The organism is Acinetobacter sp. CIP 53.82, assembly GCF_000369465.1.
Taxonomy (GTDB): domain Bacteria; phylum Pseudomonadota; class Gammaproteobacteria; order Pseudomonadales; family Moraxellaceae; genus Acinetobacter; species Acinetobacter indicus.
In genome coordinates this window covers 1,821,745-1,879,102 of the sequence record NZ_KB850046.1, presented here as the reverse complement: position 1 = coordinate 1,879,102, position 57,358 = coordinate 1,821,745, and the positions used below count along the sequence as shown (strand labels likewise).

The window sequence follows — 57,358 nt, the reverse complement described above, 5'->3', positions numbered from 1 at the left end:
GGTTTATCTTTGGCATTTAAACGTGTCAGTAACTGAAGCAAAAGCACATGCTTCATGACATCGGCAAAGTTGCCTGCATGGAAATGGTGACGGTAATTCATGTTTCTTTAATTCCTGAAATCAACCGGTATTTTAGCATGAAAAAAAGTTTCATTCAGAGGCTTATCTTGCTCTAAAATAGTTCCCCCGCTTTTTTTATCCTTGTTCGAGTTTTGCCTATGCAAACACATTCTCTACCACCATCCTGGAATCTGGCACAGATATTCAATGATCTGGATCAATCCGGTTATGCCCTGATTGATGATGCCTATCCACAGGATTATGTACAAGCTTTGGTAGCAGAATGTACCGCACATTTGAATGAGTTTCGTAACGCAGCCATTCAAAACGGTGTGGTCAGCCAGATTCGCAGTGATCATATCTTATGGCTGGATTCAAGCCTGCCGGTTGCCGAGCAGCATACCCAAACCTTAATGGCGCTGGCCGAGCAATTAAATCGTGCCTTTTTTCTGGGCATTAAGGAAGTCGAAGCCCATTTTGCCTGTTATAACGCCGGCGAATTTTATGCCCTGCACCGCGATAATCCGCAAGGTAAAAATGGCCGGATGATTTCCTGCGTCTTTTATCTGCATGAACAGTGGCAGGCCGATTGGGGCGGTGAATTACGCTTGCAGGACAAACAGGGCGAATGGCAGATCATTGCGCCACAGCCCAACCGGATGGCCTTATTCCAAAGTGATTTGCTGCATGAAGTGCTGCTCTCCAAACAGCAGCGCCTTTCGATTACTGCCTGGCTGCGTAGTGATCCACAGTTGTGGTGATCCTTTAAATCCTGGCAAGTGGCCTCATATAAACCGTATTGTGAACTGAGGATTGTGCCGATGCGTGATACCACCCAACCGATTATTCAGCGTATCGGTGAAACTGACCAGCTCTATTTACAGGGCAACACCCCGGAACTGGCGCTGGAACGTGCTTCATTACGCCTAGAACTGGTGATGCTGAGTCAGGTCCGTCAGGAACAGACCTATTTCCTGCAAGAAGCGATTGTGCTGCTGGAGCAAGGCCGGGTTGAATTTGAGGAAATGCCGCTGTCCTTATATTTAAATCTGTCCTTAACCCTGGCCAAGGCCTATATGCTGTATTTTGAAATCAGCCAGGAAACCCGCTTTGCCTTAATTACCCAGCAGATTCTAAAACCGCTGACCAATTATAATCATGGCGATATTTACCTGTTCCTGGCCTATGCCAGCGCAGCGAAAAAAGAAAATGCACTGACTCAGCATTGGCTGACCAAATACCGTAAAACAGCCGAGTTTGATGCCGATGTACTACGTGAACATACTGCCTTTGAACACTGTCATGGTCAAAGCTGGTTTGTGCAGCTGATTCAGCCGCGTTTACACTAAAGCTCAGCACGAAAAAATATTTAACAACAAAAATGCCTCATTGATTGAGGCATTTTTTATGGACTACAGAAACGCTTGAATCTTCAGGCAGGATTAAGCGGTTTGGGCTTTATAGGCATCCATATGTAATTGTTGATTCAATTCATCGACCCAGATCGCCCAGTCATCATCCTGGACCAGATGACTGATTAATAAAGCACGCTGGGATTTATTCCAGAACGGCGCATCATGCAAAGAAATATGGGAAGGCAGTTGATGGGTACGTACATAAAGTTCAATGGCCGCCGGACTATTGGCTAAACCAAGTTGAGAAAATAATAGAGCTAAGGATGGTGTGTTGTGATTGAGCATCTCGCCCTCCTTATATATCAGATAAATTGTAGTTATTTATCCATCTAACTTATAAGATAAAGCAAAAAAAACCTAGTCTTTGCGACCAGGTTTGTTGTTTCAATTTGTGATTAAAGTTCGCAAGAGCCGGAAAGCTTATGTTCGGTATGTAATTGCTCGTTTAAGACATCAATCACGATGGCCCATTCATCATCACTTTTCCAGTGACTGATAATGAAATCGTGCTGGGCCTTGCTCCAGAATGCGGCTTTATGTAGGGGAATATCGGAAGTTAATTGATGGCTTTCAATAAATTGATCAATGGCTTCTGAACTGGACTCTAGACCCAGCTGCTCAAATAACAGTTCTAATGTGGGTTGCTGATCAAACATGGCGCCCTCCTCAGCATTTTTTTACTGTATTGTAGCTTTACGTTATAAGAATTCTGCACAAAAGCACAGCCTTGTGACTGCGCTTGTTGTATTTTTTTGTACCAAAGCATGTAAGGCGGATGAACCTGATTGAACTGGCTCCGGCTTATTGCGCCAGCTTGTCGCTTTCAACGTGTAGTAACTGGTTTAATTTGTCGATAATCACAATCCACTCATCATCCTGATGCCAGTGTTCGCGTAAAAAGGCGCTTTGTCCCTCACTCCAGAATCCGGCATCGGGTAAGGTCACTTCTGCCGGCAATTGATGGGCACGCACAAATTGCTCAATAGATGCTTCGTCTGCGGCTAAACCCAGTTGTTCAAATAATAATTCTAAGGTCGGCTGTTGTTCGAGTACCATGGAATGACTCCGTATTTTTCTAGGCGAAGTCCATAAACTAGCAAATCCGGAACAGCATTAGGGCTACAGGCCGATGTATTCTTGTTATGTTTTGTGAGGTTTGTCATGGCGCTGATCAATACAACAATCCATACAGCTGCATAAAAAAAGCACCCCAAATGGAGTGCTTTTTCTAACTTAGTTCAACACTAAATTATTTCACCATGTCAGCAATTGCTGCACGTTCTTCTTCAAGCTCGTTTAGCGTGAAGTTGATACGCTCACGGCTGAATTCGTCGATTTCAAGACCTTGAACGATCTTGTATTCGCCATTTTCGCAAGTTACAGGGAAACCGAACATTACGCCTTCAGGGATACCGTAAGAACCATCAGAAGGAATACCCATGGTTACCCATTCGCCGTTTGTGCCAAGCGCCCAGTCACGCATATGGTCGATTGCAGCGTTTGCAGCAGAAGCAGCAGAAGACAGACCACGCGCTTCGATGATTGCAGCACCACGTTTACCAACAGTTGGAAGGAATACGTCTTTGTTCCATTCAGCATCGTTGATTTTGTCTTTCAAGCTTTCGCCGTTTACGTTCGCAAAACGGTAGTCAGCATACATTGTTGGAGAGTGGTTACCCCAAACTGTCATGTTTTTGATGTCAGAAACTGCAACACCAGCTTTTTGAGCAAGTTGAGTCAACGCACGGTTGTGGTCAAGACGTAACATTGCTGTGAAGTTCTTCGCTGGAAGATCTGGAGCAGATTTCATTGCGATGTAAGCATTCGTGTTCGCAGGGTTACCTACAACAAGAACTTTAACGTCACGGCTCGCAACTTCGTTCAGCGCTTGACCTTGACCGATGAAGATTTCACCGTTGACTTTAAGAAGGTCAGCACGTTCCATACCTGGACCACGTGGACGTGAACCAACTAAAAGTGCATAGTCAGCATCTTTGAATGCAACTTTAGGATCATCAGTACCGATCATGCCAGCCAATAATGGGAAAGCACAGTCGTCAAGTTCCATCATTACGCCTTTCAGCGCTTGTTGAGCTTTCTCAACAGGAATTTCTAATAATTGAAGAATAACTGGTTGGTCTTTACCCAACATTTCACCGCTAGCGATACGGAATAATAGGCTGTAACCAATTTGACCAGCAGCGCCAGTAACGGCAACGCGAACAGGTTGCTTCATGTAATTATCTCCAGTTGAGAGGATAGTTAATGCGATTAAATAGCTGTTCTATCTAATCTTAATAATCATAAACGGCAAAGATTGTACTCCAATCCTTTGTCAGATGCATGTAAAAGGCTATGGATTTCAACAAAAGTCTGATAGGAAATATAAATAAAATGCCGAAAAACGTCGGGTTTTAGTATGAACCTTTAATAATAAAGGCCGATGGACACTGGGTTTCCACGCTACTGCTGCACTGTTTATAGCGCCCATTCGGGCTATAGCAGATTTTCAATTCAGTTAAATAACTTTTGGCCTGATGCGAAGTGCACTGAAAGTGAATGCTCTTGGAATGCATGCCCGGATTCAGGCGAATAAACAGCCGGTTCAGTTCATTCTGCTGCACCACGGTAGTTTCCTGACCGGTCAGCACCGCCGGGACTTTCAGCCGGTCGGCATAGTTAATGATGGTACGGAAATACTGGCTGGCATTCATCGGTACGCAGCCACCAATACCCTGCCACAATTGCACCCGGGCATGTTCATCGGGCATGACCCGTGCCACCACTTTGGCCTGAATGGGAGACAGTTTGGCTGAAGAGCTGGTTTCGCAGTCACGACGGGAGGTTTCCGGATACAGCCCGGTAATATTCAGCGAGTAGCCTTGCAGGCATTTCCGCTGCTTGGCGCGGTTGCTGTCAAACATGCACGCGGCGGGTGTCATTTGTACATCCATGACATAGCCCTGCACCGTGGCAGCACATGCAGCACTACTGAGCAATACCCCCGCCCCACCCGAAATCAGAATGAGGATTCCCGCTGGCTGCCCCCCGGCTGTCAATTTCTTCATTCTCAAACTTAGCACCTTCTCGTGTCGTTTTGAGTCCCATCCTCCTGCATCCATGCAGGAGACACCCCATCTTGTTTACTGCGTATTGCGCATTGGAATCTGCTGCATACGTTTACTGATTGATTGCGCGCCCTGACCCAGCAATAATCCATAGTGCGTGGCATTGGTCATGACGTGTTTAACGTAATCGCGTGTTTCCAGCAACGGAATGGATTCGGTATATTGATCCGCTGCCATGTTTTGAAATTCAGGCTGCCAGCGACGGGCACGGTTTGGCCCGGCATTATAGCCCGCAGTTGCTAAAACCGAGTTATTACTAAGCTGACCCTGGATGGTCGACAGATAAAACGTGCCATAACGAATATTGGTATTCATATCGGTGAGTGCCGCCGGATTATAGGTTTCCCCCATTTGGCGGGCAATTAAACGCGCGGTATCCGGCATAATCTGCATTAAACCACCCGCCCCGACATGCGAACGCGCCGTAGTCACAAAACGGCTTTCCTGACGCATCAGGCCATAGGCCCAAGCCGGATCAATCCCGGCGTTCTGGCTGTGGCTGACCACATAATTCTTGTGCGGCATAGCATAACGGTACTGATAGTTATGCTGCTTGGTGGTGCGGTCTGCCGCATAAATGGCCCGGTCATACCAGCCCATATCGGTGGCGCGTTTAGCCGCAGCCAACAACAGGCCATCATCATGTTTTAAATAGGCCTGACGCACAGCCCAGTTCCATTCACGGTTAATATAACTGGCCGGTGCATTAATCTGGCGCAAGGCAAAGGCGCGTCTAAAGTGAATATCCTGATTTAAACGCTGCATATCCTGCGAACTTGGCTCACGGCTCACAGGAATCGAAGAATAGCTGTATCCGAGCTGATCTTTGGCCAGCAAATTGTGGTAATCATCACCCTGAGCCAAACGTTTATAAATCGCGTCAGCACTGCGTTTTGAAGTGGCATCGCCACGCTGCTCAGAGGCACGCGCCAGCCAGTACTGCCAGCGGTCTTCCTGCTTTTGCGACACGCTCATGGCATCAATCGCGCGAATTACACTTTCCCAGGCACCAAAACGAATCGCCTGACGGGCATAAATTTCCGCTTCTTCCGGGCTAAATGGCAGTCCATAGCTGGCATCCAGCGCATTCAGTACTTCACGGTTAAAATTGTTCTTCATGACGGTGGTGCCGCCAATATAGCCCACAGCACGATACAAGGCGCGCTGCACCGACTGCGGGGTACCTTCTGCAGCACGTTTCACCGCAGATAGAGCCGAGTTCAGGTCGGTATCGGCCAGGCGGCCCAAGGCATAAATCAGATAAGCCTGATCTTCAGCACTGGCTTTTGGTGCAGACCATAAATAGTTAAGCGGGTTGGCCTGAATGCTGTTCAGCTGTGACAGACTCAGGTTTAAACCTAGTCCCTGTGCAGTGGCAAGCGCCTGTCCGGATTGGCCGGCACGCAGCTGCACCCACAAACGCTGCTGTTTATCTTCCTGGGTCATCAGTGGGCTGGATAACATCATCCGGCCCAGACCGGTACAGGATTCCGGCTGCGAATTGGTGGTTAGCCAGACATCTTTAAATTCGGCAAAAACCAGCGGATCACCCGACTGGGCACGCACCTGCGCCACGGCACAGCTTTCGGCACGGTCGGCATTGGTCACATACGGCAGCACTGATACAGCATTGCTAAAATCGGCCTGTTTGACTTTTTCTTCGACATAGTCAGCGGCCAGTTTTTCTGCCATGGCCGACTGTGGATAACGCTGGGCAAACTGCACAATCGAGGCGGGTGACTGAGTGGCCAGATTGGTATTTAAAATCCAGTATTCCGGATAATAGCCGAGCACATCATTTTGCATGGCACTTTGATATTGCTGCAATAAAGAGAGGTTACTGGCATTGGCTGCCCGCAGCGCATCATTAAACTGCTCTTCGGCTGCGTACAAGGTTGGGAAAATGCTCAGTGATGCCAAACCTAACACAAGCTTTTTGCAAAAAATTCTTTTCTTTTCAGTCCATGTGCGCATGTGCCTATTTTCAGTCATTACTTCGCCTCTCCTCTCTTACCGCAATATACTAAAACAGTTTCATTATTCTCAAACACCTCAATTGTTGTGTTATGTAACCTCATGATTAAACAATATTAATTTTCGAACAATTTTAATTGATAAATCAATCTTCTGCTTCCCTCATTTAGGGCTATAAGTTTATACCCAGTTCCTGTTAAAATACGCGTTTTTCTATCACCTCTGCCGTTCAAACATTTCAGAACGGACGATCTCGATTTTATCCTTCAGGAGCCTACATGACGGTTCAAACCTTCATTCCAAATGGTGCCAAAGCTGCCTCAGAAAACACTGTTACCCAGCCACAGCACACCCCAGCCGACGGTTCAGTGAAAAAGCTGTACATCGAAACGCAAGGGTGTCAGATGAATGAGTATGACAGTCATCGTATGGCAGACCTTTTAGGCGATTCTCACGGCTATGTGCTGACCAGCAATCCGGCCGATGCCGATATCCTGCTGATGAACACCTGTTCCATCCGCGAAAAGGCACAGGAAAAAGTGTTCTCGGAACTGGGCCGCTGGCGCAAACTGAAAGAAAAAAATCCGGATCTGGTGATTGGCGTGGGTGGCTGTGTTGCTTCTCAGGAAGGTGACAATATTCAAAAACGTGCGCCGTATGTCGACATGGTGTTTGGCCCACAAACCTTGCACCGTTTGCCACAAATGCTGGATCAGCATAATGATCAGGTTGAAAAACCGAAAAAAGAAAAAATCAAGCTGGTGGATATTTCCTTCCCGGACATTGAAAAATTCGACTTCCTGCCAGAACCGCGCGTCGAAGGTTTTAAAGCCTTTGTGTCGATTATGGAAGGCTGTTCCAAATACTGTTCTTTCTGCGTGGTGCCCTATACCCGTGGTGAAGAAGTTTCACGTCCACTCGATGACGTACTGGCGGAAATTGCCGGTTTAGCAGAAAAAGGTGTGCGTGAGATTTCACTGCTCGGTCAGAACGTGAATGGTTACCGCGGTGAAACTTTTGACGGCAACATCTGTACCTTTGCTGACCTGTTGCGTTTGGTCGCCGAAATTCCGGGGATTGGCCGTTTACGTTATACCACTTCGCATCCGCTAGAATTTAATGATGACCTGATTCAATGCTACCGCGACTTGCCACAAATGGTGTCGCATTTGCACTTGCCGGTACAAAGTGGCTCCAATGATGTATTACAGGCCATGAAACGTAACCACACCATTGATGTTTACATCGAAAAAATTGCCAAGTTACGTAAAGTGCGTCCGGACATGCATTTGTCTTCTGACTTTATTATTGGCTTCCCGGGCGAAACCGACGAGAACTTTGAAGAAACCTATCAGTTTATTCAGGATATGGACTTCGACCATTCGTACAGCTTTGTCTATTCAAAACGTCCGGGCACGCCGGCGTCTGAACTGCCGGACAACACCCCGGAAGATGTCAAAAAAGAACGTCTGGCCAAAGTGCAGCAATGGATTAAACAGTCCAGTATTGACAAAACTGATGCCATGCTCGGCACCGTGCAACGTGTGTTAATTGAGAGCGTGTCGAACAAAGATCCGAATGTACTGGTCGGCACGGCGGACAATACACGTTTGGTAACATTTATTGGTGATCCGGCTTGGGTCGGACGCTTTGCGGAGATTGAGATTACCGAGATTAAAACTTTAAATTTAGTTTATGGTGAACTCTTGAATCTTGAACCAGACGTGGCGTAATGTAAGGGAACAATACGACTACTTCTGAATAAGGAATTCTCTTGACTGCAGCAATTCGACGTACAGTAAATTTTCCTGGCATTTCAATGGAACGTCTCAAAAGCATGCTCGGTGCTTATAACGGCCACTTGAAACAGATTGGACAGCGTCTAGATGTGCAAATTTCTCATCGAGGTGATGCCTTTTTTATTGATGGTGAAATAAATGCAGTTGAGAGAGCCGAGCTCTTGCTTCAGCGTTTATATGAAGAATCGGAAAATTCCAGCCAGATTAGTGCCGACACCTTACACATGATGATTCAGGGCAGCCAGACTGACCGTGAATTGCAGATTGATGAAGAGCAGGAACATACCGGTTTAGATGCGGTCTGGTTACAGACCCGCAAAGGCCGGATTAACCCGCGCGGTGCCAACCAGAAACGTTATGTGCAGCGTATTTTACAAAGCGATATTTCGTTCGGGATTGGCCCAGCAGGAACCGGTAAAACCTACCTGGCGGTAGCTGCAGCCGTCGATATGCTGGAGCGTAATGAAATCCAGCGGATTTTACTGGTTCGCCCTGCGGTTGAAGCCGGTGAAAAACTCGGTTTCCTGCCGGGTGATTTAACCCAGAAAATTGACCCGTATTTGCGCCCGCTGTATGACGCGTTATATGAAATGCTCGGCTTTGAAAAAGTCGCCAAGCTGATTGAACGTCAGGTGATTGAAGTCGCGCCGCTGGCCTATATGCGTGGTCGTACCCTGAACCATTCTTTTGTGATTCTGGATGAAGCGCAGAACACCACACCAGAACAGATGAAAATGTTTCTGACCCGTTTGGGCTTTGGCTCACGTGCCGTAATTACCGGTGACGTGACTCAGGTCGATTTACCGCGTGGTCAGCAGTCTGGTCTGGCGCATGCCCTGCGTGTGCTGGAGCACGTCAAGGAAATTCATATTACCCGTTTCCATTCACGTGATGTGGTGCGTCATCAACTGGTGCAGAAAATTGTTGAAGCCTACGAAGGCTGGGACAGTGAGCAACAACGTCTGAGTGCAGAAGCCCGTGCCGAACGCAAAGCCCGTCAGGAAGCGCTGATTGCAGAAAACGATGCCAAGGCCGATGCGCAGGACTAAACTGATCTAAGGATATATTTTGAAACTGAGTCTTTCTCTACAACAGGATGTTCAAGCCCCTGAACTGGTCTTGAAACGTGGCTATATCAAAAAAGTTGTAGAAACCACCTTGCGACATATTGGCACCCAAAGTGACTGTGAAATCGGGATCGCCTGTGTCGACAATGAAGAAAGCCATAAACTGAATCTGGAATATCGCCAGAAAGACAAACCGACCAACGTGCTGTCTTTCCCAAGTGAACTGCCCGATGAAATGGCCGAATTTCTTGATGCCTTCCCCATTGGGGATTTAGTGATCTGTATTCCGGTGGTGCTACGCGAAGCGAATGAGCAAGGCAAAGCACCGCTAACCCATTTCACCCATATGCTAGTGCATGGCACCTTGCATTTGATGGGTTATGACCATGAAACTTCAGATGAAGATGCTGAAGAAATGGAAGGCATTGAAATTGAAATTCTGGATAAGCTCGGTTTTGAAAACCCGTATTTAGAACGCGATTAAAGTAAAAAATGAAGAAGCGGGCTTAGGCTCGCTTTTTTTATAGGGTTTATTTTATGATGAGATGAATAAAAATAGATAAGCCACAATCATGAAATACGTTGTTATTTTTAAAGCGAAAATTAAAACACTTGATCCTCTGTATTTTTCCACAGCACAGCAGTTACGTCAGAAAGCCTTAAGCCAATTCCGCTGCATTCATTTTGAAGCATTAACAGAAGGTTTATCTGAAATCGCCCTATCCTATTGGCATGATCTTTCAGATATACACGCTTGGCATTTAGATGCGGAACACCAAGTCGCACAACAACTCGGACATAACACTTGGTATGAAAATTTCAGTGTTGAAATTTGTGAAGTATTACGTCACTACAAACGCTAGCGCACCTCAAACTCCGCCTCAGCCGGGTCAAAACGCCAGGTCCGGATAATGCGTAGCTCGGAAATATCTTTCATCTTGGCATCAAAGGCACCAAAAGGAGCAGCTTTACGCACAGAAGCCTTGGCAGCTTCATCCAGCATGGCATGTCCCGAGCTTTCAATTAAACGAATCGCGCGAATCCCGCCGTTGGCATTTAAAATCACCATTAAACGTACTTCACCGGCCAGCTGTTGCTGCTTGGCCGCTTCCGGATAATAACGATTACCATAAAATTCGACTTTCTGACGGAATTTTTCCAGATAACCGGCCGCGACATCCTGCTTGGCCTGAATTCCATCTACGGTTTTAATTTTCTGCTGACGGCTAAAATTTTGCTGACGCTGTAAATACTGCGCTTCTAGACTGGCCACCATCGCCGCTTTGGCCTGAAACTGGCTGTTCAATTCTTCTAGCGCTTTTTTACGCTGGTTTTCCGCCGCCTGCTTTTGCCAGCTTAAGGTAGTCATTAGCACTTTTTCTTCAAAGCTCAGTTCACGCTGCTGCTGCAAACGCTCCAGACTTTCCAGCTGCTGATCACCGGCACTCTGTTCAATCATTGGTGCGGGCATATCGCTGGACATGCGGTGCGCTTCCCGGAAGGTGCCAGAACCTTGCTGATCGGCCTGTGCTAAAAAGTCGGCGTCCTTAATTTCGGTGGCACTTGGCCTTAAGCTGACCGCAATTTCCTTGACCGCGGCATCGCTTTGCTGTGGCATGACAAATTGCACCGTTAACACAGCCAGATGCGAAAGTGCCGCCAGCGTCAGTACGGTGCCAAATAGTGGATCTTTCCACCACTGCTGCGTCAAAGGTGCAAAATGAAATTTCTTTAACATCACATTAATCCGACAAAATCGCGGATTCCCCAAATCGTATAAAACGAGATAAAATAAGACTGGTTTTTACTTTTGAAAAAAAGCGAGACACCCGTCAACATGTCGTGTCACGATAAATAAAATCTTGAAAATGGTGCAGTTTATTTTGCTAAACTGCAAGCTTCAATTGGCGTATTTTTAATACAATTCGACAAGATCTCTGCAAAGTTAATAAAGATTAACCCATTGGAATGCCCTGTATGTCCCCTCTTATCTCTCTCATTTCAAAACGTTTACGTCAGATGTATCAGAAGGCTGAAGGATTTATTGAAGATGAGCGCGAATTTCCAATGTCTCAGGTTTTTCTGAATGCGACCTTTCAGCGCTTTGTCACCGACAATGTCAAAATGCTGAAAAACTTACATGCCGATTTACATGACGACTGGCTGCGTCTGTATGCGACCCTGGACTACAACGGGCTGTATATTACTTTGTCGGTAGATTTGAAACTGGTGCAGATGGAACTGAATAAAAATGTCCAGCTGATTGTATTTGAACAGATTAGTGATACCCAGGTGATTGAAGCCAAATATCCAAGTATCCTGCATAAGCTGGGTGTGCGGTTTGCGCTGTTCTTCTATCAGAAAGTGCTGAACAAAGATCCACTGGGCATGATTCTGGAAAAACTGAATGTGATTAAGGTCAAAGATGATCTATTACATTTAGACCTGAACCGCTGGCTGGGCAAGAACCGCTCGATCATTGACACTCTGGGCAAAGTGCATGTCAATCATGCAGTTTTGCGTGAAGCCGAACTGGTGGTCATGGGCAATGTTAACCTAACCACCCTATTTCGAAAAATTGCTGAAGATCGCGATCGTGAAGAAGCCGAAGAAGCACAAACGGCCACAGAAGTGACGCCCATCAAACAGAAAAAGAGCTAAAAGCTCAAACAGAGAGATTGCAGATGCCGATCAGGATTGCTACACAAGCGTTACATAAAGTGCATATTTGCAAATTTTCTCTTCATCATTCAAGCGCATAATAGAACAAAGCACAATGTGCGCTTATTTACAGCAATAGGAAACAATTTACTTATGGCTAAACACGTATTGAAAACGATGGGCATGGCAGCGGGAGTTTCGACTGCACTGTTATTTGCAGGGTTCTCAAACCAGACTTTTGCCATGAGTCCATTCCAAGCCAGTTATCAGTTCAGCTATAACGGCAAAAACCTTGGCTCTGCGACCCGAACCTTAAGCAAATCCGGCAATCAGTGGAACTATGTTTTTGCTGCCAAAGCCGGCGGGATTGCTTCGGCCACGGAAACCAGCCGCTTCACCTTTGAAAATGGCAAAATTGGTTCTTCCAGCTTTAGCCGCAGCAGCAAAATCCTGATTCATAACAACACCATGAGTATTCACTTTAATCCGGCTGCGAAAAAAATTAATACCAAAAAAGACAAAGAGTCGCGTTCATTTGCCTGGAAAGCCGGTGTACTCGATGAGCTAAATGCCGAATTGCAGATTCGTGAAGACTTAAAAAATGGTTCGCTCAAATCGACCTATTACCTGGCCGATGCCAAGGAGGTCGAAGCACGTAAATTTGTACGCCAAGGCAGTGAAAGCGTAAAAACCAATTATGGCACCTTTGACACCATTAAAGTGGCGATTAAGCATGACAAGCCGGGCCGTGAAACCATTTTCTGGTTAGCGCCAAAACTGGACTACTTACCGGTAAAAGTGACCCATCTGGACAAGAAGAACTCTTATGGCCTGCTGTTAACCGGCTATAAAGGCCCAACAAGTTAATCATTTTCTCGATTTTTGCTTGCATTTTTTCAGGTGCTTTTTAAAATACGCTTTTGCTTTAAAAAGCACCTGCTGTTGAGGATTCTCCCGTGCACGCACTAGAACAGAAAATCTTAGCTGAAGGTATCGTTCTGTCTGAAGAAGTTCTGAAAGTCGATTCTTTCCTAAACCATCAAATTGATCCGGTCATGATGCAGCAAATTGGTCAAGAATTTGCGCGTTTGTTTAAAGATGCCGGCATCACCAAAATTATTACCATTGAAGCGTCAGGTATTGCACCGGCAGTCATGGCAGGTTTAGAGCTGGGCGTTCCCGTGATTTTTGCACGTAAATATCAGTCTTTAACCCTAAAAGATGACCTGTATCGCTCTAAAGTGTTTTCATTCACCAAACAGGTCGAAAGCACCATCGCGATTTCAAACAAGCACATCAGCTCAAGCGACAAAGTACTGGTGATTGATGACTTCCTGGCCAATGGTCAGGCGGCTTTAGGTCTGGCTGACCTGATTCATCAGGCCCAAGCAGAAGTGGTCGGTATTGGTATTGTGATTGAAAAATCCTTCCAGCCAGGTCGTGACCTACTCCTGGAAAAAGGCTACCGGGTTGAATCTCTGGCGCGTGTGAAGTCACTGGCCAATGGTACGGTTGAATTTGTTCGCGACTAAGACTTTGTCTGCAATTTATATCTAAAAGAGCACTCAGGTGCTCTTTTTTTTATGGCGATGTGATTTACAAAATTCTCTACCACGCTCCAGACCGAATGGCTTAGCATAAGCCTAACGGCAAATTCTGAGCGTTTTGACCAAGGTCAGCTAACGCCTTTTGTCCTAAGCTATTGGCTCTTTGGATTGACCCAGCATTTTTAGAAGGCACTCTACACTCATGACACAAGACAATCCGTTGATGGAACACAGTATCGTCTGTCCGAAATGTGGCTCAAATCAGGTTGAAAAGCGCAACCATGAACAAAACTTACAAAAAATTGGCGGAGTATTGCTCGGGTCAGCCGGAACAGCAGCCGGAACTGTCGGCGGGGCCGCCTCCGGTGCCTCTTTAGGCGCTGCCATAGGCACCGTGGCCGGACCGTTGGGGGTGATTATGGGCGGTACCATTGGTACCTTTGTGGGTGCAATTAGTGTCGGCATTACCGGCGGTTTTCTGGGTCATCGCTTTGGTAAAAAAGCCGGGGTCATTGTGGACCAGAATATCTTCCTGGATTTTCAGTGCCTCAACTGCAAACACCGCTTTAAAGAAAAACTCTAACACCTTTGAGGTGAGGTCGATGGAGGGTGCGAGCTCACCAACGGAGCACCGCATACATTACTTCTGTGTCGGGGCGTCTTGTTCAGTCGCCGCTGGCTCTTTTGAGCTGGCCTGATCTTTGGCTTTGGTTTGTGCTTTTTCTTCAGGATAATCCGGATGATGCACCACGCTTGCTACTGCATTGGACAGCACCAGACTTAGACTCAGCACACTGAATCCCATAACGAACCACATTTTCATCTCGTATTCCTCAGTAGTTTGGATTTTTCTCAGTGTGCATGACGGCAAGGTGCTCTTTTCCTCCACAGGAAAGCACCCAACCGATCATGAATAGGGAGAGAACCGTCACAGCATAGGCTGTGTATAGAAAGACTATTAGACGCCGAATCGGGGTGGCCAAAATCACCAGAAGCAGTCATTTTCACATGAAATTCATTTAAATTAACAATCAAAAAAGCGGCATCAACAGCAGAAAGCCATTAACGGATCTGAGCGCTGTTTTGGCCTTGCTGCTGCTATTTTTTTTTAAAGCTATTTTTTAAGCGCTGTGCAGTTTTTTCACCACATCTGCTAAACGTAATCCTTGCGCTTCACAAAGTTTCTTTTCATCCTGACTTAAACTCTGGTCATGACGCGGGCCACTGACATGCGACGCACCATAAGGCGTGCCGCCGGTTTTGGTATTGGATAAAGCCGGATGGGCATTGCTGAGTCCCATAATCATCATGCCATGATGAAATAACGGCGGTAGCATGGTCAGCAAAGTACTTTCCTGCCCACCGTGCTGTGAACCCGATGAAGTAAATACACAGGCCGGTTTATCATGCAGGGCGCCGCTCAGCCACAGACTGGTGGTCTGATCCCAGAAGAATTTCATTTCCGAGGCCATATTGCCAAAACGGGTCGGCGAACCAAGCGCAAGACCAGCACAGTTGGCCAGGTCATCCAGGCTACAGTAAATATCACCTTCGGCCGGAATACTCGGCTCGGCAGTTTTGACCACCGCGGCAATATTCGCTACTGTACGTATTTTTACCGCTACGCCTGCTGCCTCTACCCCGTTGGCAATCAGATGGGCCATTTCACGGGTGCTGCCATATTTGCTGTAATACAGAACTAAAACATAGGGTTGCATAATGTTATCTGTAGAGTAAAAAAGAAAACTATACGGTATTTTGCTGTATTTTTGGTTAAGCTGGCACAGGAAAACACAGAAAGATCACTAAAAAAATCGAGACTTTAGCCGCATGATTGTTGAGTATTTAAAAAAGCTGCCCTTTTATGACCACCAGTGGTTTCAATTCGTGCTGTTTGTATTACGCCGTTTTGAAGCAGACCGCTGTCGTGAACAGGCCGGCTCGCTCACCTATACCACACTGTTTGCGGTGGTGCCAATGCTGACGGTTTTTCTGGTCATCATCTCCTCGATTAAAGCTTTAGAACCGGCGCGTCAGCAGTTACAGCAGCTGATTTACAGCAACTTTCTGCCCAAAACCACCATCGCCTTTGATAAGGCCCTGAATGCCTTTACCGATAAATCCAGCAATCTCACCATTATCGGGATTCTGTTCCTGTTCATTACCACCGTGCTGATGCTGACCAGTATCGAAACTGCCTTTAACCGGATTTGGCGAGTGAAAGAAACCCGCGGCGGGATTATGGGTTTTATGCGCTACTGGACCATTATTTCGCTAGGGCCGATTTTACTTGGCAGCGCCTTTGTGCTGTCATCTACCGTTGCCTCGATGAATGTGCTGAGCAATAACTTTGCCGGTTATGAGGTCAACGGCGCTTTTATTCTGTGGATTATTTCCTTCTCCCTGACCATTGTCGGCTTTTTTATTCTGTACTGGACCATTCCCAACCGCAATGTACCAATTAAAGCCGCGCTGATTGCCGGCGTCTTTAGTGCGGTGGTATTTGAGGCATTAAAAAACCTGTTCGGCTTTATCATGTCGAATTTCACCAGTTATGAAATTGTCTATGGCGCCTTTGCTGCCGTGCCAATTTTCCTGCTGTGGATTTTTCTGTCGTGGAATATTATTTTGCTGGGCGTGGAAATCAGCTTTGCCCTCACCGCTTTTAATTCCGGCAAAGACCAGAAACGCCATCCGATGATTATGCTGCTGGACCTGCTGGAGCTGTTTTATCAAAAACAGAAAAAAGGCGAAAGCGTGACCGAGCAGGAAGCACTGGAAGTACTGGGCCGCGATGAAATTGGCCGTTTACCGAATTATATCTGGATGCTGGAGCAGCAAAACCTGATTAAACGCACCGATAACGATGAACTGGTGCTGGTACGAAATTTATCGCAGGTCAATTTCTGGAGTTTTTATACCCAGCTGCCTTATCCTCTACCACAGCGCAAAGATGTCGGCAATATTCATCCGGATGATGAATGGATGCAGAAACTCGGACCGGCGCTGATTGAAGCCGATGACTATCTGGCAGCCAAGCTGTCGATTCCACTCTCGAAAATTTTTGAAGAAAAATAGAGGTAGCACCTGCTGATCTTTAAGGCCGGGAAATAAGCGCCAGCTAAGCGGAAATTTCGCTGGTGCTTTTCCAGCAGATCAGCGCACCCAGACTGACCAGACTACAGCCGAGCCAGAACACCCAGCCAGGCTGTAGCTGCAACAGCCACATCGAGATCAATGAAGACAGCACCGGAATAAAATAGGTGGCCAGAATTAGCAGCTGAATACGACCAAACTGAATACTCTGGTTCCAGTTATGATAGGCCATCCCAATCAGGGCACCGGCCAGCACAATCCATCCCCATAGCGAAAGGCTTGGCCATTGCCATGGCTCATCCAGTCCTACATGCAGCGCCCACAGCAAAGCCGCAGTCACCACAAAAAACAGCGACACTGCATTGCTGCCTTGGGCATAGGCCCGGGTCAGCACCCCGTAGCAGGGCCATAACAAGGCCGCTAAAAATGCCAGACTATAAGCCAACGGATTTTCCGCCAATACACTCCAGAGCTGGGACATGTTCCAGATCTCCGGATTGACCACCAGCATCAAGCCCAGTACGGCCAGCACAAAGCCTGGAATTACCGCCCAGTGATAATGCAGCTGTTTGGCCAGAATCGCCAGCACAATACTCAGCGGCGGCCACAGATAATTAATCATGGCAATCATCAGCACCTGTTCGCGCTGTGTCGATAAGGCAATCGACAGCAGGAACAGAATTTCATAGCTGACAAATAACGCCCCACTCCCCCAGAGATAGATTTTCGGCATCTGGCTAAGTTTGGGCCAGCCTTGGTGCAGCAGAATCACCAGCGCACTGACACTATAAATAAGCGCAAGTGCCAGCACCGGACTGAGCTGCTCACTAATTAGCTTGACCACACCCACCAGACTGGCCCAGATCAGCAGTGAGCTCAAGCCCAGTGCAGTAAAGCGTTGTGCTTGGCTCAGCATCAGGCCACGCGCCGCTTGAACCAGCCCTGTGCGCTGACCATAACCACGCCCAGCATCACCAGGATAGCACCCATAATAAAGCTGTGTTCCAGTTGCTCACCCAGCAGCCACACGCCGAACAGCACCCCAAATAATGGGGTTAAAAAAGAAAATACCCCCAAGCGTGAGGCCAGATAGTTTTTCAGTAACCAGAACCAGATTAAATAACTGGCAAAAGAAATCAGAATGGCATGAAACAACAGGCTGCCAATAGCGACCGGACTCCAGTGCACCACCGCCTGTCCGGACCAGTAGGCCAAAGGGAATAGCACGATAAAACCGCCCAGCAGCTGATAGAATAAGGTTTGGGTGGCTGGTGCTTCGGCCAGCGGGGTTAAGCACACCGCTATGGTAGTGGCCGCCCATAAAATACCGGCACATAAAGCCAGAAAGTCGCCATAGAGCATGGAACTGGTTGCGGCACTGAGCTGACTGTCACGCCCCAAAAAAGTCACCACAATGCCCAGAAAAGCCAGCAGAATACCGCTCCATTGCAGCAGGGAAAGCCGTTCACTGGGCAGCTTCCAGTGCAGGCCTAAAGCTACAAAAATTGGCGCGGTATACAGCAGCACCACGGTATGGGAGGCCGAGGTAAAGCGGATGGCTTCAGCCAGCATAAAAAATTCGGCGGCAAATAGCAGCCCGACCAGCAAGCCCGGATACAAATACGTCGGTGTCCATAAATGCACACCTTGAGCCAGCCGGATTAACGGCCAGACCAGCAGCGCAGAAATCCCGGAACGCAGCGCCATTTGCATTAGCGGTGAAATATCAGGCGCGGCAATTTTCAGCACCACCTGCTGCAGTCCCCAGAAAATACACAGCACAAACATTATGCTGGCTGCTCTGGCATCCAGTGCCTGTCGTTGTTTCACCAAAATTCCTTGAAAATTCTCGTTTTTCCCTAGCCTACCTTAATTGAATTGGCAGGCATTTAAAATATGTGCTGCACGCTTTTCCTGCAATTTACACAGAAACAGCTGCCATAAAAAAACGACCCGTGATGGGTCGTCCTGAGTCTGGCCTGTCACGTTTAGTTATCGCTGACAAAGGCAATATCACTGAGTCCGGCTTCACTCGCACGTGACATTACCTGGGCAACGGTATCATAACGGGCATCTTTGTCGGCACGTAATTGTACCGTTGGCTTACGTTCCTGCTCGCCTGCCGCATTTAAACGGTTTTCCAGCTCATCCAGACTGATGATCTGATCATCCCAGGCCACTTCACCCGAAGCATTAATGCTAACGGTAATCGCCTGTGGTGGTGGATCAATAATTTCTGCCGTGGTTTCTGGCAAGGTTAATGGTATTGATGGGTTGGCAACGGTCGCTGTCACCAGGAAGATGATCATCAAGACCAGCATAATGTCGATGAGCGGAATGAGGTTCATCTCATTCATGCCGCTATCGTTGTCTTCACCCAATTGAAATGCCATTAAGCTTGACCTCCCACTAAACCTTGCTGTGCAGTTTTCACTTCAGCCTGAGCGGTCGCAGAATCCTGCTGTAGCATGGTGTCAATTAACAGGTTGTGTGCATGATCTTGCAGCTCATGTGACAAGGTCCGGTTAAAACGGCTACAGATGTTATAGGCAATAACTGCTGGAATTGCGACAGCCAGACCAAAACCGGTCATGATCAGTGCTTCACCGACAGGCGTCGCCACTTGAGCAAGGCCAGCCTGACCGCTTTTACCCACCGCTACCAGCGCGTGGAAAATCCCCCATACAGTACCAAACAGACCGACAAACGGTGCCAGCGATGCAATAGTTCCGAGTACCGATACGCCTTTTTCTGCAGAGGCTTTTTCTGCCGAAATCTGGCGTAACAGCGCCTGCTCTGCCACGGCCTTGCGCTGTTCAAAACTTAAAGGCGCAAATTTGGCTTTCAGGCTGTTCAGCGCTTGAGCGAGTTGAGCATAGGCTTGCTGTTTAAGTTGGCGGGTGCCCATCAGACGCAGCACAAAAATTGTCCAGGTCGCAATCGACATTGCCAGTAACACGAAATACAGTGTTTTGCTGACTGCATCTGCATGTTGCCAATAAACTGAAAAGTTCATACTCGAACTCCTGATTAAAGTTAGCCGTTAGGATTCAATGTCAATTCAAAGGGTTGCTCGGCACGAATTGGATAAGCAACGCCATTCTCCTTGTACGGTTTGAATTTTGCACTACGCACAGCGCGTAAAATCTTTTCATCTAAAGCAGCAATGCCGCTTGAACGGGTGATCCGCGCACTGGTGATTGAGCCTTTTTCATTGGCTTCAATTAAGACCACCACGCTACGGGTTTCACCCTGTAAATCTCGGTTGGTATACGATGGTTTTGGTGAGCGGCTCCACTGCACGCCCGAACCCCCAATGGATACCGATTTGGTTGCTGGCACAGCCGGTGCAGGCGGCGCTACTGGCGCAGGCTGTACCACCGGTTGCGGTGCCGGTTTCACCACTTTGGTTTCAGAAACCGTGGTGGTAACCGTTGGGGTTGGCTGCGGCGTTGGCTCAACCGGTTTGACCACAGGTTTTGGCGCTTCGGCCTTTTTCACCTGCTGGACTTTTTCTACTTTTTTCGGTGGTGGTGGCAATGGTTTTTCAACCACTTTCACTTCTTTGACTTCTGGTGGCTTAGGCTGTGCCGGTTTTGGTTCTGCTTTTGGTTGTGGCGGTAAAGGTTTTGGTGGTTCCTGAATTTTGACAAAGCGGACTTTTAGCGGCTCCTTGTCAATCGGTTTCAGTTCCGGTGATTCCATCTGGCTAACCGCCCACAACACCCCGATATGGCCAATAACCACGGCCACCAGTGCAGACAGCACTTTCTTTTTCATGGGATGAGAAGATTGCATCATGGGAGTAGAAGATGGACTCATTAAACTCAGTTACCTTAAAGAGATGATAGCCAGTTTCAGATTTGACCTATCAAGCTCATCGGTTAGCACAATTAAAGTACCGCAATGATAAATGAGAAGTGTTTTCATTTGCAACAATTAATTTGGCTATTTTAATGGCTTTTTCAAATAATCAATAAAAAAGGCATACTAAAAGTATGCCTTTAAATCTGGTGATTCACAACAACTTATTGGAATACCACTGTTTTATTGCCATCGACAATAATCCGGTCTTCCAGATGCCATTTCACTGCACGCGCCAGCACGTTACGCTCCACATCCTGACCCAGTTCACGCAGCTGCTCGACAGTAAAATCGTGGCTAACACGCTCCACATCCTGCTCGATAATCGGGCCCTGATCTAAATCTGCGGTCACATAGTGCGCAGTTGCCCCAATCAGTTTCACGCCTTTGTCATAGGCTTGCTGATACGGATTGGCGCCAACGAAAGCTGGCAGGAAAGAATGGTGAATATTGATGACTTTCATTTCCCATTTGCTGACAAATTCTTCATCCAGAATCTGCATATAACGCGCCAGCACCAGTACATCATTGCCCTGCATCAATTCATCAATTTTGGCATAGGCTTCGCGTTTGTTCTCTTTGTTAACCGGCACCACTTCAAATGGAATACCGAAGTTCTCAACCGCTTCACGTAAAGTTTCGTGATTCGACACCACTTTGGTGATTTCACACGGCAGACCACCACGCGCATGACGCCATAACAGTTCCAGCAAGGCATGATCGACTTTAGACACTAAAATACCGACCTTTTTCACATCGGCCACCAAGGCCAGACGCCATTGCATTTCATAACGCTCGGCCACATTGCTGGCAAAGGTCTGGATCAGGCTTTCACGACGGCTTTGCAGATGATCCAGCTCGAATTCAACGCGCATGAAATAACGCCCGCCCTGAGCTTCAGTCGCGTATTGATCAAGTGCGGTAATATTTGCTCCCTGATGATACAAAAAGCTCGATACAGCCTGCACGATACCTGGCTTATCCTCACAAGTAATCAGTAAACGTGCAGTATTCGCAGTCGTCATATTCATGTTGGTTTATATCACTAATCAGTTAAATTGAAAAAATAAGCCGGCTATTCTAGCGCGTTTCCTTAACAGACTAAATAGGGGAATCAGTTTCTGTATTCTTGCTTGAAGATAAGCTGGCAAACAGTTCCGATGAACCCAGGGTCTGTAACAGGCCTTCATAGGTTTGACGGCTTTCACCACGCAAATACGCCCCTTCCAGGAATACCATCTGACGCAGCGCCTGCCAGACCCACTTCTCTTCCAGCGTATTCGAGTCGGTAATATGCCCCGACATATACAGGAAGTTGGTCCAGTTGGTCAGCACAATCCACAGGTTAATAATTAAGGCTTCAATTTCCGAGTCGGTCATTTCCATTAAACCGGCTTCCACGAAAGCTTTATAAATTTTTTGTCCCTGCTGCATCACCTGTCCGGCAAAACGCGGATACATTTTGCGGAAATCTTCGTTATTTTCCACCAGATGATAGACATCCCGATGCAAAAAGCGGTAGTTCCATAACTGGCTGCTAAGGACCTGAAAGTAATGAATCTTATCGTTGGCATCCAGCGGACGGTCATCTGGCAAGGCCAGCATGCTCAGGGTTTCGGCCTGATACTGCTCCATCAGCTCTTTAATAATTTCGTTTTTATTGCGGAAATGATAGTACAAATTACCCGGACTCATGCCCAATTCAGCTGCAATATGATTGGTCGTCACGACACGTTCGCCACGTTCATTAAAAAGTTGCAGGCTTAACTGCAAAATACGTTCTTTGGTTTTCACCGTTTTCGAGTGTGACATCCTAAAGTAACCATTCTTTCAAACTGTTAAGAAACTAACAGATAAAGTAACTTGACTATTTAGAGTAAATACTCTAAAAACTAAATTAATTGATTCAATCGAATGGTAACACGCCATGAACAGTCAAACAAAAACAACTTCGATGACCACTCCCGACAGCACGCCCCATAACCTTGATGCACAACGTTTACATGATGTTCTGGCCCTGCAGAAATACGCCTATCAGCGCTATCCGCTGCCAACCGCCAAAGAACGGATTGACCGTCTGGCACGGTTAAAACGGGTGCTGGTTAAATATCAGGATCAGTTTGCCGAAGCAATTAATGAAGACTATGGTAACCGTTCGATGGGCGAGACCAAAATTGGCGAATTACTCACCTGCCTTGAACATATCAAATACTACAGCAAAAACCTCAGTGGCTGGATGAAACCATCCAAGCGACATGTCGGAATTATTCATCAGCCGGCCAAAGCCTGGGTGCAATACCAGCCTTTGGGTGTGGTCGGCATTATTGCACCGTGGAATTATCCGCTGTTACTGTCGGTCGGTCCGTTAATCTGCGCTTTAGCAGCCGGCAACCACGCCATGATTAAAATTTCCAGTGCCTCGATGCATTTTGGCCGCGTGCTGGAAAATGCCATTGCTGAAGCTTTCCCGCAGGAACTGGTGGCGGTCATTACCGGCGGCGGTGCGATTTCCGATACCTTTAGTCATCTGTCCTTCGATAAAATGATTTTTACCGGTTCGACCAATGTCGGTAAAACCGTGATGGCGGCGGCAGCCGAAAATCTGGTGCCGGTGATTTTAGAGCTGGGCGGTAAATCGCCCGTGCTGGTACATCCATCAAGTGATATGGCCGATGTTGCCGAGCGGATTGCGGTTGGTAAACTCTGGAATGCCGGACAGACCTGCGTGGCACCGGACTATATGTTCCTGCCTAAAGGCAAAACCGCCGAATTCCTGGGTCATTATGAACAATATATTAAGCAGATGTATCCAAGTCTGCGCGACAATCAGGATTACACCTCCATTATTAATGACAAGCAGTACAACCGGCTGCAGGGCTATTTAGACAATGCCCGTGAACAGGGCGCCCAACTGATTGAAATCAATCCGCAAAATGAACTGCTGGACGATGTACGCAAAGTCGCTCCGACCGTACTGACCGGGGTCACCACCGAAATGCGCATCATGAAAGAGGAAATTTTCGGACCACTGCTGCCCATCATGGAATATGAACAAATTGATGATGTAATCGAGTTTATTAATAGCCGTCCGCGTCCACTTGCATTATACTACTTCGACTTTGATCAGGCGCGTGCCGACTATGTCGCACAGCGTACCCATTCAGGGCATTTCGGACAAAACATGGTACTGACCCATGTCGCACAGGATGACTTACCATTTGGTGGTGTCGGTGCGTCAGGGATGGGCAAATATCATGGTCCCGAAGGATTCTTCAGTTTGTCGCATGAACGCTCGGTGATGTCTAATCCGAAGCTGTATAGCTTGAAATACATCCTGCCGCCGTTCAATAAGCCGATTCACAGACTAATTTCAAAGATGCTTCTTCGCTAAATGATCAAGGCATGAGCTATTAGCATGGCTCATGCTGCGTTTTCCTGAAAATCGCTTGTCTTTTAAGCGCATTTTTGGTATAAAACGCCCCTTGAATGAATTCATCCGTTTATTTTTGACTGGCCATACAGATTTGCTGTTGGCTAAATCAATGGAGTTACACCATGTCTAAGGTTTGCCAAGTTACCGGCAAGCGTCCAGTCGTTGGTAACAACGTCTCACACGCCAACAACAAAACTAAGCGCCGGTTCGAGCCGAACCTGCACCACCACCGTTTCTGGTTAGAAAGCGAAAAACGTTTTGTACGTCTTCGTTTAACCACTAAAGGTATGCGTATTATCGACAAATTGGGCATTGAAAAGGTTGTTGCTGACCTACGTGCTCAAGGTCAAAAGATCTAAGTAAGGAGTCAGGACAATGCGTGATAAGATTCGCTTAGTTTCTACAGCTGGTACAGGTTATTTCTATACCACAACTAAAAACAAACGTACTATGCCGGAAAAAATGGAAATCAAAAAATTTGATCCGAAAATCCGTCAACACGTAATCTTCAAAGAAGCTAAAATCAAATAATTTTGGCTTTTTGAAAAAAACGACCTCTCTGCAGGTCGTTTTTTTTTGCACTTTTTTTTTTCCAGTTGTTAAAATTTCCTGATCTTTTCAATCTGGCACTCTCTGTGCTTGTCTTTTTTACCCTTAACCTTGGCTTAAGGAGTTGTTAGTGCCGCATGATGTAGAACTTATTATCTTATTGGCTGTCGGCTTTGGACTGGCCTTACTGTTCGGCTATATTGCCGCCCGTTTACGTTTACCGCCCCTGATCGGTTATCTGGTGGCTGGTATCCTGATTAGTCCAAATACGCCCGGCGTGGTCGGTGATATTCACCTGGCCAACCAGCTGGCTGAACTGGGTGTGATGTTCCTGATGTTTGGCGTCGGGATGCATTTCTCGCTCAATGACCTGATGCAAGTCAAACGGATTGCCCTGCCCGGTGCCATCCTGCAGATTACTGTCGCCACTTTACTGGGGATTGGAGTCTCGATGATGTGGGGCTGGAGTTTCGGCTCTGCACTGGTGTTCGGTCTTAGCCTGTCCTGTGCCAGTACGGTAGTTCTACTCAAAGCACTGGGGGATCGCGGCCTGCTAGACTCGGTCAACGGCAAGATTGCCGTGGGCTGGCTGCTGGTCGAGGACCTAGTAATGGTGCTGGTGCTGGTACTGTTGCCGGCTACCGCAGTCCTGTTGGGTGGACAGGCACTTGCCGGTAGTGCAGCTGATGAAAACATCTGGCTGACACTGGGCATTACCCTGTTAAAAGTCACCGGCTTTATTGCCTTTATGCTGATTATCGGAAAACGATTGGTACCCTGGATTATGCAGGTAGTGGCGCGTCTGGGTTCCCGTGAACTGTTTACCCTGACTGTGGTCGCGGCGGCCGTGTCAATTGCCTTTGGTGCCTATAAAGTCTTTGGTGTGTCGATGGCACTGGGCGCCTTCTTTGCCGGTATGGTGGTGAAAGAGTCTGACTTTAGCCATCGTGCTGAAGAAGAAACCCTGCCGCTACGGGAGATTTTCTCGATCCTGTTCTTCGTGTCGGTGGGGATGCTGTTTGACCCGCGGATTCTGCTGGAAGAACCGCTGCATGTGCTGGCAGTGGTCGGCATTATCATGATTGGTAAAACCATTGCCGCCATGGCCCTGGTCCTGTTCTTCCGCTACCCGATTAACACTGCATTAACGGTGGGTGCTTCACTGGCGCAGATTGGTGAATTCTCCTTTATTCTGGCCACGCTCGGCGTATCGTTACAGCTGCTGTCTCTAGAAGGTCAAAACCTGATTCTGGCCGGTGCCCTGATTTCCATTACCTTAAACACCTTCCTATTTTCGGCGATTGAACCGGTACAGCGCTGGATTCGCGAGCGCTCACATCTGGCCCGTTTGCTGGAACGCAGTGGCGACCCGCTGGCGATGTTACCCGATGAAGTTTCACAAGATTACCTGCGTGATCAGGTGGTGATTATTGGCCATGGTGAAGTTGGCCGCCGCATTACCAAAAACCTGATGGCAGAAAATATCAAGGTGGTGATTGCCGAAGAAAACCGTGAGATTGTCGAAAACCTGCGGGAAAAAGGCATTGCTGCGGTATCTGGTGTGGCCACTGAGCCTGGAGTACTGATTCAGGCACATATTCAACATGCCCGTTTACTGGTGATTTCACCGATGGACATTATTGATATTCATAAAATTGTTGATATTGCCACCACTTTGAATCCGCAAATTCAGGTGCTGATCTGTGCGGAAAGCAAAGAAGAAGCCGAAGTCATTCGCCGTGACAATATCGGTGAGGTGTACTTTGCCAAAGAAGAAATGGCCAAGAACATGAGCAATCATATTTTAAACCAGATTGAAATTGCCCATCATCAACCACCCTCACATTAAGCCTCAGGCACAAAAAAGCGCACCTTCAGGTGCGCTTTTGCATTCCAGAGCATGAGCCGACTAGCTCAGATACTTCGGCTGCTCATCAACCACTTCGGCCTGCCATTCATTGACCTGCTTTTCCAGCAGCCCGAATAATGCGGCCTGAATCATGTGCTGGGCGACAATTGGCGTCTGATCTCCCAGCAGGGCTTTGACTTCATCATTAAACTGGATTTTGACCAGAGGTTCCTGTTCTGAACCAGCATTACGCAATGCCAACTCACCACCTTCAAGCTGAACCAATTCCAAAATCGCGTCCTGATTTCCAAATAAGGCTTTTAACTGTTCTATAGACATAATTCCTCCATGTTCAACATGGTGGCAAAGATGGACTCTTTGCATCGCTTAGATAGTTAATATGATGTCAGGTTTTCAGAATTCAAGGGACACTGGTCGGGTTTAGAATTCCACCATTTCATTTCTGAAACCATCAATTAACTGCATCAGCTCACGATGCCATTCACGCAGGATTTTGGTATCTGGCAGCCATGCTTGCGGGGTTTGAGTGACTTTAATAATCAGGTTCGATGAAGTCTCATCTTCCGGTTCCGGTGCGCTTGGCTCCGGCGTATACTGACAAAGACGATAAGCGCGTTTTAATTCAGCAATAAAGCCTTCTTTGGCCAGTTTTTGCAGAATCACCACTTCAGGCGATACCTGACCTTTGGCCGCCATCGCTTCTTCAATTGATTTTAAAGTCGGCTGCAGCTCATTCAGGCGGTAGTAACGCACCAGTTCCTGCAAAAAGGCCAGTACAGCACCATGCAGATGAAACACCGCTGCTTCGCGATGTGCCTGCGCCTGCTGGATATGTTCGGTTTGTTCGGCTTGCTGACATGAAAGACGGGCAAAATACAGTTTTTGATTGGTACGGTCGGCATGAAAGCGAGCAACACGGGACATGAATAGCGTTCCTAAATTTTGGCTTTTATTTCAACATTAAGCTTAAACGCTCTGCGTCCAAATGCCCAACAAAAAATACATATGAGCGCTATCATCAGCATCGATATTTTCTACGATAAGTTTAAATAGAGAAAAATGCAGCGCTAAAAAAGGAGCCACTAAGGACTCCTGTTGATGTTCAAGCTTTCGGCTTGTCTTCCGCAGCTTTAACGCGAATGCCAGCACCTTTGACTTTCAGGGTATTCAGGCCCTTAATCGCTTTGACGGCTTCACGACCATGCGGCATTTCCACAAAGCCAAACCCTTTGGACTTGCCACTGTCAGCCTCTTTAACAATCACCGCAGATTCGACTGTGCCAAACGGCTGAAACAGCGCCAGCAGTTCAGCATCGGTGATGGAACGCTCTAAATTACGTACAAGAATTTTCATTTACTTTTTCCAAATAGGCCAAATCATCCAAAAGCATGCGCCTACTCTACTCTGGAGATTGTGCATCAAGCTGCACAACACATGGCTCTAGTTTAATCGAGATCAATCCCAAAATCTAAACGAATCTTCTGGCGTTCGATCAGCGCGCTTTTAACGGTCTGTTCACGGGTTTTATAATGGGTTTCACTTTGACACAGGTTACGGGTCAAATCATTCAGGAAATAGCTTTCCACAGTACGCCCCTGTTCATCGACCGTATCTCTGGCCCACCAGCTGATGTTCTGCTTGGTCAGAATCAGCTCGTTTTGCGCCCGGGTTAAAGCCACATACAGCACCCGGCGTTCTTCTTCGACTTCGTCAAAATTCCCTTGCGCCCGTGCATGTGGATACTGCCCGGCAGTGACATTGGCCACATAGCAGACCTTCTGCTCGGTACCTTTGGCCGAGTGAATGGTAATGAGCGTGACCACGTCATCATCTGACTGGCGCTCAATTTCACTAATCGAAATCGGATCGAGTACATATTCTTCCAGAAACTCGCTGAGCTGACCGTGTTTGCTGGCCAGCTGCTTGACCAGATCAAAATCTTTAAGCCGTTTTGACCAGTCTTTTTTGGCGTAATTCTGTTCCAGCTGCTCCACCAGTGCCTCAATCGCCAGACTGACACAGACGTCGACTTTCTGTTTCAGTACCGCCATTTGCTTCATAATCAAAATGGTTTTATCCGGAATCCGGCCAAATTTCTCCAGCTTTTCCGCAATCTGCTCCATTTCCGGATTCAACAATAACTGCTGTGCCAGTTTACTGGCACCGACATCTCCCACGCCATTCCACAGGGTCAGAAAACGCATCCAGGCAATATCATCGGCCGGATTGGCAATGACCCGCAGCAGACTGAGCAAATCCTTGACATGCGCCGATTCCAGTAATTTCATGCCGCCAATAAAACGATACGGAACATTGGCGGCAATAAAGGCCGCTTCAATATGCCGCGCGGCAAAACTGGAACGCACCAGCACCATATGCTCCTGCCATGCTGCGCCCTGGATAAAGTGACGCTCTTTGATATCAATGGCAATCCATTTGGCTTCATCAAACTCATTCGGGAAAATGTGCATGCGCGGTTTTAAGCCGCTGCCACGATACGCCTCCAGCCGTTTGTCATAGCCGATCGGACTTTGATCCAGCAACCAGTTCGACAGATCCAGAATTTCCTGAGTTGAACGATAGTTGCGCTCCAGCTTATAAATCTGGGCACCCGGAACACGTTCTTTAAAATGATGAATATTTTCAAAGTCAGCACCACGGAAACCGTAAATCGACTGCGCATCATCACCAACACAGAACAGCTGCACCCGCTCTTTTAACGGCTCCAGCAAGGCCCATTGCAAAGGATTGGTGTCCTGCATTTCATCGACCAGCATGTGCTGGCACAATGATGCGACATAATCGACCAGCCCCTCTGACTGGGCCAGCGCCGAGGCGACAATTGCCAGAATATCGTCATAATCCAGAAAATGACGCACCTGCTTGCGCGCTTCATATTCTTTCATGATCTCGGCAATCTGATCTTTATAATCCAGACATTCCGGTAACTGTTTTTCCAGCGCAATACTCAGTTTTTGCCGGGTATTGCGGGCAAAAGAATACAGGTCACACAGCTGCTGTGGCTTGGGCAAGGCATTTGGATTTTTCTTGTCATCTTTACCACGCAGCAAACGGAACATCATGATCTGGTCATCACGATCAATAATCGAGAACTGTTCCAGCCCAAAGGCTTTCGGAATCCGGCGCAGCAGATACATACAGAAGGTATGGAAGGTAGAAGCACGCAAGCCCTTGGCCTGCTCGCCCAGCGCCAGCTCGACCCGCGCTACAATTTCAGCAGCGGCACGGCGGGTAAAGGTTAAAATCTGGATCTGGTTGGCCGGAACGCCCTGATCAATCAGATAAGCTGCACGCGCCACAATGGTTTTGGTTTTGCCACAGCCAGCCCCAGCCAAGACCAAACTATGCTTTGCTTCAGTGGTGGCTGCATTTTTCTGTTGGGGATTTAACTCGTCGATGAGCTGCGCAAGTGACATACCAAATCATTTCTCGAAAATTCAAAGCGAGATCTTATCATAAGCATCCCATCAACATAAAAACTAGCCTATTTGTAAACCCGGATCGTTTTCGAATTGAGTACTTCGTATTGCAGCCCCAGCTGTCGGGTCGTTACGTCCAAAAATTCAAGAAAGTTCGCATTGCGTAAATGAAGGGGAAATTGATGATTCATATCGACATCTGAATCCACAATCAGCGTGACCTTCTTTTCAATTGCCAGCAGATTTTTTAAAACACTCAGATGCATCTCATCAAAATGAAAAGACAGTACTCTCGGCTGTGAGTACTGCTGTACAGGATTTTTCCTGAGATAATTTTGCATATTTTCGCGGTAGGCCGGTTTTGCAAAACTGTGTACGGTGATGCAGCTTAATATCAAAACCAAGATGATCTTTTTCATAATTTCCCTATTTATCATTTTTTTAAACCCTATTGGCATCTGGGTTTATCAAGCTTTCTTTAGCGATCGCATGACATTTTCGACGCTGTCGGTTAAATTGTTTTCTGCATTTCGAATCGCATCTTCTACTGAAATATCAGGTGGATTAATGCCAATAATCTGTGTAAATCCCGCCTCTAGCAGTGGCTCAATGCCTTCACCGATCATTCCTGCAAACGCATAGACCGGTTTATTCAAGCCTTTCGCAACCTGTGCCACACCAAATGGGGTTTTACCCATGAAGGTCTGCCGATCAATTTTCCCTTCGCCGGTCAGGACCACATCGGCCTGTGCAATTTTTTCAGCCAACCCGGTTTGCTGAATCAGCAGTTCAACACCTGACTGAATTTTTGCGCGAGCAAAAGCAAGCAAGCCAAAACCCAGTCCACCGGCAGCACCAGCCCCGGCCTGATGTTGCACATTAACCCCGAGCGTTGCTTCAACCAGATTGGCAAAATAACCCAAGTTCTGATCGAGAATTTTGACCAGCTCCGGCGTGGCACCTTTTTGCGGTCCAAAAATGGCCGAGGCACCATGTTCCCCACAGAGCGGATTATTGACATCGCTGGCAATCAGTATCTCGGTGGTTGCCAAACGGGCATCCAAAGCACTGAGGTCAATCTCGCAGATCTGCTTTAAATTGCCGCCACACGGTTGCACCTCCAGGCCAGCCTGATCTAAAAATTTCACCCCCAACGCCTGTGCCATCCCACCACCGGCATCATTGGTGACACTGCCGCCCAGTCCAATCACGATTTTAGACACGCCCAGATCCAGCGCCTGGCGGATCATCTCGCCAGTGCCATAAGTAGAAGTAAGCGCCGGATTGCGCTGCGCCAACGGAATAAGATGAATACCATTGGCCTTGGCCATTTCAATGACTGCAGTTTTGCCGTCGTCAATCAGGGCAAAGTAGCTTTCAACCTGTTGCTGCGGCAAAGGACCGCGTACCCGACACGAAACTTTCTGCCCGGTACATGCATTTAACAGGGCATCGACGGTGCCTTCACCGCCATCGGCCAGCGGTACCAAGCGACAGATTGCATCCGGAAACTGCCGCAAGATTCCGCGCTGCATGGCCTGGGCGGCCTGTACTGCGCTCAGGCTTTCTTTAAAGGAATCTGGTGCAATCACAAAACGAAGTGGCATGTGGTTTATCCCCAGCGTGGGTGTCCATTGTGGATAAGTGTTGACTTATCCGCATATTAGCGTAGCCAGCCAATTTCCGCAGCGGTCAGGTCATTAATGACGGTGTATTGCAGGCTGTCCGGCATTTTGCTGGTGCTGCTACTTAGCGGAATATGCCCGCCCATTAACTCAGCTTTCTGCTGTGGATAGCGTGGCTGTTGCTGCGGGTTGGCATAACCCAGCGGATAAATCGGCAGTCCGGTGGCCAGATCATATTTATCACGGGCGCCAAAAGCATGCAGTAATTCATGCACCAGCACCACATGGTTCTGCTGGGTCTGACGCTCGGCGGCAAACAGGTTAACCGAACCAATCCGGCCTTTTTCCAGCGCGGTAGAATGTTTTAAAGCTTTTTGATGGGCTGGATCATAATAGTTTAAATACAGGGTCACATGCGGTGCGCCATCAACTGACTGATGCTGACGCCAGGCATAAAACCGGAACTTGAGACTCCAGATGATGCTATCGAGTAAAGAAGCCTGTTCCGGTACCTGTGGCGGCAACTGTTTCAGTTCCCGGCTAAGCTGCAGATAAAAATATACCGGTTGCTGGCGATACTGTGCCGCGGCCTGCTGCAAATACTGCTGCACCGTTTGAAAACTGCTGTTAGACAGCTGCTGGATATAACGCTGGGTGCTGTCCTGTCCATCGGCATTCACCGGATGCAAGAGCACCCGCACTGGTTTATTCCAGTCCTGATTCTGGTCACGATAGGCATTTACCGCCACAATGAAAAGAATCAGCAACAAGATCAGGATACGAATCTTTTTCCACATCGGCTTAAGCGCTCTGTTTTTTGAGTTTTCTCAGATACATCTGACTCATTTCAATTTTGGTTTCAAACAGATTCAGGGTTTTAATGAGTCCGGAGAGCTTGGCCCGACCATAGTTTCTGGAATCAAAATCCGGTTTTACCGCGCTGATATATTGCCCAACCATACCCAGATTGGCCCAGCCATTTTCATCGGCATTGTCTTTGACTGCTTTATAAATCAGATTCAGTGTGGCGCGATCCATCATCTCTGCAGCCGGGTTTTCTTTCGGCACAGTGCTGGATTTTAGCTCGGAGTTTTTTGCACTTTCTAGGTTCTTTTTGTCCTGAACCGGGCTTATTTCATCTTCTTCGGCATTTTTCAGTTCATTTTCAGAGATCAGGTTTTCAATATAAATAAATTTATCACAGGCTTTTTTAAATGCTTCCGGGGTCGATTTTTTGCCAAAACCATAAACACTGAGGCCATTTTCACGAATCCGCGAGGCCAGCGGAGTAAAGTCACTGTCACTGGACACAATACAGAAACCATCCAGCGCTCCGGCATAGAGCAAATCCATGGCATCAATAATCAGGATCATGTCGGTGGCATCTTTGCCTTTGGTATAGGCAAACTGCTGTACCGGGGTAATGGCATGTGGTAACAGCACATCACGCCACTTTTTCAGGGTTTCACTGCTCCAGTCTCCATAGACCCGTTTCACACTGGCAATACCATATTTGGCCACTTCTTCAAGCACCGAAGCAATAGCGTGAATCGAAGAGTTATCGGCATCAATTAATACCGCAAATTTTTTTGTTTGGATATCCACCGGTTCCCCAAGCGCTTATTATTCAAATTTATTGTGGAAGTAATTTTGACATAAAAAATGCCGACTTCCGTCAGCATTTTTTCAGTTTTTCACGATCAGGCTTCGACCCATTTACCATCCTGATATACCAGACTCCATTTGGTCTGTTTGCCTTCAGGGGTTTCAGAGCCAATATATTGCGCCTGATTTTTACGGCTGAATTTCACCAGAGTCGGGTTGCCTTCTGGGTCTACATCGGGTGCCTGCAAAATGAATTGATATTTTGGATCAAGCTGGTCAGCAACCGTACGCAGTTCCGCCACCTTCGGTGCACGGGTTTCACGCACTTTCGGGAACTTGCTGGCCGCCAGGAATAAACCGGCAGCGCCATCACGCAGGACAAAAAAGTCATCATGCTTGGTCGAGCGTAAATGTTCCATCTTGATGGGGTCGACACGCGGCGGCGCAGGCTGACCGTTTTTCAAGACTTTACGGGTATTGTCACAGCTGGTGCAGGCAAAGTATGGACCAAAACGGCCAGTTTTCAGCTGCATTTCGCCATCACATTTATCACATGGAATGGTCGGGCCATCATAGCCTTTAATCTTGAACTCGCCTTCTTCCAGCTCAAAACCGGCACAGTCCGGGTTATTACCGCAAATATGCAATTTACGGCCACCATCAATCACGTAGCTATCCATGGCAGTTTCACAGATCGGGCAGCGTTTTTTCGACATCAGGTCGGCGGTTTCAGCACTGTCATCATCTGACAGGGCCGCCAGAGATTCAACTGGCGTTAAATTCAAAGTGCCTTTACAGCGTTCTTTTGGCGGCAGGTTATAACCGGAACAGCCCAGGAATACCCCGGTGGTACCGGTACGAATCTGCATTGGACGTTCGCATTCCGGACAATGCACGGCATCCACTTCCACCGGCAGATTACGGCGCATGCCCTGTTCGCCCTGTGCATTGGTCAGACGGGTTTTAAAATCACCATAGAAGCTGTCGAGCAGATCTTTCCAGTTGCGTTCACCATCGGCCACTTTATCCAGCTGACCTTCTAAGTCCGCGGTAAAGTCGTAGTTCATCAGGTTGTTAAAGCTTTCATCCAGACGGTCGGTGACAATTTCACCCATCTTTTCCGCAAACAGGCGGCGGTTTTCCAGCTTGACATAACCACGGTCCTGAATGGTAGAAATAATCGCCGCATAGGTCGATGGGCGGCCAATGCCACGTTTTTCCAGTTCTTTCACCAGCGAGGCTTCGGTAAAACGTGCAGGCGGCTTGGTAAAGTGTTGTGATGGGTCCAGCTTTTGCAGTTTCAGCACTTCGCCGACTTTCACTGCAGGCAGCAATACATCATCATCAGACTTGTTCTGACCACGTACTTTGGTAAAACCATCAAAGACCAGGGTACGGCCTTTGGCTTTCAGTTCTACCCCATTGGCATTGACCAGAATGGTCGATGATAAATATTCGGCCGGAGTCATCTGACAGGCCACAAACTGACGCCAGATTAAATCGTATAAACGCTGGGCATCACGCTCGACACCAGCCAGGCTGTCGCCTTTCAGACCAACATTGGATGGACGAATCGCTTCGTGAGCCTCTTGCGCGCCGGCTTTGTTGCCGTAACGGTTTGGCTTGGCCGGTAAATATTTCTGGCCGTACTCGGATTCAATATGCGTACGCACCATATTCACGGCGTCATCACTCAGGAACGTCGAGTCGGTACGCATATAGGTAATAAAACCGGCTTCATACAGACGCTGTGCCAGCATCATGGTTTTCTTGACCGAGAAACCTAAGCGGGTACTGGCCGCCTGTTGCAGCGTTGAGGTGATATACGGCGCACTCGGATTCACCTTGGTCGGCTTGTCTTCACGTGCAGCCACCGTATAGTCTGCATCTTTAATCAGGTTCAGCAAGGCATCGGTTTCAGCCTTGTTACGCAGCTTTAGGGTCTTGCCATTTTGCTTGACTGCTTCCAGACGAATATCATCTTGTGCAGATTTGGTATCGGCAAATACCTGCCAGTATTCTTCCGGAATGAAGGCACGAATTTCACGTTCACGCTCTACCACCAGTTTCACGGCTACTGACTGGACACGACCGGCTGACAGACCACGGGCAATTTTTTCCCACAGCAATGGCGAAATCATAAAGCCAACCACACGGTCCAGGAAACGGCGCGCCTGCTGCGCATTGACTTTATTGGTGTCTAGACGTGCCGGATGCTTAAAGGCTTCCTGAATGGCATTTTTGGTAATCTCGTTAAATACCACACGCTGATAACGCGCATCATCACCGCCAATGACTTCTTTTAAATGCCAGGCAATGGCTTCCCCTTCACGGTCCAAATCCGTTGCCAGATAGACTTCATCGACCTGCGATGCCAGTTTTTTCAATTCAGCAACAACATTTTCCTTGCCCGGTAGCACTTCATACTGGGCTTTCCAGCCATGCTCCGGGTCTACCCCCATGCGGTTGACCAAGGCCTGCTGAGCTTTTTCTGCTTTTTGTGCTTCGGTCAGTTTGGCACGTGTGGTGGTTTTCTTTTCTGTACTTTTACTGGCGCCTGTAGGCAAATCACGCACGTGACCGACCGACGACTTTACAATGTAATTCGAACCGAGGTATTTGTTGATTGTTTTCGCTTTTGCAGGCGACTCCACAATCACCAAGGCACGCTTAGCGCCATCGGCAGATTTTGCTGTAGTGCTTTTCGATGTGGAGCGAGGAGCGTTCGCCATAGTTAACCGTAGTTCCTGTGAAAATGTTTTAAATTAAAGTTCAGCCAAAGAATGTAAATATGCCTTGATGTCATCCAGTTGGGTGGCTTTCAGATCAGCTTCTTCATCCCAATAGAGTCCTACACAGTTTGCCTGCATATCAATAGCATAAATGCCCTTTAATGCAACGGGTGTATGATTAAATTTTTCCTCACCATGCACCAGTTCAAGCTGCTGATCGACCACCCGGGCGCGCATTAACGGCAAGCGGGCCTCTGGAATCAATACGCTATAATAGGCCACCATACTGGCACGGCTTTCTGTGGCCATCGGAATTTTGGTCCAGTCCGGCGCAGCCACCAGACGCGGATGCAGGCCCATCTTGCGGGCTTTTTCACGCATCAGGCCCAGGGCTTTTTCTCTTGGACTGACACGCAAACCAAAAATCGAGCCCAGCACAAAAATGATGATGGCCAGTGCCACCCAAATTCCAGTATTTTCCATAGCTCAACCTTTATGTTCTTTTATTAGAGTTGCATAAGCGCCATATAAAACGCAAGTTTGCACGATAAAATTAATTCAGGAACATTTCGTGGCTATAGACCACTTCATGCCCGTTCCAGTAGATATAGCCTTTTTCCAGCAGTTCCTTGAGCAATAACCGCACGTCGGACTGGGGAAACATCTGTTCTAACAGGTCACGCAAGGCATAAATATCTTTGGGTTTATCGGCTTTCAGTTCGCGCAGTTTACGCGCCACTTCCAGCTGTACCGGATCAATCTGGTCAAAGTTTTTAAACAACGGCTGCTGCGCACTTTGAATCGGCGCGGCGACAGAGTCCTGTTCAATAACAGGAGCAGCTCCGCTTTCTGTCGACTGTAACTGTTTTAAGGCCTGATCCAGACTGCTGGCCACCGGTGTTTTTTCAGCAGAGGCATTTAAATCCAGCTGAATCCACTGTTTCAGCACCTTCTTGCGAAAGGCAATTTGCTCATCATAACGCTTGATAATTTTCAGATTAATTAACAAACCGACCAGACGCTGGGCTTTTTCCGGCACCACCTGCAAAATATTGCTGAGAGAGTTTTTCAGCTTCTCGACCGTATTCGGTTTACCGCTCATTTTTGCCAGAGCATCACAGTATTTTTTGACCAGTTGCAAATACGGTTTTTGCTGGATGGTGGCAATACTCGGCAAGCTGTATTTTGGCGTATGAAGTGGCTGCGCCGCATCTTCTGGCTGAATTAGAATCAGATGGGCACTGATATTCGAGGCCTGTAGCATCTGCACCAGAATATCGCTGCTGTCCTGGGCCGAAATAATTTCGACATGGCTATCTGGCTCAAGTAATGCCATTAACTGCCCGACCACCACGGCATATTCAAACTCTTTATGCGGTGCTTCTGGGGTGTCCAGTACCACCACCTGAGCGCTGTTCATCCAGCTGGCCAGTTCAGTCAGGTCATCCAGCGCGTACTCAAAGCGTCCGGCACAGTTAAACAGGTAGAGTGTCGAATAATGCTGCAGAATATCGCGCAGCAGTTGTGCCGTAGGCATATTCTGTTCAAGATCTAAAAGTACAACTTTCTGGGTCATGACAAAAAATAAAGGATCTGAGAGCCGAAAGTGGGCATTAGAGCCGGAAGTGAGATAAAGGTCAAATTTTTTTATTGTGGCGCTGTGATCGCTGCCTCAAAAGCGACTGGAGCTAAACCGCCCCACTAGCCCCCGCTTTATATAGATACCTCAACATAAAACCCGCATTCAGGCTGCGGGTGTATTCATAGATTGTGCGGGATGCTCTAGCAATTGACAGATTAATAATGCGGCGGAATATTGGTCAGCGGATCGAAGGGAGCAATGCCTTCTGACAGGTCAGCCGACTCAACCCGTTGATAAAGCAGCTGCATTTGTTTCTTGAGGTCGGCAATTTCCAGATTCTGTTTAGTCACCTGCTCATTCAGCTGTTCAACTAAATCATCTAAAAATGCAATTCGGACTTGCAAATCTTCAATGGGTGCGGAAAATGACGCCTGATCATTTAGATTTTGTTGTTTAGTCATTTTAAATCCTCATTTGAGATTTTTCAGGAAACACTATGGCCTATATTACCCTAAGGGATGTCCAACTCGCGTTTGGTGGACCCGCCCTGCTCGACGGCGCGAACTTTACTCTTGAACGTGGCGAACGAGTGTGTTTGATCGGCCGTAATGGTGAAGGTAAGTCTACCTTACTTAAACTGATTGAAGGAAGCTTACTGCCCGATGCCGGCGAAGTCTCGATTCAAAATGGCTTAACCGTGTCCATGCTGACCCAGGATGTCCCGATGGATTCGGGCAAGGTTGCCGATATTGTCGCTGATGGTGCCGGTGAAGCAGCAGAGGTCCTGCGTGCCTATCATGCCGCCAATGATGCCTGCGTGCTGGGCGATATGGCCGCCTGCGAGCGCATGGGTGAACTGCAACACAAACTGGATCAGCTTGATGGCTGGGCACTGGAAAACAAGGTCAACTCTATTTTAAGCAAAATGGGGCTGGACCCGAATGCCGATCTGGCAGATCTTTCCGGTGGCCGTAAACGCCGCGTGCTGCTGGCCCGTGCCCTGCTGACCCAACCGGACATCCTGTTACTGGATGAGCCGACTAACCATTTAGATGTTGAAAGTATCGAATGGCTGGAAAAATTCCTGCTCGATCAGAACAACCTGACCTTATTGTTTATTTCGCACGACCGGACCTTTGTCGACAGTCTGGCAACCCGTATTGTCGAACTGGATCGCGGGATTCTGCGCAGTTATGAAGGCAACTATTCACGCTATCTGGATCTCAAAGCCCAGCAGCTGGAAGCAGAAGAAAAACAGAATGCCCTGTTTGAGAAAAAACTGGCCGAAGAAGAAGCCTGGATCCGTCAGGGTATTAAAGCGCGTCGTACCCGCAACGAAGGTCGTGTTCGTGCCCTGAAAGCCTTACGCGAAGAATCCAAAGCGCGTCGCTTCCAGCAAGGCAAAGTCAACATGGGCGTACAGGAAGCTGCGCGTTCAGGCAAACTGGTCTTTGATATTGAACATCTGGGCGTCAGCTATGATGGCAAGCCGCTAATCAAAGACTTCTCGGCCATTGTCATGCGTGGCGACCGGATTGGTCTGGTCGGAGATAACGGGGTCGGTAAAACCACCCTGATTAAAGCCATTTTGGATGAAGTGGAACACAGCGGTACCGTTAAAATTGGCACCCAACTGGAAATTGCCTATTTTGATCAGCTGCGTAACCAGCTGGATTTGGAAAAATCGGTCAAGGACAACGTTTCTGAAGGTTCTGACTTTGTTGATGTCAATGGACAGCGCCGTCATATCTACAGCTATCTGCAAGATTTCCTGTTTAACCCGGAACGTGCGCGTACCCCGGTCAAAGCCTTGTCCGGCGGTGAACGTAACCGCGTGCTACTGGCCAAACTCTTGCTGAAACCATCCAATTTAATTGTGATGGATGAGCCGACTAACGATCTGGATATGGTCACGCTGGAACTGCTGGAAGAAATGCTGGCTGAATACAAAGGCACCTTGCTGCTAATTTCGCATGACCGTGCCTTTATGGACAACGTGGTTACCTCGACCTGGGTGTTTGATGGCAAAGGCCATATTGAAGAATATGTCGGCGGCTATCAGGACTATTTACAGCAGCGTCCGGATCAAACCGTGGTTGACCAGAAAATGGCGGTGAAAAAAGCCCAGGCCAAGGCAGAAGCAGCAAAAGTAGAAGCTGCTCCGGCGCCTGTGAAAAAGAAACTCAGCTATAAAGATCAGCGTGAGCTGGACCAGCTACCGGCTGAAATTGAAGCGCTGGAAGCAGAACAGGCTGCACTGTCAGAAAAACTGGCTGATGGTTCCTGGTTTGTATCCGATGCCGAAGCTGCAACCCAGGCTTCGCAGCGTCTGGCAGAAATTGAAGAAATCCTGTTGGAAAAACTGGAACGCTGGGATGAGCTGGAAAATATGAGCAAAGGCGGTTAATTCACCCGCTTCACAGCATCTGCCGGACAGCGGCAGATGCTTTTCATCTTCAAAATCGTTCATGCTACACTGCATTTAACCTTCATTTTAAAACGTCACTATGCCGCAACCGCAAGATTATCAACCTGGTGAATTTCAATGGTCCTTTCTGCTGCCGAAATACTGGGGCATCTGGATCGGTATTATCTTCCTGATGATTTTGGCAATCTTGCCGTGGGCCATTCAGTACCGTTTAGGCCAGTGGCTGGGCCAGCTGGCGTTTCGCTATCTGCATTCACGCCGTAAAACCACTGTCCGCAATCTGGAGCTTTGCTTTCCAGAATGGTCTGCGCAAGAGGTGCAGGACAACGCGCGCCAGGTTTTTGTTGACCAGATGATTGGCGTATTTGAAACCCTAAATGCCTGGTATAGCCCGAAATGGTTCCAGGGCCGGGTCAGTATTGAAGGTCTGGAATATATTCAGCAGGCGCAAGCGGAAGGCAAAGGCGTCTTGTTGCTGGGCACCCACTCGACCCTGCTTGATGCCGGCGGCTATTTATGTGCCCAGTATTTTGAACCCGATGTGGTCTATCGTCCGCAGAACAATCCGCTGTTAGATATGCTGATTTACCGCTGCCGGGCCACCATTTATGCCCATCAGATTGACCATGATGATATGCGTGGTCTGGTACGTAACCTGAAAAATGGCCATGCCATCTGGTACAGTCCGGATCAGGATTTTGGCCTGAAACAAGGCGTAATGGCGCCATTCTTTGGCGTGCCGGCAGCCACCGTGACTGCGCATCGTCGTTTACTGAAAATGACCAAAGCCGCCGCAATTCCGCTGTATTTCTACCGCCATGGTGATCTTAAAAATCCGAAATATCATGTCTTGATTGAGCCACCGGTTGAGCGTTTACCAAGTGAGGATGAAGTCGATGATGCGACGCGTGTTAATTTGATTATTGAACGTCAGCTGCGCATCGCGCCGACTCAATATATGTGGTTTCATCGCCGTTTTAAGACCCGTCCACAAGGCTATGAGCAGCTGTACTAAGCAATACAGCTGTATTAAGCCAATCTTTCTGCGAGTCAAATACCATATGCTGATCAAAATACCAGGACACGACAGCCCATAAAGTTAAACCCGAGTTCTGCATCCTGCAAAACTCGGGCTTATGAGGTTGTGCTTTCAAAACTTTTTTGTTGTTATCTCTGGCTTTCCATTCCTGCATCATCTCCATGATGACAATCCACCGGCTTCAACTTCCTTAACGGGACTCTCCTTTCCCAACTCCATCTGCCGATATGCTTAGAATACGCAGCTTGCTCGGTTTCAGCTATTGGCCATCGGCCTAAATCTGTGTAAGCCATTTCTTACACTTTTCCTCAAATTTCATGGCGTCTTGCTGCCCTGCTTATAATCCTGAGCCAAATCATCGGTCACGATTTTTTCTTCCCGCTCGGCTTTTTCAATACCCTCCTGAATCGCCTCCTGCGCTTCTTCTTCATCGGCTTCAGTCTGTTCCAGCTCTTCCTGAATGTGCTCAAACACCCGACCGGTCTGTAACACCACATAGACCGGAAAATGATCTGAGCCCATATGTGGCAAACGCTTCATCTCCACCAAGGCAAAATCGGTACTGTGAAACACATGGTCCAGCGACCAGCGCAATAAGGGATAATCGGCATGGAAAGTATTGACATAATGCCGGCCGACGCGCGGGTCCAGCAGGCCACTGATGCGCTGAAACAGACGTGTGGTGCGGGACCAGGCCACATCATTCAGGTCGCCCATCACAATACAGCTTTCATCCAGATCTTTAATCTGATCGCCGACAATTAATAGCTCGGCATCACGCAGGGTCGAATCTTTGGCTTCAGTCGGACTCGGCGGTTTCGGATGCAGACAATACAGCTGCACCGGCTGGCCTGAACGCAAGATGACCGTGGTATGAATTGACGGAATTTCATCGCTAAGGATAAATTTCACTTCGGTTTCTTTTAAGGGCAGGCGGCTATAGAGATGCATGCCATATAAATTGTCCAGCGGCACCGGCACGCGATAAGGATAATCCGGTTCAATCACCGCCAGCTGCTGCTGCCAGACCGTATCGGTTTCCAGTGTCAGTACCAAATCGGGCTGGTATTTCCGGATTTCAGCAATGAGCAGGTGATATTTCTGGTTGGTGGTCAATACATTGGAAACTATTAACGAAATTTGCTGATCAGGGTTCAGCTGCTCCGGCTTGACCTTTTTGACCTGCTTTTTCCAGATAAAGGTATAAGGCAGCACCATTTTCAGCTGGTACGCCAGAGCGGCAATCAGACCGGTTAAAATCACATAGCGCGGCGTATCCCAGGCCGCATCCCACAGCAGCATCAGCACAAAGGCCACAATCCCCAGCATCAGAACCTGCAATCTGGGAAAATCGGCACCTCGAAACCACCATTCATCGCGCGGAATCAGCGACCAGAAGCTGATCCAGATGACGAAAATGGCCAGCATTTCCACCCAAATCATATGCACCTACTTAGAAAGTTCATTTTTCTCGTTTTTTTTAAATAGAAATCTAACGTTATCAATTTTGTATGTAACACAAACAAGTTATTTCACTCAATAATAATGATGTTTTGATTATGTAGAGCTTGCAGTTGTGTCCCCTTTTGATACACTCATACTCCTTTTTGTTTTTTTACGCACCGAGGCAAAGTGACATGAAAGTAGGTCTGGTCGGTTGGCGCGGGATGGTAGGTTCCGTCCTTATGCAACGTATGGTTGAAGAGAATGATTTTGCTCATTTTGAGCCATTTTATTTCTCTACCAGTAATGCCGGTGGTGAAGCACCAGCGTTTGGCGGTAAAACTGCCCCAGCACTTATGGATGCAACGGACATTAACAGTCTGAAGCAAATGGATGTCATTATTACCTGTCAAGGTGGCGACTATACCTCCGACGTGTTCCCGAAACTGAAAGCCGAAGGCTGGAACGGTTACTGGATTGATGCAGCATCTACCCTGCGTATGGATGATGAAGCGATTATCGTACTTGATCCGGTGAACATGAACGTGATTAAAGACGGTCTGGTGAAAGGCACCAAAACATTTGTTGGCGGTAACTGTACGGTTTCACTCATGTTGATGGGCTTAGGCGGTCTGTTCCAGAACAATCTGGTGGAATGGGCAACCTCGATGACTTATCAGGCAGCTTCGGGTGCGGGCGCGCAGAACATGCGTGAACTGATCACCGGTATGGGCTACCTGTATAACAACACCAAAGAACTGCTGGATGACCCACGCTCTCCAATTCTGGACATCGACTCTAAAATTGCTGAACTGCAACGTGGCGAAGGTTTCCCGTCAGCCAACTTTGGTGTACCGCTTGCTGGCTCTTTAATTCCATATATCGACAAACAGCTGGAAAATGGCCAGTCGAAAGAAGAATGGAAAGGTCAGTCTGAAACCAACAAGATTTTAGGCAACCAGCAAATCGTACCAATTGATGGTCACTGTGTCCGTATTGGTGCCATGCGTTGTCACTCTCAGGCCCTTACCCTGAAACTGCGTAAAGATGTACCTCTGGATGAAATCGAAGATATCATCGCCAGTGCCAATGACTGGTCGAAAGTGGTACCAAATACCCGTGAAGCCTCAATGACAGATTTAACGCCTGTTGCAGTAACCGGTACCTTAACTGTTCCTGTGGGCCGTTTACGCAAGCTGAACATGGGTAAAGAATACCTGGGCGCGTTCACCGTCGGTGACCAGTTACTGTGGGGTGCGGCAGAACCGTTACGCCGTATGCTACGCATCTTAATTGACTACAAAAACGCGTAAGCCTTTTAAGCAAAAGTAAATTACAAAAAGCCGATCTGAAAAGATCGGCTTTTTATGTAACTAGCCTGTAAATATTTTACAATCGACTTACAACTCGCTAATCTATTCTTTTCGCTATGCGATAAATGACCGAGCTAACGATTAAGATGACCGTATATAACAAATTAAAGATCGCGATTTTAGCTATTCTTGCCTCACAACATATTCATGCGATTAATGTCGATCCTGTTCAGATTCAGTCAGCACCTGGGGAATTGCTGTATGCTGAAATGAACTTCCGTCAGTCCAATGTCAATGCGCCGATTGAAGTCAGTCTGGCCTCGGCAGAAGATTTGATGGCCATTGGTGCCAGCCATCGTCCACCGGGTCATTTAAATTTCTTTACCCGACGTGACGGTGCTGGCAACGGGGTCATTACCATTACCTCATCTCGGCCACTGACCGATACCGAATTGAATATTGTGGTCAAAATTCGTGAAGGCTCGGCCACGCGTTTACAGCATATTAAAACCTCACTAAAACGCAGTACCCTGGCAGAACAACGCGCGCAGCTGCAACCGAAAGAGCAGCCACTAACCCCGGTTATGGTCGTGAATGAACGGGACATTGCCTTAAACTTGCCGACCAGTACCGCCTATACCGCAGCCACTGCACCTGCCAGCACCACGCGCAGTGTAGAAGCACCCCTGGCGATTCAAGCCAGCCCGCCACCGGCTTTAAGTCCATCAACCACACCAGCTGTCAGCGCAGCAGCACAGCCGGCTGCAAGCCCTGTGTCAGCGGTTACGCCATCAACTCCGGCGACATCAGCTCAACCGGCCTCTACAAATAACGCGGGCAACACAGCTGCCGTAAATACATCTGCCCCGGTTTCAGCAGATCCGCTGGTCAAGAAATATGCCGAGCAGTTAAAAGCGCAGCAACAACAGGCACCGGTTACAGCACCCAAAGCGCCAGCTCCATCTGCGCCAGCATCAACCACAGCACGGCATGTGGTGCAATCCAATGAATCGCTATGGGCCATTGCCTCACGTATTGCCGCAGAGAACCAGCAGCCAGTCGGCGAAGTGATGCAACAGATTAAAGCCCACAATGAACATGCCTTTATTCAGGGCGATGCCAACCGTTTACGCCGCGGTGCAACCTTGAATTTACAGGCCGTCAGTAGCGGGCAAAAAGCCGCGAAAAAGACCATGCCAATCCCGGTAACCCAGCCTTCACGCCAGTCTGGCAAGGCCAAATACCGGATCAGTCAGGCCGAAATGAGTCTGGTGGCAGAAAATCAGCAAGATTCTGCCCAAGGTTCTGCCAAAAAGAACACAAAAAGCGCGCAAACCTCAGAAGAGTTGTCACTAAAAGTTATGACAGCGCGTGAGAAAACCGTTAAATTACAGAGAAACGTAACACAGTTAGAATTGGCATTAAGTCAGAAGGATCAAAGAATTCAATTACTCAATGCGCGTCTTGCTGAATTGCAACAACAGTTGAAAAAGCAACAAGCCGAAAATAAGCCAAAACTCTAACGTATTACTCAACATGATTTTTTTCAGGAGAGATGGTTTATCCCTCTCTGCCTAAGGGGTAGCAACATGCTGATTTATGTGATTCCATTTATTTTGTTACTGGTCATCGCGCTGGTGTTAAAAAAGCGTGAGGCCAATAAAGAATCCGAACCAGCAGCAAAAAAACCGGCTGCAGCCAGTAAAACCAAGGCCAAAAAAAGCACCACTACGAAAAAAACTACGGTTAAAAGCACTGTAGTGGCCGAGCCTGTTGCCGAACCACAAGGAAGCACACCACTTCCGGCAGATTTACGCCAGACCATTGAAACCCAGATTCGTGACCGTAACTTTTTCTCGGCCGAAGCGCAGATTAATCAGGCCCTGAAACGCGACCCGTCGTTGCATGAGCTGTATCTGCTGTTACTGGATGTGCATCTGACCCAAAAAGATGAATTTGCCACCCGCCAATTGCTGGATCATCTGAAAAATCTGGGATTGGAAGATATTCTGGTTCAGGCTGAAGCCAGAATCGAAGCCCAGAAAGCCTCTCAAACCAAAGAAGAAACACCGGCCTCTGCAGCGCCAACTACTGCAGCATTTTCTGAAACACCAGTTAGCGCAAAAACACAAACCCCTGCGGATTTTGATGCACTGATTCAATCCAGCAGTTCAAGTACAGCCAACACGTCATTTGACCAGTTACAACAGTCACTCAAAACCGAAACGCCAATCGCAAAAACTGAAAGCGCTCCGGTACCAGATCTGGAATTTACCCCAAGCACCTCGGCTGCGCCTATTAACACCCCTGCGCCAGCAAAAACAGAAGAGGTCCAACCTCTTGAATTCAACCTGTCTTTTGACTCGGCTGCTAGCACACAAGCAGCTACACCGGTCGAACCAGCTCCTGCAGCAGCGCAGGAACCTCAGGCATTAGATTTTTCGTTTGAACTGGAACCTACACCAACCCAAGCTGCACCAGTAACACCAGTTGAGCCAGCGACTCCGGCTGCACAAGAACCTCAGGCACTGGATTTCTCGTTTGAGCTGGAAAAGACTGCAACTGAAGCCGCACCTGCGACCACACCGGCCGTCACCACCCCACCTGCGGAAGAAAAATCAGACTTTAATTTTGATTTCTCGATCAGTCCTACACCGGTGGCTGAACAGCCGGTAGAGCCTGCAGTTACCGCACCAGTAGACACTGCACCGCTATTCCAGTTTGACCTAGATAGCGCACCAACCATTGAAGCGACACCAGCAGCAGCGCCTGAAGCATCAATGGTTGAAGAACCCGCTATGGCTGCCGTGGCGACAACCGCGGTTGATCCGCATGATCCACTGATTCAGTCCTTCCCGGAACTGGCCGAAGTCAATGAAATCCAGCTGAATCTGGAGCTGGCTCAGCAATATATTGAGCTGGGTGCCTATGATGCGGCCCGTGCCCTGCTGGCAGAAAAAGAAGCAAACTATTCTGCAGCACAGCAGCAACACGCCACGCAGTTACTCAATCAAATAGCTTCTTAAAGTAAATCTCACTAAGATAAAGCAGTCATCCTTGGCTGCTTTTTTTATGATGAAAAAAATTGCATTAATTTATATGGGCGGTACCTTTGGCTGTGTCGGCGAGCCACTCAGCCCCATGCCAGCAGAGCAGTTTCTTCCTCAACTGCGTCATGTGTTACCGCTGCATCTATCGGTAGAATGTTTTGTGGCGCCGGTGATTCAGGACAGTAGCCGCTGTACCGCGACCGACTGGTTACGTCTGGTGCAGTTTATCCAGCAGCTGCAGTTACAACAATTTCAGCATTTTGTCGTCATTCATGGCACCGATACTTTAAGCTATGCCAGTGCCGTGCTGGCACACTTTATCGCGCAGTCTGCACATGTAGTGCTGACTGGCAGCCAGTATCCACTGCTGACCATAGATGGACAGAACACCCGTGACTTCAGCGATGCGCTGGATAACCTGAATTTCGCCCTGGAATCGGTGCTGCAATTGCCGGTTGGCGTGTATCTGGCGTTTCATCATCAATGTTTCCATGGTCGCAGCGCCTTAAAATGCCACACCACTGAATTAGATGCTTTTCAGGGTCAGGCCGCCAGCAGTGCTTTACATCAAAAAGAACAAGCCGCCTACTTGGTACAGGCTGCAGATCTGGACAAAGCACAACACTTCAACTGCATGAGTGTGATGATGCAGCCGATTGGTTTAGAGCAGCAGCTCGCCAATTTGAAACTGATCGCCCAGCAGCCACCGCATTGCCTGATTTTACAAGGCTTTGGTACTGGTAATCTGGCTGTAAATGAAACACTCCTGACGTTGCTACAGTCCTTACAGACGCAAGATTGTGCCGTGATTCTGACCACCCAAGTGCCATTTGGCCCATTGGATCAGCGTTATGCGATCAGCAGCTGGATCCAGAACAGTAAAATTTTAGTCAATGATGGCTTTGGACATGCAGATCTGTATGCAAAAGCATTAAAAATGTATTTACAATACCCGCGCAGAGAACAATGGCAACAGCATTGGTATGACTAAGGCCAATTTGAGGTGAATATGCAACGTTTTGCGGTCGGGATTGAATTTTGTGGTATTCGCTACCGGGGCTGGCAAACCCAGCAACTAGGCGTCCCGAGCGTGCAGGAAACGCTGGAAAAGGTCCTCTCCAAAATTGCCGATGAACCGATTATCCTGCATGGCGCTGGCCGTACCGATGCCGGCGTGCATGCCACCAATATGGTGGCACATTTCGACACGGCAGCCATTCGCCCTGAACGCGGCTGGCTGATGGGAGCCAATAGCCAGCTACCCAAAGACATTGCCATTCAGTGGATTAAGGCTATGGACATGGATTTTCATGCCCGCTTTAAGGCCTGTGCGCGCCGCTACCGTTATGTGGTCTATAACCATCCACAGCGCCCGGCCCTGCTGCATAAACAGGTCACCCATGCCTACTATGCGCTGGATGTCGACAAGATGATTGCTGCCGCGCAAAAGTTTGAAGGCACGCATAATTTTGAAAGTTTTCGTGCCGCAGCCTGTCAGTCCAATCAGCCGGTCCGCACCGTCAGCCATTGCCGCCTGATCCGTCACGGGCATTATTTGGTGCTCGATATTCAGGCCGATGGTTTCCTGCATCATATGGTGCGGAATATCATGGGCTGTCTGCTGGAAATTGGCCAAGGTATGTATGATATTGACCATATTGATACAATTTTTGCCGCACAGGATCGTAAAGCGGCTGGTATTACCGCCCCACCCGATGGCCTGTACTTTATCCAGGCGCACTATCCAGAGCAGTTTGACTTGCCTCAAGTGCCTTTAGGTCCGCATTGGCTGAATATGCCGGAATAATTGTATTCCGTCTTACCTCCCTTTTAGCCAGGAAGGATTTTATCCCCGCCATTTCCAGGCTTTAAAAACGAAAGTCACCCTTGCATCAAGCGGCAACTCTAAAAAAATCCCCCTTTAATCAAGGGGGACTGCGGAGATGCTTAACGCTGTTTACGTTTCCGGTACTCGACCGGTGTTTCATTGGTCCAGCGTTTAAAAGCCCGGTAAAAGGTGCTCGGTTCAGAAAATCCGGTCAGATACACAATCCGCTCCACGCTTTCATTGGTATTGGCCAGCAGTTTTTTAGCCAGACGGCAACGATAATCCGAGAGAATCTGCTGGAAACTGGTATTGGCCTCACTCAGCTGGGTGCGTAAACGACGCGGCGTGATATTCAGCTGCGCTGCCACGGTTTCCAATGTGGTTTCCCCACTTTCTAGGGTCGACCCAATCGCCCGACGTACTTCACCGACCAGATCATAACGCGCCAGTTCCTGCAGTTTCTCCAGCGCCAGCTGCTCATGTAACTGCAACAGCTCCGGCTCGGCCTGCCACAGCGGGTATTCTAAAATGGAAGGATCGAAATACAACCGTGTTTCATTCTGCCCCAGACTGACCGGGCACTCATAGACCCGGAAATATTCATCATCGGCAGCGCCCTGCTGGAAATTAAAGTCGATATACAGCGGCTGGAATTTGCCTTCGGTAATAAACTTGAAGAAACGCAAAATGCCCGACATGGCACATTCAGAAAAGTGACGATTGACAATATTGTCAGCCCACGGCTGTTGACCATTGGTTAAATAACAGCGGTCATCTTCAATCACCAGTTTGGCATCAAAGGCATCACTGATTAAACGCTGATAGGCCAGTGCCCGTTTTAAACCTTCACCAAAATTTTCCGAAGAAATAAACAGATGCTCAATCACCTGACCACGATAGAGCGGCAAATGTTCACCCAGATGCAAACCAATATCCGGGTCACGGCTGACTTCTTCCGCCGCCACCCAAAACGCATACTGCGCGCCCAAAGGCGTACGATCATTGGCCTCAACCTGATTAAGTGCGACACCTGCTTTTGTTAATATTTCTTCGGTTGGCAAACCGGCACGACGAATCGCTTGGTAGCCTAATCGCAATACAACCGATGCATCAGTTAGCTGACCCACGCAAAGACCTTCCTTGTATGTTCTTCATTTATACTTAAAAAGATTGATTTTAGATTAACTGTGATTGACCAAACTGACAACCATCCACCACGTTTTTTTGTAGAAAAAATTTAAATGTTTTGTTCGCTTATTTTACTGACAGATGATTCATCTGCGGCGGGTTTCACCTTGATTTTTTCAAAAAAATTGACTATAATTTGCGCCTTTCCAATTTGATCATCAGGTAGGCTATGGCCAATAAAGAGGAACTCATCGAGTTCGAAGGCGTTGTCACCGAAACGCTTCCTAATACTATGTTCCGTGTACGTTTAGAAAACGGTCACGAGGTGATTGCCCATATTTCAGGTAAAATGCGCAAGCACTATATTCGCATTTTAACTGGCGACAGCGTGAAAGTTGAAATGACGCCTTATGACTTAACGAAAGGTCGTATTACCTATCGTGCACGCTAAGTTTTAGCGCAAGCAAAAAGCCACCTTCAACAGTGGCTTTTTTATTGGCTGCTGATGCTGCGTAACAGCCAAGAATGGCGTCAAGATCTGCCGCTTATCGAATATACACATATTTTTAGGCTGTCCTTGCCTAGAATGAAGTTTTATTCAATGGAGATCGCGCATGTTTGTCTCTCGCTCCGTTGCTTTGGCGCTCCTCGCGTTCAGTCTCTCCGCTTGTGTAACCACGCCGTCCAGTACCCGAGCTGAACGTGATGCCTATCTGGCCCAATTTGTCGGCCAGTCCAGCCAGCAGATTCGCCAGCAGCTCGATTTAAGCCTGCTCGGTTACGAACAGGTCAGTTCACCACAAATCAGCCCACAGGCGCTCACCTACACCGTTATACGCCCAATCAGCATTCCGATTCCTGTAGCGAATGCCCCGGCCACCGGTCCAGCCCATATTCCAGCGCCCATTGGCCCAGCCAACAGCTATGATGTTAACCTGCACTGCCAGATTGTGTTCCGGCTGGAACAGAATATTGCCCACTCTGTACACTATAGCGGTCGCACCTGTTAAGCGCTGAATCTAGACCTAGCTATTCAATAGCCATAAAAAAACGCAGCCTGCAGCTGCGTTTTTTGATTTGCTGTCGAGACTTAGCCCAATGCCGCAACCACAGCCTGACCCATTTCCTGAGTACCCACTTTATTCATGCCTTCAGACATGATGTCAGCCGTACGTAAACCTTGATCAAGCACATTGCCCACTGCATCTTCAATCGCTTTCGCGGCAGCTTCTTCACGGAAGGTATAACGCAGCATCATTGCCACAGACAAGATGGTCGCCAACGGGTTGGCAATGTTCTGGCCAGCGATGTCTGGTGCTGAACCATGACATGGCTCATACATACCTTTGCCATTTTCATCTAGCGACGCTGATGGCAACATACCGATAGAACCGGTCAGCATTGCTGCTTCATCAGACAGGATGTCACCAAACAGGTTACCGGTTACCAGTACGTCAAACTGTTTTGGCGCACGTACCAATTGCATTGCAGCATTGTCGACATACATGTGGGACAGGTTGATTTCTGGATATTGTTCAGCATGTAGCTGGGTCACGGTCTGCTTCCACAGCTCAGTCACTTCCAGCACGTTGGCTTTGTCCACCGAGCAGACTTTACCACCACGCAGTTTGGCCATTTCAAAAGCCACTTTGGCAATACGCTTGATTTCTGATTCAGCATAGACGTCGGTGTTAAAGCCCTGTTTCTCGCCATTTTCCAGCTCGCGAATACCACGTGGCTGACCAAAGTAAATCCCACCCGTCAGTTCACGTACAATCAGGATATCCAGACCCGATACAATTTCCGGCTTTAAGCTAGACGCATCAGCCAGTTGCGGATACAGAATCGCTGGACGCAGGTTAGCAAACAGGTTTAATTCGCTACGTAATTTTAACAGGCCACGTTCCGGGCGGATCGAACGCTCAATCGTATCCCATTTTGGACCACCAACTGCACCAAGCAATAAAGCATCGGCTTTTTTCGCCTGTTCAGACGTCACATCCGGATAAGGCGAACCATGCGCATCAATCGCGGCACCACCTAACAATCCCTGTTCCCACGTCAAGCCCAGATTGAACTTTTCATTAACACGCGTAAGCACCTGCTCCGCTGCTGTGACGATTTCTGGGCCAATACCGTCACCGGCAAGAATCAAAATATGTTTTGACATGAGTTTTTCCATTTCCTGTAGCAGTCAACGACTGTGGAGACTAAATTTTCTGTTCCACAAATTCCCCCAGTCCATTTAAGACATTATAAGGTTTGCAGAAACGTCGAATAATTTTCTGGTTTTGTAAAAGATCCACACACAGCGGCTCTGGCGCCGAAACATTCAGCAGACTGCCTTTATGCTTGCTGCGGTCACGGTACATTTTAAAAGTGTACGTTTGACGCGGCTTAAACTGATGAATGACGTGCAGGGTTTCGGCCTGATCACGGGAAATCGGATAGAACCGGATCACCACTTCATGCTGTTTGGCCGGAACCGACAGATACAGCGGATTAGGCTGTCGTAGTGAATCTGCCTGCAAACGCACCAGTCCCTGCTTGATGGCTTCACGACTCAGACGCTGACTTTCAGCATCCATGATCATGACCCGGTTCAAGCGTTCAAACTCGCAATGCTCGGTACCTGAACAATAAATACGTGCATTGGATTGGGATGCCTGTGTCTCTTTTACCTGTTTTAGACGTGCTGTATCCCAGGTTTGACATGCTGTTAACAGCGTAGCCACTCCCCCCAATACAGCAAGCCGACGAAAAACCTTCAACATAGCCCGAGCCCAACCTCATCAAAAAGCAGAATATTTAAATTATTATGCCTTGAATGTTAACAAGAGTTCGACGCCCGTGCTATGCCTATTTACGAAATAACTTAAGCTTGAATTTCCGCAAACACCCACGGACGCGCGGCTTTGGTTTTCTCCTCATACGCGCGAATATCATCGGCATCTTGCAAGGTCAAACCAATATCATCCAGACCGTTTAACAGGCAATGCTTACGGAATGGATCAACTTCAAACTTGAATGCTTCACCGTTTGGCGTACGGACTTCCTGTGCTTCAAGGTCAATAGTTAACTGATAACCTTCATTGGCTGCACATTCCTTAAATAGCTGATCAACCTGCGCTTCGGTTAAAATCACCGGTAACATGCCGTTTTTAAAGCAGTTATTAAAGAAGATATCCGCAAAACTTGGGGCAATGACTGTACGCAAGCCGTATTCACTTAAAGCCCACGGCGCATGCTCACGGCTGGAACCGCAACCAAAGTTGGCACGTGAAATTAAAATGCTGGCGCCCTGATAACGCGGCTGGTTCAAGACGAAATCTGGGTTTTTAGGACGGGTTGAATTGTCCTGACCCGGATAGCCTTCATCTAAATAACGCAATTCATCAAACAGGTTGTCACCGAAACCGGTACGTTTGATTGATTTCAAGAACTGTTTTGGAATAATTAAATCGGTATCGACATTGGCACGGTCTAAAGGTGCAACGATACCCTGTTCAACGGTATAAGCTTTCATATTTATGTTCCAATGAATCCGTAGTCTCTCTCACATCCGCTCCAGCAAGGAGCGGCCTGGGATGAGGGCTTAAACTTAGAATGAACGAACATCCACAAAGTGACCGGCAATTGCCGCTGCTGCTGCCATGGCCGGGCTGACCAGATGGGTACGACCACCATTGCCCTGACGACCTTCAAAGTTACGGTTTGAGGTCGATGCACAGTGCTCGCCTGGCTGTAACTTGTCGGCATTCATGGCCAGACACATCGAGCAGCCAGGTTCACGCCATTCAAAACCGGCTTCCAGGAAGACCTTGTCCAAACCTTCTGCTTCCGCCTGCTGTTTGACCAAACCAGAACCCGGTACCACCATCGCCTGTTTAATGCTTGGCGCCACTTTACGGCCTTTGATCACATCTGCCGCAGCACGGATATCTTCAATACGCGAGTTGGTGCATGAACCAATAAAAACACGATCCAGCTGGATATCTGCCAAAGCCTGACCAGCAGTTAAGCCCATATATTGATAAGCACGGGTCCAGTCATTGCGCTGTACCTCATCTTTGGCCTGTTCCAAAGTTGGTACTGCCTGAGAAACCGGAATGACCATTTCAGGTGAAGTACCCCAAGACACTTGCGGCTCAATCTCTTCACCCTGTAATACCACGACAGTATCAAAATGCGCATCGGCATCTGAATGCAAGGTATTCCAGTACGCCACAGCCTGATCCCATTGCTCGCCTTTTGGTGCATAAGGACGGTCTTTTACATATTCAATGGTTTTTTCATCGACTGCGACCATACCGACACGCGCACCGGCTTCAATTGCCATGTTACATACGGTCATACGGCCTTCAATCGACATATCACGGAACACCTGACCGCCAAATTCAATGGCATGGCCCGTACCGCCTGCTGTACCGATTTTGGCAATAATCGCCAGCACCACGTCTTTCGGGGTCACGCCCTGGCCCAACTGACCATCTACGCGCACCAGCATGTTTTTCATTTTCTTCTGAATTAAACATTGCGTGGCCAACACGTGCTCAACTTCTGAAGTTCCGATCCCGTGTGCCAGACAGCCAAAGGCACCATGGGTCGCGGTATGCGAGTCGCCACATACCACCGTCATTCCCGGCAAGGTTAAACCCTGCTCTGGTCCAACCACGTGAGCAATCCCCTGACGGATATCGTTAATATCAAATTCAACGATATTAAAAGTCTTACAGTTATCGTCTAAGGTTTGCACCTGAATACGCGAAGTATCATCTTCAATACCGGCTACGCCCTGCTCACGCTCTTTTTTCGAGGTCGGTACATTATGGTCCGGAGTCGCAATATTGGCACTTAAACGCCATGGCTGACGGCCAGCCAGTTGCAAACCTTCAAAGGCCTGTGGAGAGGTAACTTCATGCAACAAATGACGGTCGATGTACAATAAAGCCGAACCATCATCACGCTGTTTTACCAAGTGGTCATCCCACAATTTGTCATATAATGTTTTTGCTTTTTGGGTTTCGCCTGCCATGTCGATGTGCTCCACTGGACTGGGTAATTCTGTCATTAATTTCGATTATAACCACACAATTACATAAATCTAATTTATCATTTTTATCAGTTAAAAAACTTTATGGAATAAATATAATTGATTTTTGCTCAGATTAACATCTGATTAAAAATTCAATTTTCCGATTGAATTTTACAAAATATTCGTTTTTACAAATTAATTCGTACTGACTATGATGATGTTATCAGCACTGAATTGTAGATACGAGGAACATCATCATGGCGCATATTCAAAACTTTGTCGCAAACAACCAGCGAATGTTTAAAAAGACTTTTAGCTACTATGTGATGCACATTACGGTGGCCATGCTTGTCGGCTATTTCGTTACCGGCAGTCTGTGGATGGCCATTACCTTAAGCTTATTGGAACCAACAGTACAGGCGGTGGCCTATTTTATTCATGAACGCATGTGGGAAAAGAAAGCACAAGACGGCACAGAGGAAATCACCGCCTAGCCTATTTTTCGCCCGGTGTTCCTCCCAAAAGATCATCTTCAGGATGATCTTTTTTATTTTAATATAACTTAAATTACTGTTTTTAAAATATTTATATTCAAGTTATGGTTGTTGAACTTCAATTTATAGAAAAATAATCTTTGATTAATTCTAAAAATTTCTAAATAATAATTTTAAGCATAAAAAATCTTTATAGGTGATTGCGATGAATCTTGCAGCATTTGAAGCTTTTGTAAAAGTCATGGAAACCGGTTCGATTTCTTTGGCCGCCGATCAGCTGTTTATTACCCAGCCCGCAGTCACCAAACGGATTCATAGCCTGGAAGAATATTTTGGGGTCAAGCTGTTTGAGTCGGCCGGCCGTGGCGTGCAGGCAACCCATGCTGCGCATTCGCTGTTACCCAAAGTCAAAAACTGGCTAAATGAACTGGGCGATATTCATCATACTTTAAGCCATGAACAGGGCCAGGTGCAGGGTCGCCTGAAAATTGGCACCAGTCATCATATTGGCCTGCATCATCTGCCCGATCATTTGCGTCGCTATGTCCAAGATTTCCCCGATGTCACCTTAGATGTACATTTTGTCGATTCGGAACAGGCGCATGAACAGGTGCTGGCCGGTGATCTGGAACTGGCCTTTTTAACCCTGCCACCGCAAGGTGATGACCGGCTGCAATATGTCACCATCTGGAATGATCCGCTGGTGTTTGTGGCTGCGCCTTTTCATCCGCTGGCCCAGCAGAAAAGACTGAAACTGGAAGATTTAACCCAGTTCCCGAGCCTGCTACCAGCAGCACAGACCTATACCAGCCAGATTACCCTGGCCGAGTTTGAAAAACAGGGCGTGAAGCCGAAGATCACCATGAGCAATAACCCGCTGGAATCCATCCGCATGCTGGTGTCGATTGGACTGGGCTGGTCAGTGTTACCGAAAACCCTGATTAATCAGGACTTGCAACAGCTGGATATTAATCTGGAAATGAACCGCCAGCTGGGCATGGTCTGGCATCCGGGACGCACACAGTCCAAAGCGGCGCAGGCGCTGGTTAACTTTATGCAGCAGCCGGACTAGGTTCATCGACCGGTCGCATCCTTCTGTACAGTTACTGAACAAAACAGCACGCTGCTCCAAATTGGCGTAATTTGAAAAGACAAGGTGCCCGCACAAGACACCAGGATCTTTATAAAAATGATGCAGGAGCAGAGTGATGAACCAGACCACTTCCCCGCTTGCCTATTCCCCTTCGTTCAGTTCAGCCCAGGCGCTCCAGCAGCGCCTAGCCGGCAGTGCACCGCCTTTACAGCCCAGTCCACGGCTGGATGTTATGCAGGCCGATACGCTACGTGCCACCCTCAAGCAGTATTTTCTGCAAACCTTTGACTGTTATGAATCATTGTTTAGCTGCCTCAACGGCGATGAGGCCTTTTATCACAAACCGATTGCGCTGCGCCATCCGCTGATTTTTTACTATGGCCATACCGCGACATTTTTCATCAACAAACTGCTGCTCAGCAAACTGATTGAACAGCGTATCAATCCACATTTTGAATCCATCTTTGCGGTGGGTGTGGATGAGATGAGCTGGGATGACCTGGATGACAGCCGTTATGACTGGCCGACACCCGCGCAGGTCAAACACTACCGCGATCAGGTGCGTGCCACGGTGCTGGAAATTATTGAAAAGGCACCACTGAGCACGCCAATTGACTGGCAGCATTCGTGGTGGTCGATTCTGATGGGCATTGAACACGAGCGGATTCATCTGGAAACCTCCTCCGTGCTGATTCGCCAGCATGCCCTTGACTATGTCCAGACACAGCCACCATGGCGGCCAAATATCCTGACTAACACCGCACCAGAGAATGCATTGCTTCCAGTGGCAGCCGGCCGGGTACAGCTCGGTAAGGAGCGGCACGACCCGGTTTACGGCTGGGACAATGAATATGGCCAATATCAGGCAGAGGTAGCGGCGTTTGCGGCCAGCCGCTATCTGGTCAGCAATCAGGAATTTCTGGCCTTTGTTGAAGATGCCGGCTATCAGAACGCAAACTATTGGGAAGATGAAGGCTGGCAATGGCGCAGCTTTGCCCAGGCCAAATATCCGACCTTCTGGCGTAAACACGGGCCGGACTGGTCACTCCGGCTGCTGAC

The 57,358-nt window shown here is 48.0% G+C and carries 62 protein-coding genes (2 of these 62 running past the window's edge); 27 read left to right on the top strand and 35 right to left on the bottom strand.

Features of this window, described 5'->3' with window-relative positions; translation table 11 throughout:
- On the bottom strand, positions 1–101 hold the 5' end (the start) of the coding sequence (locus F905_RS14380) for a 23S rRNA (adenine(2030)-N(6))-methyltransferase RlmJ (RefSeq protein WP_005182209.1). The gene continues 757 nt to the left of window position 1, outside the view; the window shows 101 of its 858 coding nt (coding positions 1–101); its start codon is at positions 99–101; the stop codon falls past the left edge of the window.
- 117 nt (positions 102–218) lie between these two features.
- On the opposite strand from F905_RS14380, the gene F905_RS14375 reads away from it, so the two are divergent.
- Together F905_RS14375 and F905_RS14370 are read left to right on the top strand one after the other, a co-directional pair.
- A complete protein-coding gene (locus tag F905_RS14375; RefSeq protein ID WP_005182206.1) occupies positions 219–821 on the top strand; it encodes a 2OG-Fe(II) oxygenase in 603 nt (200 codons plus the stop codon).
- 60 nt (positions 822–881) lie between these two features.
- On the top strand, positions 882–1,409 hold the full coding sequence (locus tag F905_RS14370; RefSeq protein WP_005182203.1) for a hypothetical protein: 528 nt from the start codon (positions 882–884) through the stop codon (positions 1,407–1,409).
- Positions 1,410–1,502: 93 nt separating this feature from the next.
- Here F905_RS14370 and F905_RS14365 read toward each other — a convergent pair whose 3' ends face one another.
- The 6 genes from F905_RS14365 to F905_RS14340 form a co-directional block, all read right to left on the bottom strand.
- The gene (locus F905_RS14365; protein ID WP_005182199.1) at positions 1,503–1,760 is read right to left on the bottom strand and encodes a DUF2789 family protein; all 258 of its coding nucleotides are present in this window, start codon (positions 1,758–1,760) and stop codon (positions 1,503–1,505) included.
- Between the two features lie 110 nt (positions 1,761–1,870).
- Positions 1,871–2,131 (bottom strand): DUF2789 family protein, encoded by a 261-nt coding sequence (locus F905_RS14360; RefSeq protein WP_005182196.1) that lies wholly within the window; start codon positions 2,129–2,131, stop codon positions 1,871–1,873.
- A gap of 145 nt (positions 2,132–2,276) precedes the next feature.
- Positions 2,277–2,531 carry a DUF2789 family protein gene (locus F905_RS14355; protein WP_005182193.1) on the bottom strand — a complete coding sequence of 85 codons (255 nt, stop codon included), beginning with the start codon at positions 2,529–2,531 and terminating at the stop codon, positions 2,277–2,279.
- 193 nt (positions 2,532–2,724) lie between these two features.
- A complete protein-coding gene (locus F905_RS14350) occupies positions 2,725–3,711 on the bottom strand; it encodes a malate dehydrogenase (protein ID WP_005182191.1) in 987 nt (328 codons plus the stop codon).
- 178 nt (positions 3,712–3,889) lie between these two features.
- Positions 3,890–4,543 carry a ribonuclease T2 family protein gene (locus tag F905_RS14345; RefSeq protein WP_005182188.1) on the bottom strand — a complete coding sequence of 218 codons (654 nt, stop codon included), beginning with the start codon at positions 4,541–4,543 and terminating at the stop codon, positions 3,890–3,892.
- Positions 4,544–4,618: 75 nt separating this feature from the next.
- Positions 4,619–6,595, bottom strand: coding sequence for a lytic transglycosylase domain-containing protein (locus F905_RS14340; protein WP_005182175.1), 1,977 nt, complete (start codon positions 6,593–6,595; stop codon positions 4,619–4,621).
- Positions 6,596–6,855: 260 nt separating this feature from the next.
- Between F905_RS14340 and miaB the strand changes: the two genes are divergently transcribed.
- The 4 genes from miaB (at position 6,856) to F905_RS14320 (ending at position 10,306) form a co-directional block, all read left to right on the top strand.
- Positions 6,856–8,310 (top strand): tRNA (N6-isopentenyl adenosine(37)-C2)-methylthiotransferase MiaB, encoded by a 1,455-nt coding sequence (miaB, locus tag F905_RS14335; protein ID WP_005182171.1) that lies wholly within the window; start codon positions 6,856–6,858, stop codon positions 8,308–8,310.
- A 41-nt stretch (positions 8,311–8,351) separates the two neighbouring features.
- Positions 8,352–9,425, top strand: a complete 1,074-nt coding sequence (locus F905_RS14330; protein ID WP_005182169.1) for a PhoH family protein — start codon at positions 8,352–8,354, stop codon at positions 9,423–9,425.
- Positions 9,426–9,444: 19 nt separating this feature from the next.
- Positions 9,445–9,927 (top strand): rRNA maturation RNase YbeY, encoded by a 483-nt coding sequence (ybeY, locus tag F905_RS14325; RefSeq protein WP_005182166.1) that lies wholly within the window; start codon positions 9,445–9,447, stop codon positions 9,925–9,927.
- Between the two features lie 88 nt (positions 9,928–10,015).
- Positions 10,016–10,306, top strand: a complete 291-nt coding sequence (locus tag F905_RS14320; RefSeq protein WP_005182163.1) for an antibiotic biosynthesis monooxygenase family protein — start codon at positions 10,016–10,018, stop codon at positions 10,304–10,306.
- On the opposite strand, the gene F905_RS14315 is transcribed toward F905_RS14320, so the two are convergent.
- On the bottom strand, positions 10,303–11,181 hold the full coding sequence (locus F905_RS14315; RefSeq protein WP_005182159.1) for an energy transducer TonB: 879 nt from the start codon (positions 11,179–11,181) through the stop codon (positions 10,303–10,305). The two genes, F905_RS14320 and F905_RS14315, sit on opposite strands and share 4 nt — an antisense overlap.
- Positions 11,182–11,420: 239 nt before the next feature.
- On the opposite strand from F905_RS14315, the gene F905_RS14310 reads away from it, so the two are divergent.
- The 4 genes from F905_RS14310 to F905_RS14295 all read left to right on the top strand — a co-directional run bounded on the left by F905_RS14310 (position 11,421) and on the right by F905_RS14295 (position 14,234).
- The gene (locus F905_RS14310) at positions 11,421–12,104 is read left to right on the top strand and encodes a hypothetical protein (RefSeq protein WP_005182147.1); all 684 of its coding nucleotides are present in this window, start codon (positions 11,421–11,423) and stop codon (positions 12,102–12,104) included.
- 153 nt (positions 12,105–12,257) lie between these two features.
- On the top strand, positions 12,258–12,971 hold the full coding sequence (locus F905_RS14305; protein ID WP_005182145.1) for a DUF3108 domain-containing protein: 714 nt from the start codon (positions 12,258–12,260) through the stop codon (positions 12,969–12,971).
- A gap of 89 nt (positions 12,972–13,060) precedes the next feature.
- Positions 13,061–13,636, top strand: coding sequence for a xanthine phosphoribosyltransferase (locus F905_RS14300; protein WP_005182137.1), 576 nt, complete (start codon positions 13,061–13,063; stop codon positions 13,634–13,636).
- A 217-nt stretch (positions 13,637–13,853) separates the two neighbouring features.
- A complete protein-coding gene (locus F905_RS14295) occupies positions 13,854–14,234 on the top strand; it encodes a hypothetical protein (protein WP_005182135.1) in 381 nt (126 codons plus the stop codon).
- 57 nt (positions 14,235–14,291) lie between these two features.
- On the opposite strand, the gene F905_RS14290 is transcribed toward F905_RS14295, so the two are convergent.
- Positions 14,292–14,474, bottom strand: coding sequence for a hypothetical protein (locus F905_RS14290; protein ID WP_005182134.1), 183 nt, complete (start codon positions 14,472–14,474; stop codon positions 14,292–14,294).
- 298 nt (positions 14,475–14,772) lie between these two features.
- Positions 14,773–15,369 (bottom strand): NAD(P)H:quinone oxidoreductase, encoded by a 597-nt coding sequence (gene wrbA / locus F905_RS14285; protein WP_005182133.1) that lies wholly within the window; start codon positions 15,367–15,369, stop codon positions 14,773–14,775.
- Positions 15,370–15,481: 112 nt separating this feature from the next.
- Here wrbA and F905_RS14280 point away from each other — a divergent pair, with 112 nt between their 5' ends.
- Positions 15,482–16,729, top strand: coding sequence for a YihY family inner membrane protein (locus F905_RS14280; protein WP_005182132.1), 1,248 nt, complete (start codon positions 15,482–15,484; stop codon positions 16,727–16,729).
- 43 nt (positions 16,730–16,772) lie between these two features.
- Here F905_RS14280 and yddG read toward each other — a convergent pair whose 3' ends face one another.
- The 7 genes from yddG to F905_RS14245 all read right to left on the bottom strand — a co-directional run bounded on the left by yddG (position 16,773) and on the right by F905_RS14245 (position 22,423).
- Positions 16,773–17,663, bottom strand: a complete 891-nt coding sequence (yddG, locus tag F905_RS14275) for an aromatic amino acid DMT transporter YddG (RefSeq protein ID WP_005182131.1) — start codon at positions 17,661–17,663, stop codon at positions 16,773–16,775.
- Entirely contained in the window at positions 17,663–18,577 is a 915-nt protein-coding gene (locus F905_RS14270; RefSeq protein ID WP_005182130.1) for a DMT family transporter, read from the bottom strand. Before F905_RS14270 ends, yddG begins: the two co-directional genes overlap by 1 nt.
- Positions 18,578–18,735: 158 nt before the next feature.
- Positions 18,736–19,140, bottom strand: coding sequence for an ExbD/TolR family protein (locus F905_RS14265; protein WP_005182129.1), 405 nt, complete (start codon positions 19,138–19,140; stop codon positions 18,736–18,738).
- A complete protein-coding gene (locus F905_RS14260) occupies positions 19,140–19,763 on the bottom strand; it encodes a MotA/TolQ/ExbB proton channel family protein (RefSeq protein WP_005182127.1) in 624 nt (207 codons plus the stop codon). The genes F905_RS14265 and F905_RS14260 overlap by 1 nt, the downstream gene beginning before the upstream one ends.
- Before the next feature lie 20 nt (positions 19,764–19,783).
- Positions 19,784–20,569, bottom strand: a complete 786-nt coding sequence (locus tag F905_RS14255) for an energy transducer TonB family protein (RefSeq protein ID WP_005182125.1) — start codon at positions 20,567–20,569, stop codon at positions 19,784–19,786.
- Between the two features lie 206 nt (positions 20,570–20,775).
- Entirely contained in the window at positions 20,776–21,642 is an 867-nt protein-coding gene (gene purU / locus F905_RS14250; RefSeq protein ID WP_005182122.1) for a formyltetrahydrofolate deformylase, read from the bottom strand.
- A 70-nt stretch (positions 21,643–21,712) separates the two neighbouring features.
- A complete protein-coding gene (locus tag F905_RS14245) occupies positions 21,713–22,423 on the bottom strand; it encodes a TetR/AcrR family transcriptional regulator (RefSeq protein WP_005182118.1) in 711 nt (236 codons plus the stop codon).
- 115 nt (positions 22,424–22,538) lie between these two features.
- Between F905_RS14245 and F905_RS14240 the strand changes: the two genes are divergently transcribed.
- The 4 genes from F905_RS14240 (at position 22,539) to F905_RS14225 (ending at position 26,442) form a co-directional block, all read left to right on the top strand.
- Positions 22,539–24,002, top strand: a complete 1,464-nt coding sequence (locus tag F905_RS14240; RefSeq protein WP_005182115.1) for a coniferyl aldehyde dehydrogenase — start codon at positions 22,539–22,541, stop codon at positions 24,000–24,002.
- A gap of 164 nt (positions 24,003–24,166) precedes the next feature.
- Complete coding sequence (rpmB, locus tag F905_RS14235; protein ID WP_000048256.1) at positions 24,167–24,403, top strand: 50S ribosomal protein L28; 237 nt, start codon at positions 24,167–24,169, stop codon at positions 24,401–24,403.
- A 16-nt stretch (positions 24,404–24,419) separates the two neighbouring features.
- Positions 24,420–24,575: a 50S ribosomal protein L33 gene (gene rpmG / locus F905_RS14230; RefSeq protein WP_003654787.1), complete on the top strand. Its 156-nt coding sequence runs from the start codon at positions 24,420–24,422 to the stop codon at positions 24,573–24,575.
- Positions 24,576–24,723: 148 nt separating this feature from the next.
- Positions 24,724–26,442, top strand: coding sequence for a cation:proton antiporter (locus tag F905_RS14225; RefSeq protein ID WP_005182113.1), 1,719 nt, complete (start codon positions 24,724–24,726; stop codon positions 26,440–26,442).
- Between the two features lie 60 nt (positions 26,443–26,502).
- On the opposite strand, the gene F905_RS14220 is transcribed toward F905_RS14225, so the two are convergent.
- From F905_RS14220 to F905_RS14165, 12 genes are all read right to left on the bottom strand, one after another.
- Entirely contained in the window at positions 26,503–26,781 is a 279-nt protein-coding gene (locus F905_RS14220) for a hypothetical protein (protein ID WP_005182110.1), read from the bottom strand.
- A gap of 102 nt (positions 26,782–26,883) precedes the next feature.
- Positions 26,884–27,387, bottom strand: a complete 504-nt coding sequence (locus F905_RS14215; RefSeq protein ID WP_005182107.1) for a DUF6586 family protein — start codon at positions 27,385–27,387, stop codon at positions 26,884–26,886.
- 178 nt (positions 27,388–27,565) lie between these two features.
- Positions 27,566–27,817 (bottom strand): RNA recognition motif domain-containing protein, encoded by a 252-nt coding sequence (locus F905_RS14210; RefSeq protein WP_005182105.1) that lies wholly within the window; start codon positions 27,815–27,817, stop codon positions 27,566–27,568.
- A 92-nt stretch (positions 27,818–27,909) separates the two neighbouring features.
- Positions 27,910–29,901 carry an ATP-dependent helicase gene (locus F905_RS14205; protein ID WP_005182102.1) on the bottom strand — a complete coding sequence of 664 codons (1,992 nt, stop codon included), beginning with the start codon at positions 29,899–29,901 and terminating at the stop codon, positions 27,910–27,912.
- A 68-nt stretch (positions 29,902–29,969) separates the two neighbouring features.
- Positions 29,970–30,323: a hypothetical protein gene (locus tag F905_RS14200; RefSeq protein ID WP_005182099.1), complete on the bottom strand. Its 354-nt coding sequence runs from the start codon at positions 30,321–30,323 to the stop codon at positions 29,970–29,972.
- Positions 30,324–30,371: 48 nt separating this feature from the next.
- Positions 30,372–31,511 (bottom strand): glycerate kinase family protein, encoded by a 1,140-nt coding sequence (locus F905_RS14195; protein ID WP_005182097.1) that lies wholly within the window; start codon positions 31,509–31,511, stop codon positions 30,372–30,374.
- Positions 31,512–31,567: 56 nt separating this feature from the next.
- On the bottom strand, positions 31,568–32,326 hold the full coding sequence (locus F905_RS14190; RefSeq protein WP_005182094.1) for a hypothetical protein: 759 nt from the start codon (positions 32,324–32,326) through the stop codon (positions 31,568–31,570).
- Positions 32,327–32,330: 4 nt separating this feature from the next.
- On the bottom strand, positions 32,331–33,134 hold the full coding sequence (locus tag F905_RS14185) for an NYN domain-containing protein (protein WP_005182091.1): 804 nt from the start codon (positions 33,132–33,134) through the stop codon (positions 32,331–32,333).
- Between the two features lie 95 nt (positions 33,135–33,229).
- Positions 33,230–35,866 carry a type I DNA topoisomerase gene (gene topA, locus F905_RS14180; protein ID WP_005182090.1) on the bottom strand — a complete coding sequence of 879 codons (2,637 nt, stop codon included), beginning with the start codon at positions 35,864–35,866 and terminating at the stop codon, positions 33,230–33,232.
- Positions 35,867–35,899: 33 nt separating this feature from the next.
- Complete coding sequence (locus tag F905_RS14175; RefSeq protein ID WP_005182089.1) at positions 35,900–36,349, bottom strand: ammonium transporter; 450 nt, start codon at positions 36,347–36,349, stop codon at positions 35,900–35,902.
- A 70-nt stretch (positions 36,350–36,419) separates the two neighbouring features.
- Positions 36,420–37,442: a hypothetical protein gene (locus F905_RS14170; RefSeq protein ID WP_005182088.1), complete on the bottom strand. Its 1,023-nt coding sequence runs from the start codon at positions 37,440–37,442 to the stop codon at positions 36,420–36,422.
- Between the two features lie 221 nt (positions 37,443–37,663).
- Positions 37,664–37,909 carry a SlyX family protein gene (locus F905_RS14165; protein WP_005182087.1) on the bottom strand — a complete coding sequence of 82 codons (246 nt, stop codon included), beginning with the start codon at positions 37,907–37,909 and terminating at the stop codon, positions 37,664–37,666.
- Between the two features lie 35 nt (positions 37,910–37,944).
- Here F905_RS14165 and F905_RS14160 point away from each other — a divergent pair, with 35 nt between their 5' ends.
- Together F905_RS14160 and lpxL are read left to right on the top strand one after the other, a co-directional pair.
- A complete protein-coding gene (locus F905_RS14160; protein WP_005182086.1) occupies positions 37,945–39,855 on the top strand; it encodes an ATP-binding cassette domain-containing protein in 1,911 nt (636 codons plus the stop codon).
- Between the two features lie 100 nt (positions 39,856–39,955).
- Positions 39,956–40,891, top strand: coding sequence for an LpxL/LpxP family Kdo(2)-lipid IV(A) lauroyl/palmitoleoyl acyltransferase (gene lpxL / locus F905_RS14155; RefSeq protein WP_005182083.1), 936 nt, complete (start codon positions 39,956–39,958; stop codon positions 40,889–40,891).
- A gap of 339 nt (positions 40,892–41,230) precedes the next feature.
- Here lpxL and F905_RS14145 read toward each other — a convergent pair whose 3' ends face one another.
- Entirely contained in the window at positions 41,231–42,358 is a 1,128-nt protein-coding gene (locus tag F905_RS14145; RefSeq protein ID WP_005182079.1) for an endonuclease/exonuclease/phosphatase family protein, read from the bottom strand.
- Positions 42,359–42,552: 194 nt separating this feature from the next.
- On the opposite strand from F905_RS14145, the gene asd reads away from it, so the two are divergent.
- From asd to truA, 5 genes are all read left to right on the top strand, one after another.
- Positions 42,553–43,671 (top strand): aspartate-semialdehyde dehydrogenase, encoded by a 1,119-nt coding sequence (gene asd, locus F905_RS14140; RefSeq protein ID WP_005182074.1) that lies wholly within the window; start codon positions 42,553–42,555, stop codon positions 43,669–43,671.
- Between the two features lie 125 nt (positions 43,672–43,796).
- Positions 43,797–45,194 (top strand): FimV/HubP-related protein, encoded by a 1,398-nt coding sequence (locus F905_RS14135; protein ID WP_005182072.1) that lies wholly within the window; start codon positions 43,797–43,799, stop codon positions 45,192–45,194.
- A gap of 66 nt (positions 45,195–45,260) precedes the next feature.
- Positions 45,261–46,697 carry a hypothetical protein gene (locus F905_RS14130; RefSeq protein WP_005182070.1) on the top strand — a complete coding sequence of 479 codons (1,437 nt, stop codon included), beginning with the start codon at positions 45,261–45,263 and terminating at the stop codon, positions 46,695–46,697.
- Positions 46,698–46,743: 46 nt separating this feature from the next.
- Positions 46,744–47,712 (top strand): asparaginase domain-containing protein, encoded by a 969-nt coding sequence (locus F905_RS14125; RefSeq protein ID WP_005182067.1) that lies wholly within the window; start codon positions 46,744–46,746, stop codon positions 47,710–47,712.
- Positions 47,713–47,730: 18 nt separating this feature from the next.
- Entirely contained in the window at positions 47,731–48,528 is a 798-nt protein-coding gene (gene truA, locus F905_RS14120) for a tRNA pseudouridine(38-40) synthase TruA (protein WP_005182064.1), read from the top strand.
- Between the two features lie 140 nt (positions 48,529–48,668).
- Here the strand turns inward: truA and F905_RS14115 are convergent, their stop codons facing one another.
- Positions 48,669–49,676: an AraC family transcriptional regulator gene (locus tag F905_RS14115; RefSeq protein ID WP_005182061.1), complete on the bottom strand. Its 1,008-nt coding sequence runs from the start codon at positions 49,674–49,676 to the stop codon at positions 48,669–48,671.
- Between the two features lie 230 nt (positions 49,677–49,906).
- Here F905_RS14115 and infA point away from each other — a divergent pair, with 230 nt between their 5' ends.
- Both infA and F905_RS14105 read left to right on the top strand, forming a co-directional pair.
- On the top strand, positions 49,907–50,128 hold the full coding sequence (infA, locus tag F905_RS14110; RefSeq protein WP_001284370.1) for a translation initiation factor IF-1: 222 nt from the start codon (positions 49,907–49,909) through the stop codon (positions 50,126–50,128).
- Between the two features lie 163 nt (positions 50,129–50,291).
- Positions 50,292–50,687, top strand: a complete 396-nt coding sequence (locus F905_RS14105; RefSeq protein WP_005182059.1) for a hypothetical protein — start codon at positions 50,292–50,294, stop codon at positions 50,685–50,687.
- Positions 50,688–50,767: 80 nt separating this feature from the next.
- On the opposite strand, the gene leuB is transcribed toward F905_RS14105, so the two are convergent.
- From leuB to leuC, 4 genes are all read right to left on the bottom strand, one after another.
- Positions 50,768–51,847, bottom strand: coding sequence for a 3-isopropylmalate dehydrogenase (leuB, locus tag F905_RS14100; RefSeq protein WP_005182055.1), 1,080 nt, complete (start codon positions 51,845–51,847; stop codon positions 50,768–50,770).
- Positions 51,848–51,887: 40 nt separating this feature from the next.
- Positions 51,888–52,451 carry a hypothetical protein gene (locus F905_RS14095; RefSeq protein ID WP_005182052.1) on the bottom strand — a complete coding sequence of 188 codons (564 nt, stop codon included), beginning with the start codon at positions 52,449–52,451 and terminating at the stop codon, positions 51,888–51,890.
- 101 nt (positions 52,452–52,552) lie between these two features.
- Positions 52,553–53,203: a 3-isopropylmalate dehydratase small subunit gene (gene leuD, locus F905_RS14090; RefSeq protein WP_005182049.1), complete on the bottom strand. Its 651-nt coding sequence runs from the start codon at positions 53,201–53,203 to the stop codon at positions 52,553–52,555.
- A 75-nt stretch (positions 53,204–53,278) separates the two neighbouring features.
- The gene (gene leuC, locus F905_RS14085; protein ID WP_005182046.1) at positions 53,279–54,712 is read right to left on the bottom strand and encodes a 3-isopropylmalate dehydratase large subunit; all 1,434 of its coding nucleotides are present in this window, start codon (positions 54,710–54,712) and stop codon (positions 53,279–53,281) included.
- 257 nt (positions 54,713–54,969) lie between these two features.
- On the opposite strand from leuC, the gene F905_RS14080 reads away from it, so the two are divergent.
- The 3 genes from F905_RS14080 to ovoA form a co-directional block, all read left to right on the top strand.
- Entirely contained in the window at positions 54,970–55,206 is a 237-nt protein-coding gene (locus tag F905_RS14080) for a DUF2061 domain-containing protein (RefSeq protein ID WP_005182043.1), read from the top strand.
- A gap of 205 nt (positions 55,207–55,411) precedes the next feature.
- The gene (locus F905_RS14075) at positions 55,412–56,278 is read left to right on the top strand and encodes a LysR family transcriptional regulator (protein ID WP_005182039.1); all 867 of its coding nucleotides are present in this window, start codon (positions 55,412–55,414) and stop codon (positions 56,276–56,278) included.
- Positions 56,279–56,414: 136 nt separating this feature from the next.
- Positions 56,415–57,358, top strand: the beginning of a protein-coding gene (gene ovoA, locus F905_RS14070) for a 5-histidylcysteine sulfoxide synthase (RefSeq protein WP_005182036.1). The gene runs 1,231 nt beyond the window's last position; only the first 944 of its 2,175 coding nucleotides appear in the window; the start codon lies at positions 56,415–56,417; the stop codon falls past the right edge of the window.

Coding starts and splice junctions, on each gene's coding strand:
- F905_RS14375 (WP_005182206.1), top strand. CDS start 219: ATGCAAACACATTCTCTACCACCATCCTGGAATCTGGCACAGATATTC.
- F905_RS14370 (WP_005182203.1), top strand. CDS start 882: ATGCGTGATACCACCCAACCGATTATTCAGCGTATCGGTGAAACTGAC.
- F905_RS14365 (WP_005182199.1), bottom strand. CDS start 1,760: ATGCTCAATCACAACACACCATCCTTAGCTCTATTATTTTCTCAACTT.
- F905_RS14360 (WP_005182196.1), bottom strand. CDS start 2,131: ATGTTTGATCAGCAACCCACATTAGAACTGTTATTTGAGCAGCTGGGT.
- F905_RS14355 (WP_005182193.1), bottom strand. CDS start 2,531: ATGGTACTCGAACAACAGCCGACCTTAGAATTATTATTTGAACAACTG.
- F905_RS14350 (WP_005182191.1), bottom strand. CDS start 3,711: ATGAAGCAACCTGTTCGCGTTGCCGTTACTGGCGCTGCTGGTCAAATT.
- F905_RS14345 (WP_005182188.1), bottom strand. CDS start 4,543: ATGAAGAAATTGACAGCCGGGGGGCAGCCAGCGGGAATCCTCATTCTG.
- F905_RS14340 (WP_005182175.1), bottom strand. CDS start 6,595: ATGACTGAAAATAGGCACATGCGCACATGGACTGAAAAGAAAAGAATT.
- miaB (WP_005182171.1), top strand. CDS start 6,856: ATGACGGTTCAAACCTTCATTCCAAATGGTGCCAAAGCTGCCTCAGAA.
- F905_RS14320 (WP_005182163.1), top strand. CDS start 10,016: ATGAAATACGTTGTTATTTTTAAAGCGAAAATTAAAACACTTGATCCT.
- F905_RS14315 (WP_005182159.1), bottom strand. CDS start 11,181: ATGTTAAAGAAATTTCATTTTGCACCTTTGACGCAGCAGTGGTGGAAA.
- F905_RS14310 (WP_005182147.1), top strand. CDS start 11,421: ATGTCCCCTCTTATCTCTCTCATTTCAAAACGTTTACGTCAGATGTAT.
- F905_RS14305 (WP_005182145.1), top strand. CDS start 12,258: ATGGCTAAACACGTATTGAAAACGATGGGCATGGCAGCGGGAGTTTCG.
- F905_RS14295 (WP_005182135.1), top strand. CDS start 13,854: ATGACACAAGACAATCCGTTGATGGAACACAGTATCGTCTGTCCGAAA.
- F905_RS14290 (WP_005182134.1), bottom strand. CDS start 14,474: ATGAAAATGTGGTTCGTTATGGGATTCAGTGTGCTGAGTCTAAGTCTG.
- wrbA (WP_005182133.1), bottom strand. CDS start 15,369: ATGCAACCCTATGTTTTAGTTCTGTATTACAGCAAATATGGCAGCACC.
- F905_RS14280 (WP_005182132.1), top strand. CDS start 15,482: ATGATTGTTGAGTATTTAAAAAAGCTGCCCTTTTATGACCACCAGTGG.
- yddG (WP_005182131.1), bottom strand. CDS start 17,663: ATGCTGAGCCAAGCACAACGCTTTACTGCACTGGGCTTGAGCTCACTG.
- F905_RS14265 (WP_005182129.1), bottom strand. CDS start 19,140: ATGGCATTTCAATTGGGTGAAGACAACGATAGCGGCATGAATGAGATG.
- F905_RS14260 (WP_005182127.1), bottom strand. CDS start 19,763: ATGAACTTTTCAGTTTATTGGCAACATGCAGATGCAGTCAGCAAAACA.
- F905_RS14255 (WP_005182125.1), bottom strand. CDS start 20,569: ATGAGTCCATCTTCTACTCCCATGATGCAATCTTCTCATCCCATGAAA.
- purU (WP_005182122.1), bottom strand. CDS start 21,642: ATGAATATGACGACTGCGAATACTGCACGTTTACTGATTACTTGTGAG.
- F905_RS14245 (WP_005182118.1), bottom strand. CDS start 22,423: ATGTCACACTCGAAAACGGTGAAAACCAAAGAACGTATTTTGCAGTTA.
- F905_RS14240 (WP_005182115.1), top strand. CDS start 22,539: ATGAACAGTCAAACAAAAACAACTTCGATGACCACTCCCGACAGCACG.
- rpmB (WP_000048256.1), top strand. CDS start 24,167: ATGTCTAAGGTTTGCCAAGTTACCGGCAAGCGTCCAGTCGTTGGTAAC.
- rpmG (WP_003654787.1), top strand. CDS start 24,420: ATGCGTGATAAGATTCGCTTAGTTTCTACAGCTGGTACAGGTTATTTC.
- F905_RS14220 (WP_005182110.1), bottom strand. CDS start 26,781: ATGTCTATAGAACAGTTAAAAGCCTTATTTGGAAATCAGGACGCGATT.
- F905_RS14215 (WP_005182107.1), bottom strand. CDS start 27,387: ATGTCCCGTGTTGCTCGCTTTCATGCCGACCGTACCAATCAAAAACTG.
- F905_RS14210 (WP_005182105.1), bottom strand. CDS start 27,817: ATGAAAATTCTTGTACGTAATTTAGAGCGTTCCATCACCGATGCTGAA.
- F905_RS14205 (WP_005182102.1), bottom strand. CDS start 29,901: ATGTCACTTGCGCAGCTCATCGACGAGTTAAATCCCCAACAGAAAAAT.
- F905_RS14200 (WP_005182099.1), bottom strand. CDS start 30,323: ATGAAAAAGATCATCTTGGTTTTGATATTAAGCTGCATCACCGTACAC.
- F905_RS14195 (WP_005182097.1), bottom strand. CDS start 31,511: ATGCCACTTCGTTTTGTGATTGCACCAGATTCCTTTAAAGAAAGCCTG.
- F905_RS14190 (WP_005182094.1), bottom strand. CDS start 32,326: ATGTGGAAAAAGATTCGTATCCTGATCTTGTTGCTGATTCTTTTCATT.
- topA (WP_005182090.1), bottom strand. CDS start 35,866: ATGGCGAACGCTCCTCGCTCCACATCGAAAAGCACTACAGCAAAATCT.
- F905_RS14175 (WP_005182089.1), bottom strand. CDS start 36,349: ATGGAAAATACTGGAATTTGGGTGGCACTGGCCATCATCATTTTTGTG.
- F905_RS14170 (WP_005182088.1), bottom strand. CDS start 37,442: ATGACCCAGAAAGTTGTACTTTTAGATCTTGAACAGAATATGCCTACG.
- F905_RS14165 (WP_005182087.1), bottom strand. CDS start 37,909: ATGACTAAACAACAAAATCTAAATGATCAGGCGTCATTTTCCGCACCC.
- F905_RS14160 (WP_005182086.1), top strand. CDS start 37,945: ATGGCCTATATTACCCTAAGGGATGTCCAACTCGCGTTTGGTGGACCC.
- lpxL (WP_005182083.1), top strand. CDS start 39,956: ATGCCGCAACCGCAAGATTATCAACCTGGTGAATTTCAATGGTCCTTT.
- F905_RS14145 (WP_005182079.1), bottom strand. CDS start 42,358: ATGATTTGGGTGGAAATGCTGGCCATTTTCGTCATCTGGATCAGCTTC.
- asd (WP_005182074.1), top strand. CDS start 42,553: ATGAAAGTAGGTCTGGTCGGTTGGCGCGGGATGGTAGGTTCCGTCCTT.
- F905_RS14135 (WP_005182072.1), top strand. CDS start 43,797: ATGACCGAGCTAACGATTAAGATGACCGTATATAACAAATTAAAGATC.
- F905_RS14130 (WP_005182070.1), top strand. CDS start 45,261: ATGCTGATTTATGTGATTCCATTTATTTTGTTACTGGTCATCGCGCTG.
- F905_RS14125 (WP_005182067.1), top strand. CDS start 46,744: ATGATGAAAAAAATTGCATTAATTTATATGGGCGGTACCTTTGGCTGT.
- truA (WP_005182064.1), top strand. CDS start 47,731: ATGCAACGTTTTGCGGTCGGGATTGAATTTTGTGGTATTCGCTACCGG.
- infA (WP_001284370.1), top strand. CDS start 49,907: ATGGCCAATAAAGAGGAACTCATCGAGTTCGAAGGCGTTGTCACCGAA.
- F905_RS14105 (WP_005182059.1), top strand. CDS start 50,292: ATGTTTGTCTCTCGCTCCGTTGCTTTGGCGCTCCTCGCGTTCAGTCTC.
- leuB (WP_005182055.1), bottom strand. CDS start 51,847: ATGTCAAAACATATTTTGATTCTTGCCGGTGACGGTATTGGCCCAGAA.
- F905_RS14095 (WP_005182052.1), bottom strand. CDS start 52,451: ATGTTGAAGGTTTTTCGTCGGCTTGCTGTATTGGGGGGAGTGGCTACG.
- leuD (WP_005182049.1), bottom strand. CDS start 53,203: ATGAAAGCTTATACCGTTGAACAGGGTATCGTTGCACCTTTAGACCGT.
- leuC (WP_005182046.1), bottom strand. CDS start 54,712: ATGGCAGGCGAAACCCAAAAAGCAAAAACATTATATGACAAATTGTGG.
- F905_RS14080 (WP_005182043.1), top strand. CDS start 54,970: ATGGCGCATATTCAAAACTTTGTCGCAAACAACCAGCGAATGTTTAAA.
- F905_RS14075 (WP_005182039.1), top strand. CDS start 55,412: ATGAATCTTGCAGCATTTGAAGCTTTTGTAAAAGTCATGGAAACCGGT.